Raw genomic sequence first — 42604 nt, 5'->3', positions numbered from 1 at the left:
ACGCCAACCACGCCTCGACGACCGCGTTCTGCTTGATGTGGCAGGGGGCGTCCTTTACCCACTGGGGCAGGTCGGAGTGCAGGATGATATCCCGCAGCTTTCTGGCCGTTCTTGGAGCACCATGCTGGCGCTGATAGGCAATCGCTTGGTTGTAGCAGTACCGGCACGCCGCTTGCCACCGCTTCCAGACTTTAGCCAGCGCTGGTTCCGGATAAATCCGTATCTTTCTCGATTGCAGCCCGGTATTTTCTGAGTCCGTAGAGCCGACTGCTGAAGCAGTGCAGGATGGTGAGGATATCCTCAACCAGTTCCTGTTGGGGAGAAAGGTGATCGTCATCGAGAACCAAGACCTCGCACCCGTATTGACGGCAGTACCACTCAACGAACTCAAATCCAAACCGGCAGAGTCGATCCCTGTGAGCGACCACAATTGTTCCGACATCTCCCGCACGAACTCGTTCCAATAAGGCAAGGAACTTCGGTCTTTTGAAGTCGAGACCGCCGCCAACCTCTCCGACCACTTCGGCTCCAGGATAGAGGTTAACCAGTCTTGCAATCTGTCGCTCCAAGTCTGACTTCTGCCCTCGACTGCTGACTCGGGCGTACAAAACGACTCGTTTGGCCTTTCTGGGCGTTTTGATGTAGCTGTCGAGGTCATACCTTCTTGCCCTACCGGATGGTGTACGTATTGCTTTGATCCAACCTTTCTGTTCCCATCGCCTCAAAGTGTGGAGACATACCCCAAAGTAATCCGCCGCCTCTCTCGGTTTCACATACCTAGCCATACCAAGCAGCCATACTGAACATACTGTACATTATTTTCAGTATAGTCCAGCGTATCATTGACTAGAGTCATGCTCCTGCATCCTAGAGAGGTTTGGCGAAGAAATAGCCCTGGCCATACTCGCAGTTCAACAGCCTCATTGGTGCAGTCGCTGTAGGGTTTCGATCCCCTCGGCAGTGACATCTATTCCCAGGCTGCGGGCCAAGGTGATGATCAGGCAATGGTCTCGGCATTTTCTTCATTCGGCCCCCAGCGCGAGATGAAGGAGTGATCGATTTTCAGGCCATTTTTTCAGGCCATTGATGAGGTAATCCTGCAGGCCCCTGAGAGAGGAGTAGCCTGGGCCGAAGATCAAAACCCCCGCAATTGCGCCAGTTGCTCTGCCGCTAGAAACCGTAGCCTATTTTGCGGTCTAAGGAGATCTTTCGGTGCTGGGGTGGTATTGTTGCCGTCTTTCTTCCAATTCCATCAGGATCTGCTGATGACGCTGCCGGGTGATTGGGTAGAACCACACCAGCAAGATCCCGCCGATCAAAGCCACTCCCGGTAAGGGGCCAATGGCAACGCGAATGGCCAACAAAGCCGATTCCGGCTGGATGGGCAGGGCCTCTCCGGCCACCGAAGGCACGAAGCCGGCCCAATCCAGAGCTTGCCCCACGAAAAACAGCCCCAGCGCCAGGCCCACCTTTTGTAAGAAGACCATAAAAGCGTAGAAGATCCCCTCCCGCCGCTCCCCGGTTTGTAGTTCATCCAGATCGATCACATCCGGCAACATGGACCAAGGGCCGAGATAGGCCGTAGCAGAAACCCCAATGCCGGCCAACAGAGCCAGCCCAATCATGATCCCCTGCTGCCCGGGCTGGAGAAAAAACAGGCCTGCCTGCGAGATCAGCCAAAACCCCGCCCCAATGAGGTACATGGTGCGCTTGTCCAGATGGGTGCTCAGTTGGGTCCAACCGAACAGCGTCAGCACTGCGATCCCCTGTACCGCCAGTACCACCAAGGAAATCCACACCTCCGGCAGGCCCATCCAGAAGACGATGAAATAAGGGATGATTGTGGCTGTGAACTGAAACGCTAGCCAAGAACACAGGTAGATGCCGCTGACAAACAGGTAGGGGCGGTTGCTGAAGGCCACCCGCAGTTGTTGAACCAGGGGCATGGGATCCCGTTGGGATGGATACCGTTCTCGCACCCCCCAAAAACAGATCAGCAAGGGCACAGCCGAGATCACTCCAAAACAGGCTCCGGCCAGCAGATGGCCGGCAGCCCGATCCGGCAGCAGGTTGACCAAAAGCGGAAAGGTAACCACCGCAACCATGCTGCCCCCTACAGAGAAGGCAAAGCGGAATTGGTTGAGCTGGGTGCGCTCGTCGTAATCCTGGGTCAGCTCCGCTGTCAGGGAGGCGTAGGGAATATTGGCCGCAGAGTAGAAGGTATTGAACAAGAGCGACACCGCCAGGTAGTAGGCAAACAGGGGGCCAATCCGACCGGGAAAAGGGATCCACCACTGGGCCAGGAACGTGAGGCCAAAGGGGAGGGCTGCAAACAGCAGCCAGGGGCGGCGACGGCCCCAACGGGTGCGGGTGCGGTCGCTGAGAATGCCGATGATGGGATCGTTGATGGCATCCCAAAAGCGAGTGATGGCGTAGATGCTGCCGGCTAGGCCTGCCGACATGCCAACGGTATTGGTGAGAAAGGGCAGCAGGAAAAAGATGAGGATGTTGGCCGTCATGCCTGTGCCCAGATCCCCCACCCCATAGGCCAGCTTCGTCCACAAACTGAGTCGCTGTCTGGTCATCATGTCCCCCTGGAATGCCAGGATTCCAGTGTAGGGGGTAGGTGGAGATTTCTTTTTTGGGGATCCCTGGAAAAGCTGATCAAAATTCAGGGTCTTCTCCCAGTTCCCGTAGCCGCTGGGCCAGTCGTTCGGCTCGGGAGCGTTCCAATTCTGCCCGCTGCCGTTCCAATTCAGCCCGTTGCCGTTCCAATTCAGCCCGCTGCCGTTCTAGTTCAGCTCCCGTAGGCAACAATTGCCCTGCCCTATCGTACCAGCGCACCCAAAAGCGTTCTCGCCCCTCGTAGGATCCCCACCACCGACCGATACTCAAGTCCAAATCGGGCAACAGAATTGGGGGATGTTCTCCAGCGCCTGAGCCGGGGAGCAGCTCATAGTGTCCGCCCTGGAGTTGATAAACATTCAGCTCATCGGTCTCTAGCTCGAAGGTGACGTAGTAGGGGATCCGCAGCCGCCTTTCGTAGAGCTGGAATTTGGCTTGTCCGGGTTTTTCTTCCCCCTGGTCGTTGCAGATGATCTCCAAGATGAGAATAGGCAAGATATTCCCTTCATCCCAAACCACATAACTTTTGCGGGCAGTGCCATCCCGCCAACGGGGAACCCCCAGCACCAGAAACAAATCTGGAACAATGACCTGCCGGGGTAGGGCGTAGTAAAGGCCCATATTGCAAGCCACAAAAAAGTCTTGCCGATCTGACCAGTGCAGCAGCAGCGGTTCCCGGAGGAGGGGGTATTGGCGGCCTTGATCCTCGTTGTCCAAGGGGGTGTCGTCTGTATCGGGCAAGTCGTGCTGGGTGGGCCAGCGATAGGGGGTAATGGTCATGGCCGGGCAGGAGCAGTATGCCTCCACTGTAGCGAATGGGTTAGGACTGCATTTGGCTCATGGCTTCTAGATCCAGCACTTCCGCCACCTGCTCTGGGGTCATGAGGTTGCGCTCCAAAACAATCTGTCGAATGGGCTGGCCGGTTTCCAGAGAAGCCTTGGCCACCTCTGCCGCTTGTAAGTAGCCGATGTAGGGGTTGAGAGCAGTCACCAAAGCCAGCGTCCCTTCCGCGTAGCCGCGGCATCGCTGCGGTTGGGGGGTGATGCCTTGAATGCAGCGCTCGGTGAAGACCCGCAGGCTGTTGTTTAGGATCTGTAGGCTGTGCAGGAGGTCATAAGCAATGAGGGGCATCATCACGTTCAGCTCAAATTGCCCCGCCTGAGCACAGAGGGTGATGGCGGTATCCAGCCCGATCACCTGAAAGCAGACCATGTTCAGCATCTCGGCCATTACCGGGTTATACTTTCCGGGCATGATGGAAGAGCCGGGCTGAACCGGGGGGAGTTGGATCTCCTTGAGGCCGGTCTTGGGGCCGGAATCCATCAGCCGCAGGTCGTTGGCCAACTTGATGCCATCTTGGGCCAAGTTGCGCAGGGATCCCGACAGATGCACAAAGGGGGCCATGCTCTGCATCGCCGCCATCAGGTGGGGGGCAGGGGTCAGGGGTAGCTGAGTATATTCCGCCAGCCGTTGCACCACCCGCTGCCGATACTGGGGATGGGTGTTGAGGCCGGTGCCGACAGCGCTTCCCCCCAACCCCAAGCTGCACAGGGCCTGGCTGGCCTCCTCGATCCACCGACGGTGTTGGGCAAAGATGGCCGCGTAGGCGCCAAAGCTGTCCCCCAGCCGCACCGGCACCGCATCCTGCAAATGGGTGCGACCGGCCTTGAGGATCCCGTGAAAGTCTTTTGCCTTCTGCTCGAGGGCTGCCACCAAATTGTCTAGAGTGCCCAGCAGATCCCGCCGCACCCGCAGCAGGGCAGCCAGGCGAATGGCGGTAGGAATGACATCGTTGGTGGATTGGCCGTAGTTGACGTGATCGTTGGGGCTGACCCGCTGGTAGCAGCCTTTGGGCTCCCCCAGGATCTCCAAGGCGCGGTTGGCCAACACTTCGTTGACATTCATGTGGTGAGAGGTGCCTGCCCCTGCTTGGTAGATATCCACCACAAATTGATCCCGCAGGGATCCCTGTAGGATCTCATCCGCCGCCTGCACAATCGCCTTGGCCACCTCTGCCGGAATGCACCCCAACTCTCCATTGACCTCTGCCGCCGCTTTTTTGATCAGCACGCAGGCTTCTACATACTCCGGCAGGGGCTTGAGGCCGCTGATGGGAAAGTTCTCTAGGGCGCGGACGGTTTGAATGCCGTAATAAACCGACTGCGGCAGTTGCCGCTCCCCCATCGAGTCCCGCTCGCTGCGTACCTCGGCCAAGGCGTTCTCCTCTCCCGTTTGCGGATCCCTGGGCTAACTTCCGGTAGTCCCCTCCGAGGGTGTCTCGAGGGCCGGGGATCCTTTCTGTAAGTTCTGTAAAGTGGCCAGCAACTGTTGGCCGAGGCGCTCGTTGTTCTCGGCCAAGACCAACACCATGGCCGCACAGGCCAGGTGCACCCCTGCTCGAAATTCCGCCGAAGACTTGTACTGGATCAGCGCCTCGCTATCTCCTTCCCGCGGGCTCAGGATGAGCTGAACCGACTTTTGGGCCAACTCTGTCAGTTCCCGTTCCGTTAAACCGAGCTGCACCGCTTCTGCCCTCCCTGCTGGCCGACAAACAACCTTTGATCCCATCAGGATCGCCACTTTGGTATCCTACCGCGGTTGTTGCCCCAATCTGGCAGGATCCCCAAGTGAGCGGGCCTTGACAACTCTTGATAGCTCTAGAAGGAGGTAGAAAATGCCGGTTAGTATAGGTGCAGCATGCCTTAGCCTGCGGGCCGATAGCCGACTTTGATTGGATAAGTTCAAATCCACGGGTCGGCACTGCTCCTAGGGGGCTTGCTTCTACTTAGCATGGGTTTTGTGCTGTTCATTTCGTTCAGAGAGGAAAACTTGACCGTAGAGCGTCCACTTGACCGCTTCCCCCGCAAGCAGCGTGCAGAGCTGCCGGCCATCAACGAGCGCATCCGCTTCCCCAAAATCCGCCTCATCGATACCGACGGCACCCAGTTGGGGATCATGAGCCCGCGCGAGGCCCTGCGCCTGGCAGAAGAAAAAGATCTGGATTTGGTCTTGGTGAGCGAAAAGGCCGATCCGCCCGTCTGCCGCATCATGGACTACGGCAAGTTCAAGTTTGAGAAGGAGAAAAAAGAACGGGAGGCCCGCAAGAAGCAACACACCGCCGAGATCAAGGAAGTGAAGTTTCGCTACAACATCGGCGAGCACGATTACCATGTCCGCCTGCGCAGCGCCCAGCAGTTCTTGGGGGATGGAGACAAGGTGAAAGCCACCGTGATGTTCCGCGGTCGCGAGGCCCAGCACGCCGAGCTGGGGGAAGAATTGCTGCAGCGCTTGTTCAAAGACCTGGAGGGCGTGGCGGAAATGCAGCAGCCTCCCCAAAAGGAAGGGCGAAACATCACGATGATTCTCTCTCCCAAAAAATCGGTCTGAGGAGGGATCCCACCTATGCCCCTTGCGGTTGGGGATCCCGCTCCTGAGTTCACCTTGCCCGATGCCGAGGGCAATCTCATCAGCTTGAGCCAGTTGCGGGGCCAGCGGGTGGTGCTCTACTTCTACCCACGAGACAACACTCCCGGCTGCACCCGAGAAGCCTGTGGCTTTCGGGATGCCTACGCCGATTATCAGGCGCAAGGGATCCGCATTTTGGGGGTGAGCGCCGACGATGCCCGCTCCCACCAGAAATTTGCCCAGAAGTTCCGGCTCCCTTTTCCGTTGTTGGTGGATGAAGGAGGCAAGGTGGCCAGTGCTTATGGCGTCTTTGGCCCGAAGAAGTTTATGGGCAAAGAGTACAACGGCATTCACCGCACCACGTTTGTGATCGATCCGGAGGGGAAGATCGAGGCCATCATCACCAAGATCAACGTGGAAACCCACGCGGCGGAGCTGCTCAAGCAATTGACTGGTTCATAGCTTCCCGGCTGGGAAGAAACTGGCCATTCGCCAAAAGCGGCGATTCTGGGAGGAGATTTCCATGCTAGGGATAAAGGTGCTGAGATTTCCCTTGGGCTGGGGCCGTGTCCCGACGCAGCCGTACCCTCAAGTCGATTCACGATAGCTACCAAATGTTGGGTTTGGCCGGCCAAGGGCAGTATGGGCGCGTGTTCTGTGCCCGTCCCCACCAGGGGGGAGAGCTGGTGGCCCTGAAGGAGCTGCAGGCGGAGCGCTTTCCCACCCAAAATCTGCTGCGGGAGCTGCGCCATCTGCTCACCCTCAACCACCCCAACATTACCCGCTGCTACGCCCTCGAACATGCCCGCGAAGGTCGCTACCTGGTGTTGGAGTACTGCGAGGGGGGCACTCTGCGGGAGCTGATCAACCAGGTGGAACAGGGGCTGTGGCTGCCGGTCAAACAGGTTTTGGGCTTTGTGGATCAGATTTTGGCCGGGTTGGAGCATGCCCATTGCCAGGGGGTGATCCACTGCGATGTCAAGCCCGAGAACATCCTGCTCAAGCCCACGCCCCAAGGCTGGCAACTGAAGTTGACGGATTTTGGCATCGCCCGTCGCCTGCAGCCTGCTGCCGGCGAGATCACCGCCACCGGATCCCCTGCCTACATGGCCCCGGAGCGGTTTTATGGCCAGTTCAGTCCCGCTTCCGATCTCTACGCGGTGGGGATCATCCTGGTGGAGCTGCTGACGGGCCGACGGCCTTTTTCCGGATCTCCCGGCCAGTTGATGCACGCCCACCTCAACCAGCCGTTTGTCTGTCCAGAAGGGATCCCTGCCCCGCTGCGGGAGGTGCTGGAGATAGCCCTACGCAAGTTGCCCTCGCGGCGGTTCCGCACTGCTGCCCAAATGCGGTCGGCCTTGGCGGTGTTTGCCCAAGAGTGGCAAGAGCCGGCCAGTTGTTGGGTTGGCCCTCGCCTGCCCAGGTGGCCGCCCCCTGGGGTGCAGGTTTGGGATCTGCCGGATCCGGGCTCTGTTGACGCTGGCGGAATGGAGTTCCTATCTGAGCACAAGTTCTGCATCTGCGAGGATCCGGGCGGCTCCAGATCGCCACTGCTGTTGCGGGTGACTCCCCAGAGGCTGGAATGGCTGGATCTCCAGAACCTTGCCTCGGGATCCCCTGCTTTGGCCCGTTTCCCCCTGGATGAGCCGATTCGGGCGGTGCTGCCCTTGAACACCTTCCCAGAGGCCCTGGCCTTCTCCCAAAGCAGCCTTTTGCACCTCAGCCCCAGCCGCATCCGTACCTTGCTCAGCTTTGAAGGGGATTGGCAGGCCACCTGGCTGGCAGAGCGACAGGAGCTGTTCTGGGCCACCGCCCAAGAGTTGGGGGCAGTACAATGGCAGCCGACAGGAACACAGCCTTTCCCCGATTCCCGCTGTTATTTCCGCTGGCCTTGGCAGGGATCCCTGTCCCGCTTGCTGGCCCTCTCGGAGCATCTGGTTTTGTTGACAGGTGTGGGGCAGCAGTGGGTGGAGATGAGCCTCTTGCCCCATCCCCAAAGACTCGGTCCTGCTGTCGCGACTGGTTTGCCTCTGCAGACGGGATCCCAGCCCGTTCGCCATCGCCTGCCCTTGGATCCCGAAGGGATGGTGATCAGCCTGGGGGAACGGTTGCTCTTCGCGGCAACAGATGGGGGCAAGGAAGGCCAGCAGGATTTCTGCCCCTATCTCGACTCGGTGCAGGTGAATCCGCTGCGGGTGCGCCGCTGGTTTTTGAAAGGTTGGCCTGTCCAGATGGCCAAGGCTCCTTGGGGAGTGCTGCTGTTGTGTCGAGATGGGGAACAATCCACTTCCCTCTGGCTGTATGGTGAAAAAGGGGATCCCCTGGCCCAGATGGCCGTGCCTGACGGCTCACAGGTGTTGCAAGTGGGCCAAAGAGGCAAGGTTTGGCTGCAAGTGCCCAAAGCAGAAAAGCCCCCCCAGTTCCAGCTTTGGCAATTGGCTCTGAACCGCTTGCCGGTGAGCGGACAGCCTTCCCAGGTGATGCTGTGCAATCCAGCGATCTAGAGTTGCGCCAAGAACTCCGTCCCGCTGTCGCGGCCGGACTTGGGCAGAACTTTAAGATCACTTTAAAATCGAGCTTGGCGAGATGCCCGGCCAGATCTGCTGGGCTGCTGCATAGGGCAGCGGGGATTTGTCGAGCCTGTTGGAAAGGAAGCCTTGCCATGAGTCAGTATCTGCCGGAACCTTCTGCCGTGGAAGAGGATCCCAGCCTGTTGGTAGGCCGACTGCGACGCAAAGAGGGCCGTTGGTTGGATTGGGCCAAAGCATGCCAAACCTTGCAACAACAGAAAATGACCCCGCAGGCCATCTTCGAGGCGACGGGGTTTGAGCCCATTCACCAAAACCAGATCATCGTTGCGGCCCAAGTTTACGAAGGGATAGCCAAAGCAGGAGCCAGCCCAGCAGTTCTGGAGCATTTTGCCCACAAAGGTAGCGATATCCTCTACGAGTTGCGCATTCTCTCTCCACAGGATCGGGTTCGGGTGGCGGAATTTATCTTCAGTCGCCATTTGCATGCCGCTGATGCTCATGAGATCGCCCGCGCCGTGAAAAATTATGCCCAGCTCCAACAGCTTCCGGAAGGGTTTACGGATCACCCCGGCGATGCGGTAGCCTATCAAGCCTGGAGAACGGCCCAGCAAACCCGCGATCTGCAGGAGCGAACTCGCGCTATCGGTCGAGCATTTCAGTATGTCCACAGCGATACAGCCCGCCGGCAGGTGGAGCAGCTTTTGTCTGCAGTTACTGCTGGCTCCCGATCCCAACGTAGCGTTTTGCCCAAGCTGTCGGTGTTTTGCCTGGAAGAAGATCTGCCGCGCCTGCTGCCGGTGGCCGGCTCCCTGCCTCTTGCAACTGCCGCCTGGGAAGGGATCCCCTCCAGCCAGCCCCAAGGGCCCTTTGGCTGGGTTAACAGCCCGACGGAGCAAACTTGGATGGCCTTGCCCGCTTGGCCGGTGATTCAAAAGGCCGGGGATCCGGTGATCCTCCAGGTGGAAAACAGGCTTTTGGGATCCCTATTGGGCTTGCCGGTGCCCACCGGCGAAGAGCAGGATCCGGTCTTGCTGGTGGTCGATCGCGCCATTCGGGTTTGGGAGGGAGATCAGATGGCAGGATTTTTCCTGGTGGATCAGGCCGGATCCCTGGCGGTGGAGTGGATAGAAGACTCGCCCTCCTCTCCCCTGTTGGGCCAGGTGCTGATGGCAGTGCGCCCCCCGCGGGTTTTCGTTGGCGCTGGCGGTGCGGAGCACTTTGAGGCGCTGGCCCAGGATCTCTGGCAGTTGGAGGAATAGGCATGGGGATCCCAGCCGTTTCCCCATTGGCGCCAGTGGTGCGGAGCACCGAGCTTGAACGGCCTCAATTGAGCAAAGCCAAGTTATCCCGATGGACGGCAGTATCAACCCCTTCGTAGCCCAGGATGTGAGGGATCTCGGCAGTTTTTTTGCCCTTGATCTGCCGCAGCTCCTCGGCGCTGTAGTTCACCAGGCCCCGCGCCACCTCCTGACCGCTGGGATCGCACAAGCGCACGGCGGCCCCCGCCTCAAAGTCTCCAGAAATGGCTGTGATCCCTGCCGGCAGCAGCGAGCGCCCCTGCTGGCACACCGCTCGTACCGCCCCCTCATCCAACGTCAGGGATCCCTCGGGGATAAGGCCGTAGGCAATCCATCGCTTGCGGGCGCTGGCGGGCTGGGGAGCCGGATCAAAGCGGGTGCCGATGGCCTCGCCGGCCAGAATGGCCGGAATTTGCTCAGGCCGTTTGCCATTGGTAATCACCACCGTTACCCCTGCGGCTGTAGCAATTTGAGCAGCGGTCAGCTTGGTGGCCATGCCGCCGGTGCCCCAGCCACTTTTGCCCTGGGCTTCGGCCTTCACCTGTAGGGGGATCCCGGGCAACACCCGCTCGATGGGCTCAGCGGAAGGATCTCGGTTGGGGTCAGCCGAATAGAGCTTGTCCACATCGGTGAGCAGGATGAGCCACTTGGCCTGCACCATGCTGGCCACCAACGCCGAAAGCGAGTCGTTGTCACCAAACTTCAACTCTTCCACCGCCACCGTGTCGTTTTCGTTGACGATGGGAATAACCCCCATCTGCAGCAATTGGGCAAACGTGCGATTGGCGTTCACGTAGCGGTTGCGCTCCACCAGATCGCCACGGGTGAGCAGCACTTGGGCAATCGGCTGGTTCAGAGCCGAGAAGAGGTCATCGTAAAGGCGGATCAGCCGCCCCTGTCCCACCGCAGCCACCGCCTGCTTTTCGGCAATGGCCGTCGGTCGTTGCCGCCAGCCAAGGCGAGCACAGCCCACCCCCACCGCCCCGGAGGAGACCAAGATCACCGCGTATCCCTGCCGGCGCAGGTGAGTCAGCACCTCCACCAGCGGCCCCAATACGGAAAGACGCAACGAGCCGGTCTGAGTATCTGTCAGGCTAGAGGTGCCGATCTTCACCACCACCGTCACGTCTGTTGTTGCCATCGCCTCCCTCAACCCATCTTCCCACCCATCTATTCACCATAGCGGAGCCAAGATGCGGCTGTATTGGTCGTCGCTTGCCCTCAGGGTCACCACAGGCGAGAATAGAACAGAGAAAGCCGTCCTCAAGCTCACCTTTTTTTGTCTGCCTGTGAATCCTGTTCGCACCCTCTCCGCCACCAAAGCGGCCTTTTTCAGCGCCTACCCTCGCCCGATCAACGCCGTCTATCGCCGGGTGGTGGAGGAGTTGTTGGTCGAGCTGCACCTGACCACCGTCAACAGCACCTTCATCTACGATCCGTTTTTTGCCTTGGGGATGGTCACCCTCTACGACGGGCTGATGGAAGCCTACCAACCCCCCGAACAGCGAGAAGCCATTTTCAACGCCCTCTGTAAGGCTTTGCACCTCAAGCCGGAGGTGTTGCGCAAGAATGCCCGCGATCTGCTGGAGTTGATGAGCAGCGGGGATCCCCGTCAGAGACTGGATCTCCTTTGCCTCAAGCCAGAGGCGGAAGATGTGGGCGGGTTGAAAGCCATTTTGGAGCGCATGACTCAGCCGCCCTATGCCTACAGCCGGGTCTTGGCTGTTGGCCTTTATACAGCCTATGAAGCCGTGGCCAAGTCCCTTTACAAAGAAGCGGAAGAGCGCACCCGCCGCTTTTTGGAGGATGTGGTGGGCAAGCTGCCCTTTTCGGCAGAGCGGGTGAAAAAGGATCTGGAGCTCTATCGGAGTAGTTTGGATCGCATGAAGCAGGCGCGGGCTGTGGTCGAGGAGATGGTGAAAGCCGCCCGACGCCAGCAGGAACGCCGCCAATCCGCCGCCTCTTTGCCCGAGACTTCCCTTGCCGACCCGAGCGAGCCCAGCAGCTAAAGGCAGGCCCTAAGCCAAATACCGAGCCCAGGTTTCCACCACCTCGGGGGATCCATACCAGCGCCGTCCACCCCGACCGGAATGGTAACAGTCGGGCAGGGTGAGATTGACAGCCCCCTGCAAGTGGGCAGCCTCGATGGGGATAATGCCATCGCCCCACAATTCCCCCTGTCCAGCCGTGAGCCAATAGCTGTTGTAGGCCAGCCAAGCCAGATAATCCTCCTGTCGCCACAGGGATCCCAGGCCCAAGCGCCGCCCCTGAATGGCTCTGCCCGCCACGCACACATAGTTCACCTCGGGCCAAAAGGCCCCCGGATAGTGGGTGTTGACAAAGTCCAAATTGCGCTTCGTCCAGCGCTCCCGGCTGGTGTGGGGGGATCCCAAGCTAATCAGCGCAGCGACCTGCTCCCGCCCCTGCCACACCTGTCCCCCATAGGGCACGGATCCCAGGTAGATGCGGGCAATCCAGCCGCCGGCGGAGTGGGCCACCAGGTTAACTCGGTCAACCCCAAACTCAGCGCAGGTCTTTTGGATGGCCTCTCGCAGCGCCCACAGGATGGGAGTGACGGGCCTTCCCCCCAGCGTGGGAAACCAACTGCGCACCCGTAACGGCACCACCCGTGCCGCATAGCCGCGGGCTTCCAGCTCTTGACGCAAGGGCTCATACTCCGACGCGCCCGCCAGATAACCGGGCAAAATCACCAGAGGAGCCATACGCTAGCGGGGATACCAGAACATGCCTTTGATCCCCTCGGGGTCGGGGGTGAAGCCCAGCCGCTCGTAAAAGCTGACCACCCCTTGATCGGCAAAAAGGGTGATGTTGCTGATGTCTTGGGCGCGCAGCTCTTGGATCACCTTTTCCATCAGCCGCTTGCCCAGACCCTTGCCCTGGAAATCGGGATGAACCACCACGTCCCAAATGGTGGCATTGAAGGCGTGGTCGGACGTTGCCCGGGCAAAGCCGATGAGGCGACGATAGCTGCCCCGCTGCTGCCACATCGACACCACCAAAAAGCTGTGCTGCAGGGCTTTTCTCACCTTGGGAATGGGACGACGCGACCATCCCACCGCATCGCAGAGCTCCTCCAGCTCGTACAGATCCAAGTTGGGATCCAAGCTGAACAGGATGGACTCGCCCTGTACCGCCACCACTTCCTGACGGTCGCGACTGCGCTGCGCGGCAACATGACCAGCTTTGGCCGTCGTTTTTTGCGCCAACTCTTTCGTCGAAGCGGCCCCTGCTGCCCCGAACAGGCCCTTCCAAAAGCTCATCGGATGTCTTCGTGGAGTGAAAGCCCCCATCTGATCAGGTAGGCGTGTCCTCAGTATAGCCAGGATTGGCAGCGGGAATAGCTGAATCTGCATAGGTGCTTCCGCGCAGGCTTGGGACAGGTCTTTATCGGAAACTGAGAGTGGAAAGTCTGGGCGCTAAAAAGTCTATGGTTCCTCCCGGCACCGGCACTCTCGTCAATACCCTCGCCATCTTGGCGGGGAGCGGCCTTGGTTGGGGAGTAGGTAGCCGCCTGCCCCAGCGAATGAGCCAAACCCTTTTGCAAGCCATGGGATCCCTGGTGCTGGTCTTAGGGATCCAAATGGCCCTCACCCTCGGCAGTGCCGCCCAAGCGGTAACGGTTTTGGTTGCTCTGATGTCAGGAGCTGTGCTGGGGGAGTGGATTGACATCGAGGCTGCTTTTGAGCGGATTGGCCAGGCCCTGGAAAAGCAGGTAAGCCGTTGGCTGGGCCCCAACCCGATTACCCGTGCCTTCGTCACCACCAGCATCCTGTTTGTGGTCGGCCCCATGACCCTGCTGGGATCCATCCAGGATGGATTGGGGGATCCCTCGCTGTTGTTGGTGAAAGCCGCTTTGGACGGGATCGCCACCCTCGCCTTCACCGCCAGCCTTGGCTGGGGCACCCTATTTTCTGCGGTGCCGGTGCTCCTGGTTCAGGGGGGAGTGGCTTTGTTGGCGCGGCAGTTGCAGCCTCTGTTGCGCCCAGACCTGATCGCCGCCTTGGAGGCCACCGGTGGGATCCTGATCTTGGGCATTGGCCTCAACCTGCTCGGCCTGGCCCGCCTGCGGGTGGCCAACTTGCTACCGGCTTTGGTGATCGTGGAGCTGCTGGTGGGGTTTTTCCCCGTTTGGGATCTCCACTTCTAGGTTTCCAGGTCGGTTGGGAGGTAGAAAGGGTCAGAAACCGCTTAATGGCCGGCGGTTAACTGGGATCCAATCTCTGATGACCCCCGATAGTCTGAAAGAGCTACTCAGCCACACCACCAGAGAACAGTTGGTGCAGGAAGCCCTACGAGCGGAACGTTCCAAAAGCTACTTGGCTTTTCAAATGCTTTCGAATTTGCTTTCTATGAATCCCCCCGAAGGGGGGACTTGCGGACAGCAGGCGTTAGGCAAGAGCGGTTGACTACCCCGCCGCTACAGGCAGCATAGTGCAAAGCCGCCCTGGAAGGACGGGGCTTTAAACCCAGTTTTTTGGTTAAGCTTGATGACGACTCTTTCCCAGGCATCAATGCCGGGGCTTGCACGCCAAACTCTCGGTGAAGCTTTTGCCAGTAATTTATAGGCAATTGCAAATCAGGATGCAACCAGCCCCCAGCAACTCAGTAGGCCAAGCCCATGCTGCGGGTGGTTTCGGGGCCAAGGTAGACCCGGATGCTCAGGAAGTCGGTAGGGCAAGCGGTTTCACAGCGTTTGCAGCCAACACAGTCTTCGGTGCGGGGGGCAGCCGCGATCATCCCAGCTTTGTTTTTTCCTTTCCAGGGCACCATCTCCAACACGTCGGTGGGACAAGCCCGCACACACTGAGTGCAGCCGATGCAGGTGTCGTAGATCTTGACCGAGTGAGCCATTAGCGTTCTCCAGTCGAGCAGGTTGAAAAGTTAAAAAAAGGTTTACCGAATCGGCATGGCAGCAACATCGCTGCGCCAGTGCCCTCAGTGTACTGTAGTCCTGGGAAGCCTCCAAAATCTCCGATCCAAATGTTCAAACAAATTTACATCCGGTGGGGTCGTCCTCTGAGCTGATGGGAAGGTTGCTAGGGTTGGGCTAGGATCGGCCTGAAGATCACAGGACAAGGGATCCTGAACATGGGGCGTTCGGTGCAGGATTGGCGAAGGCAAACTCAGGGCAATCTGCGTCGTCTGGGGCCGATTTTGCTGGAGATCTTCGAGGAGAACAGGCCTCGCCTGCGCCAATGGGATCAGCAGCTCACCGATTGGGTGCGCAGCCGCCGCTGGGGGGTGGATCCGTCTCTGCCCAAGGTGGCTATCTATGTCCTGGGCGCAGTGGTGATCCTGGCGATCCCACTTCTCACGTTTGTGGCTTTGGGGGCCTTTCTGACCTTTCTGGGTGTCCAAATTGTCCAAAAGTGGTCACAAGGGGATCCCGCTCGCCAAACTCAGCGCCGCTATCTGCGCAGTGCTGACGCGGATGATGATGACTTTGATCTGGATTGAGAAAGGGGCTGCGGGGAATGGGCGGGCTAACTGTCCGCCGACCGTTGGGGCTCCTGGGAGTCTTGCTGCATGCCCAAGCGTTGTTTGACCTGTCTGATCACCTTCTGGTGAGAGCGGTTTTCCAGCCTGTTTAGGCCGATGGCGCCGGCCAGGATCCCCAACTGTAAGGCCAAGCTGGGCAAGGTGGTGTTCAAGTCCCGTCCCGCCAGGGCTCGAAAGAAAAACACAAACGCCCCGATGGTAGCCGAGAACCCCACCGCCAAGTAGATGAAGCGCCGCAAGCTGCGGTAGGGAGCGGCCAGCTCCGTCAAGAGCCTCACTTGCTCCGCTGAAGAGGGATCCCGCCGCTGCGACAGGGGCGATCTTGGCTTGGGATCGGAGTCTGCCATTGGCTACACCTCCTCAGGCAACAAGAGGGGCTCCCGACCGGAAACCCCCGCCAAAACGGCTTCGGCAGCGCGGCAGGCGGCCAGAATATCTCGCTCTTCCCCTCCCAAGTACACGCGGCCAAAGCTACCGAAAGGCATCACCTCCAGGATGTTGATCTGGGCAGATTTTTCTGCCTCGTTGGCAGCCAGGGGGGCATAGCCTGCCGGTTGCACCTCCAGGATGTAGAGGGTTTGGCCAGCCAGGAGCATTTGGCCACGGCGGGAACGGTTAATCAACTGGGTTTGGTGGGGATCGATGTTGCGGATGATCTGGCTGGAGATGATGCGGGGCTTGAGGCGCTCCTGTTCACTCACCCCTAAGGCAGCCAGAATCGCCCGTCCGGCGGTGCGGGTATCCCCTTGGTTGCTGGAGTGTACTTCCAGAAGGCCGTAGAGGCGTTCCACCACCTGCAGCCCCGGCCTCACCGAGGTGGCCTTCAGGGCAATATCCATAACGCGGTTGATCTCGATGCCGGGGGAAATCTCGACCCACAAAGAAGTGTCCCCAGGCAGGGGCAAAAAGCCGTAGGCTACTGTGCCCAGATAAGCAGCATACTGGGGTTGCAGCCGATCCAAAAACACGTAACTGCGAAGGTCGATCCCCAAAAAAGTCCTCCCTTTGGGCTCGGTTGGATGGTGAGCTGATGTCGATCTATTCTTTACTATTCTTATTCTTCTCCAGCCTCATCGCAGCTCTTGGGTCCTTGGGCGGGCCGACCAACCTTCCAGCTCTACAGGTCACCCTGAGCCACCACCTTCACCGTTGTCAGGGCTTCCACGTCGATGGGCCCGCGCACGTGCAGCCGCTGGGTAGAAATGCCCAAAGACAGGTCGCGAAACGCTCCCAACGTGGGGATCCCAGCTCCCCGGCCTGCCGAGAGGGGGGAAGTGTTGATGTGGATCAGGGCGGCATCTACTTCCTGGAGAAAGCGCTGGGCCGCCGATTGGCTATCGGTGAGGATCGTCTCCGATTGACGGCAACCATTTTTGTTGATCCAGGCGATCGCCTCCGTCAGGTCGGCAATGGGCTGCAGGCGCAGATGAGGTCGTTCTGTCGAGTCAAAGCCTTGCCCAAGCGGCTGGAGCTGCGGGAACTGTTCCAGAATGGAGGCGGCTGCCTGGATATCGATCCCGTGACCCAGCAAGTCCTCCACCAAGGCGGTCAGATGGTTGGCGGCCCAATCGGTGTGGATCAGCAGCCAGAGGGTGAGAGGCTGATAGATGGGGATCCCTTCTGAGCCATACTGGGCGAGGGGATCCAACAAAACCGACTTGACCAAAGGCCAAGGGGCGGTGCGATCCAGATAGATGTGGCCGTAGCCCAAATGGGTAGCCAGAGTCGGCACTTTGCTGGCCTGCAACAGGAACTCCACCCAGCCGGGGCGACCGCAGGGAATCACCAGGTCTAGGTAGCGGGTTTGCTGTAACAACGGCAATAGTGGGGAATCTACTTGGGGATCTGCGGTTCGGTCTTGGGCGGGCAAGGTTTGAATGGCCCCTTCCGGGATCCCGTGCTCATAAGCCGTCTCTGCCAACAGGTTGACCATAGCCTGGTGAGTTTTCTGGATGGGACCGCTGCTGGCCAAAATCACGCCATTTCCTGTTTTTAGGCACATGCCAATGCCATTTAAGGCAAACTCGGGGTAGATTTCGTAGACCAGAGCAATCAACCCCAACGGGACGCGGTAGCGGCCAATAAACAGGCCATTCTCCTGGCGGTGCCCTTTCTCCAGCTTGCCAATGGGATCCGGCTGCTGGGCCAGGAGAGTCAGCAACTGGGCGGATCGCTGTAGACGCTCGGGGGTGAGCTTCAGGCCGTTGAGGATCCACTCCGGTACGGTTTGCTCGCGGCAACTTTCCAGGTCGAGGGTATTGGCTTCCAGGAGCAGATCGGAGCGCTCCAACAAACACCGCGAGAGAGCCAGCAGGGCCTGGCGCTTGGTTTGGCTGCTCAACCGCTGCATCTGCGGTAGTAAGCGGCGTACCTGTCGCAGAGTGGTACCTAAGTCAAAGTCTGAACCGAAATCTGTCACTTGAACTTCTCCCGCCTAGCCCATTAGAGACAGACCCGCTGCGTTCTCCAGACCACTGCTAACAAGAAATGGTTGGATCCACAAGTGCTGGGGCTGCCAATTCTGGAGACCAGTCGCTGGAGAAAATCTCACTCACCTCAGGGCCGCCGCAGCAGCAAGATCGCCGTTACCATCAACAGCGTCAACAACAAGCCGAGAATCATGAACCAACTGAGCAACTGGGTTTGGTTTGGGAAGAGCACTGCGCCGATGAACCCAACCGCCAAGACAATGCCCAAGCTGAGGGTGAGGCCCAAGAGCGCGGATCCCTGTAGGGTGTTTTCCCGCCGCAACACCCATTGGTAGCCGTTCCAGAACCACATTTTGCGGTAGGGATAAGAAACGGCCAGTTGCTCGATGTACAGGCGGTCGGGGGTAATGGCAAAAATATGCTGGCAACGGCTACACCCAAAGGCTTCGGTTAGGGTGATCAGGCGCAACTGACCTTGATGGCAGCACGGGCAGGGGTAAATTTTGGCGGGCTCAAGGGTCTGAGCGACACGCGGGGCTGAGTTTTGACGGGGAGACTTGCGGGGAGAAGAGAAGGCCACAGCTCTCAGCCGGTGAGAAGTTGGGATCCCTCACATCCTATCTTCAGGAAAGCGGAGTCAAGCCACCCAGAGATGGTGGACGTAGCGCCAGGTGAGGATTTGGTTGAGGGCGAGGAAGATCAAAGCTAGAAGCCCGTAGCCCAGCTTCAGGATAGTGCCAAGATAGCCAAGCACCCTTTGGGGGATGAAGCTGAAATCGGTGTGTTTGGCCCAATGTACCAACGCCAACACCTGCAGGATGTGAACCGGCAGACAATAGCGGCTCATGCTTCGCTGGCCCAAGGGGCTCGTACCCGTCAGGGCAATGTAAAACATGGCCCAAGCAGCCAGATGAAATCCCAGCCGCTCCCGCCAACACTGGCTTCTACCTGCCATAACTCCTGCCGCATCCATTAAACCTGTAACAAGCAGGGATCCCAGGGTGGCAGACACAAACAGTTGGCTAAGAGCGTCAGCCCACAGCCCAGGGTCTTTCATCGGTGCAGAAAGAGAGAGTAAGCTTTGCCAGCGTTCGGCGGAAAGGACATATGTGCGAGCTTGGAAAATAGCTTGATAATTGGCTTTCACGCCGGTAAAGTAACGCTGCATTTCCAGGTAGAGATCCCAGCGTCCGAAGCGGAGCTGACAGTAGAGAAAAAAGCCCAGGCCACCCAACAGAGCCAAGCTCGCTGCCATACTCGTCCAAAACCAACGGCGGGCTTGGGTTCTCTCCCCCGCTTTCAGGAGATTCAAAAAAGGGAGCAGCGCCACCGGCAAGCCGACAATCCGAGTAGCACTCATCACCAAGCCGTGGATCCCAGCCAGGAGCATCAGCAGGGGACGGCCCCCGTGAATTGACCAGTAGAGAAAACCCAGTAGGCTGGCCATAAACAAAGATTCGCTGTAGCCCACGACCAGGTAAAAGCTGGTGGGATAAAAGAAGATGAGCAAACTGGCCAAAATTTGCCAGAGGGGGGGAATTTGCCACCTGCGGTAAAACAGGAAAAGGTAAACCCACATCAGCCAGCAAAAGAGCTGGGCGGTGAGGTAGAGCCCCAGTTCAGGGTCAACTCCCACAAGGTGACTGATTGCGGCCACTGCCAGGGGATAGCCGGGGAAAAAAGCTACGTTGCTCTGCTCATAGGCAATCTTGTCGAAACCCACAAACTGGTACCCCCGCCGCACAATGCTGAGATACCAATAGCTATCCCGCTGACTCAGGGCTGTGAAGGCAGAAGCATAGTCGCTCTCCTCACTCCAGAGGGAGATCATAAAGATCTGCAGCACTGTCAAGGCCAAACTGGGCAACAAGATTTGCCCTAAGAAAGGGGCAAGGTACTGCCGACCTCGCTGCAACAGATGACTGAGAGGAAAGCTCATCGCTGAATCGTTAAGGGTGAAGATGGCACTTTGATTTCTTCTTGGTAATCGTCGTCGGAGTTCACCTGCCAGAGATTGTGACTACCGGGTCGGAGAATGTTCTCAGCCGCCAGCAAGCCCATCAGTAAACTGTGATCTTGGTTGTTGTATTTAAATGAGCCGTAGCGGCCCACCACTTGTAGATTTTCAAACTGGCTGAGATACTCCTGCAAAATGGCTAAATCTTCTTTATAGCTACCGGTATAGATGGGATAAGTGCGGGGCAGGCGCACCACAAAGCCACTGTAGATCTTTTGATCGTGAAGCAGGCCAATTTGACGCAGCTCCTTCTCGGCCAAAGCCAGCAATTCCTCCTCAGGAGCTTGCCACAAGGGATCCCCAAAGTTGCACCAATACTCACAGCACAAGGGGGTTTGCTCTTGGTTGGGCAACATGGCCGGAGACCAATTGGCGAAGTTGGTCACCCGTCCCACCCCCACCGTTGGATCGTTGATATACAGCCAGTTATCGGGGAAGAGCTGGGATCCCTGCACAATCAAGTAAACCAAGACAGTATTGCGAAATCTGAGATTGCGGGCTGCCTGCAGCACTTGGGGGGGAGGCAATTTCCGCAGGCTCTGCACCAACACCGTCAGAGGGATCGAGGAAATGACGTGGGAGGGGGAGACCCAAGTTTCACTTCCATCCTGAAGATTGCGCAGTTGCAGCTCGACAACTTGGGATCCCCGATGTCTGAGGGTGACTACTTCTGTGTTGAGCAGGACTTTTTGTCCCTCGGCAAGCAAATACTCCTGCATTTTTTCATAGAGCTGCCCGGATCCCAGACGAGGAAACTGAAACTGGTCGATCAGAGACTTGGCCAAGCTTCGATTCCACCCCAAGGCCTTTTGGATGGCTTGCCCAAGGCTGAGACCTTTGATGCGCTGGGCAGCCCAATCAGCACTGATCTCGGTACAAGGGATCCCCCAAAGCTTTTCCGTATATCCTTCAAAGAACATTTGAAAGAGTCGGGTGCCGAACTTGCCTTTGACCCAGTCGGCAAAGTTCTGGGGAGCTGGTCGCGGAATTAATTGTGCCCAGAGATAGGAAAGGACAATGTGCAGGCTTTCCCACCAACCCACTTTGCGCAGGACTTCCCAGGCCTGAATGGGGTACTGAAAATACTGCTTGCGGTAATAGATGCGGGTGAGCCGTCGGACGGTTACTTGCTCGGATTCCAAAACCTGATTCCACAACTCTCGCACCGGCAGGATTTTAGTGAAAAAACGGTGCGGGCCATAGTCCAAGATAAACCCCTGATACTGAATACTTTTGGCCAAACCCCCGACCTTCTCCTCTCGTTCTACCACCACTACGGAAAAACCCAGTTGGTTCAAGCGATAGGCAGCCGCCATGCCTGCCGGCCCCGCTCCCAGGATGTAGATGGGATCCCCCACTCTGTCTCTTCCCGAAACTGCTTTACAGGGACATTCTAAAACAGGTCGAGAAACTTCCCTACCATCGGCCAACTCCCTGCCAAACCCCAGGACAATGAGGGGAGAAGAGAAAGGTTAGACTGGTGAGGCTGCGGCTGGAGGCTGGCCTGTGCTGTTGACCAAGGGCTTTGAGGTGGAAATGTACACCGGCACCGCCGCCGGGGAAGTGGTGGGCTTGTCGGATCGCATTTGCCAGGCTTTGCCAGGGTTTGTGCGGGAGCCGGATCGGCGCAATGTGGAGTACATCACCCCCCCTCTCCGCCGCTACGAAGACCTGCTCTGTGCCTTGTTGCGGCCTCGCCTACAGTTGCGGCAATTTTTGCGCCGTCTTGGCCCTTACACCCTTCTGCCAGGGAGCACGCTAGCTTTGGGCGGCAGCGACCACTTCGAGCGGTCGGATCCCGGCAACCCCTACCACGACTACATCGAGCGCACCTATGGCACGCGGGTGGTAACTGCTAGCATTCACATCAATGTTGGCCTGCCAGGTACCGAGGCCATCTTCCGGGCCTGTCGCCTGCTGCGAGCGGAAGCATCTCTCTACCTAGCTCTGAGCGCTTCCTCCCCTTTTCTGGACGGACGGGTGACGGGATCCCACTCCAGCCGTTGGCAGGTGTTCCCCAAAACGCCGGCTCAGGTGCCCTTCTTCCGGGATCACGCCCACTACATTGCCTGGATCCAGGAGCAGCTAGCCCTGGGCACCATGCAGAATGTGCGCCACCTGTGGGCCTCGGTGCGACCCAACGGCCCGGAGCGGCCCTACCACCTCAACCGCGTGGAGCTGCGCATTTGCGATCTGGTGGGGGATCCGGTAATGGTTCTGGCGATTACCGCCTTGGTGGAAGCCCGTCTCTGGCAGTTGCTGGCCCAGCCGGAAGCGCTGGATCCCTTGCGGGGGCCCTTTACCCCGACAGAGCTGGAGAGCCTTTGCGAAGCCAACGAGCAGGCTGCTGCTCGAGAATCGCTGCAATCTCATTTGGTCGATTGGCGGACAGGCCGGGAACGGGCGGCCCAAGAGTGGATCGAAGAGCTGCTGACCGAAGCTTGGCGTATTGGCCAACCTCAAGGCTTGGGCTGTTTTCTAGCTCCCTTGCAAACTCTGCTCCACCAGGGCAATGAGGCCCAACGCTGGCTGAAACAAGTCAACCAGGGATCCACGCCTGCCCAAGTGTACCAACAGGCCATCCAGGAGCTGGCCGAACAAGACCGAGAGAGGCAGGAAACCCTCTGCCAAGTTGTTGGCTAAGCCTCTGCCCAACGGTGAGTGTTCTCAACCCGGTGCCTTCCACACGCTGAATCTTCGACCCAACTTAAATCCCCTAAACAGGCTCCACCGCTTCTTGTAGGGCTTGGCGGGCAACGCGAGTGACGTAGAGGGTAGCAGCTACGGTGGCGATGAGCCCCACGAGGCGAACGACCCATTGGGCGGTTTGAGCCTGAGGATCCAACTCCCTGCCTTCCATGTTGGCCAGGGATCCCGCCAATGAGCCGATGTACACATACATAAAAGTGCCCGGCACGATCCCGGCAGTGCCCAACAAGTTATCCAGAAAAGAAATTCGGGTCAGCCCTAGGGCGTAGTTGAGCACATTGAAGGGAAACGCAGGCGACAGCCGAATCAGGCCGACTATTTTCCATCCCTCACGTCCCACTGCTCGGTCGATGGCCGCAAACTTGGCATTTCCCTCAATCCATTTCGCCACCTGTTCCCGCGCCAAGTAGCGCCCGATGAAAAAGGCCAAATTCGCTCCAATGGTTGCCCCGATTAGCACATACACAGTTCCGGCCACCACCCCGAACACAGCTCCTGCCCCCAAGGTCAGCACCGAAGCCGGTAAAAGCAGCACCGTCGCCACAATGTAAATGGCAATGAAGAGGATCGGCCCCAGCGGCCCCAAGCTTTCCATCCAAGCCAGAGCCCCGGTGAGCCAGTCTTGAATAACCCCAAAAAATCCCAATCGATGTGCTGCCCAAAAGATAAAGATGGCCGAGCCCAAAACCGCAGCAAGCTTGAGCAAAATCCGCTGCTTTTGAGGGTTTGTGCTGGGTTGAGGCAGCTCTTCCATTGGCCAAACTCCTAGTAAAGTGCCTGTGAGGTGAGCTGGAGCAAGCTGGAGTAAACAGCTCTCAGAGTGGGGGAAGCATCTTTACCCGAAAGTCGTGCCATTCCATCCCCAAAGATAGCCCTTGGCATCGCTGAACTCAATGTAAATCCTCTTCTTGGGGATCCCCAATCGGGCCTCGATGGTGCCACAAAAAAACTCGCTCATGGCCCGGGTTTGTTGGGCGGAAAATTGCCCGATACTCTTGATTTCCACGTAGCAACAGGGATCCCCACTGCCGGCAAAGGTCATCGGGATCCCACCTTCAAAGGCAGTCATCACGTAGGCTTCCGACTTGCCCAACTGTTCCGATAGAGCAGCAGACAGCACCTTGAGCAGTTCCCCTACCGCGGCGGCTTCTGGTTGCACAGACGTTTGCAGCTTGATCAACGGCATGGATCCCTCTCCCTCTCAACGAGTTCATCTTGGCATTCTTGGCCCCGCTTTTTGGCGATCCACCTGTGGTAGCGTAGCGACAGAGTTGGGCAAACCTCTATGGAGCAGACGAAGCCGGCCCAGCCAGAGATCGGCCACTACCGGGATCGGCCTGGGCCATGTCTTTGTGGCGTGCAAACCGAAGCTGCCCCCGCTCCTGTCGGCCCCTACAGCCAGGGTGTTGCTGCTCTGGGGCCATTCCTGTTTACTGCCGGGCAGGTGGGCCTGGATCCCAAAACCGGCAAACTGGTGGGGGAGGACATTGTTTCTCAAACTCGGCAGGCATTGCTGAACGTGCAGGCGGTGCTGGAAGCGGGGGGCACCACTCTCTCCCAGGTGGTGAAGACAACGGTTTTCCTGGCCGATATGGAGGATTTTGCGGCCATGAACGAGGTTTATCGAGAGTTTTTTGCCACCGATCCGGCTCCGGCTCGCTCTTGCGTACAGGTGGCCCGCCTGCCCCTCAATGCCCGAGTAGAAATCGAGGTTGTGGCTTGCTACCCACAATCAACCTAAGTGCTAGGTGTCTCTAGAGTGGGAGCCCGGCTGGGGGGAGGGTTTCTGGGTCGGCGCGGATCCCGGCAAATCGGGAACCGGATCGTAGCCCCCTGGGTGCCAGGGATGACAGCGACAGAGGCGACGGATCCCCAGCCAACCCCCTCGTAGGGCACCGTAGCGCCGCACCGCTTCCAAGGTGTACTGAGAGCAGGTGGGGTAATAGCGACAAGCAGGTGGCAGCCAAGGAGAAATGCCGACCTGGTAACCCCGGATCAGGGCAATCAAGCTGCGGGTGAGGGGATCCGATTGTTCGGGCATGGGTCGGAGTCCAAAAAGCGCATCGCTACTTCAAGGTCATCTGGAACGTACCGGCGATCTCTATTGTCAATCCTTGCAGTTACCAAGAAAACTGGGTTTAAAGCCCCGCCCTAAGGCCTACGGCCCGCTGACGCGACCAGGGCGGCTTTTATCTTGCTAGACCTTTGATAAAGTAGGCTCATGCGCGTCCTCGAAGCCAAGCTCCTCAACGGCACAGCCCAGCAGTACCAAGCCTTGGATGAGGCCATTCGGACTGCCCAGTTCGTGCGCAACAAGTGCCTGCGCCACTGGATGGATCATCAGGGGGTGAACAGGGCCACGTTGTACTCCCTCTGCAAGGACTTGGCCAGAGAGTTCCCCTTCGCCCAGAAGCTGAACTCCTCTGCCCGACAAGCCAGTGCGGAGCGAGCCTGGTTTGCCATCTCCAACTTCTACCGCCGCTGCAAGGAGAAGGCAGCCCAGAAGGGCTATCCCAAGTTCCAGAAACATTGTCGCTCCGTGGAGTACAAAGTCTCCGGCTGGAAGCTGGCAGCAGATGGGATGTCCCTCACCTTCACGGATGGCTTCCAGGCAGGCACCTTTGCTTTGTATTGCAACGACAAGGCGCGGCGGGACATCCTCACCCTGAAAATCAATCGGGTGCGGGTAGTGCGGAGAGCCGATGGCTACTACGCCCAGTTTTGCCTGGACGTGGAGCGCCGAGAGGAGGTGGAGTCCACCGGCCAGGCGGTGGGGCTGGATGTGGGCTTGATGCACTTCTACGCCGATAGCGATGGGAACAAGGTAGAGTGCCCCAAATTCTTGCGTCGTGCCGAAAGGAGGTTGAAGCGACAGCAAAGGAGACTGAGCAGAAAGTTTCGGAGAGGGGCCAAACCCCAATCCAAGAACTACCACCAGCAGAGGAAGCGGCTGGGCAAGGTGCATCTCAAAGTCCAACGCCAGCGTAGAGACTGGGTCATCAAGCTGGCCCGGTGCGTAGTGCTCGCCTACGGCGGCGCGGAGCGCTTTGTCTAGCGACATCGTGGCGTATGAGGACTTGCCGGTGCGCAACTTGGTGCGGAATCACCACTTGGCCAAGTCGATTCACGATGCCGGGTGGAGTTTATTCACCGGGTGGCTGGACTCCTACGGGAAGGTCTTCAACAAGGTGGTGGTGGCCGTGCCGCCCCAGTACACCAGTCAGGACTGTTCTCGGTGTGGCCACCGGGTGAAGAAGACGCTGTCCACTCGCACCCATCAATGCCCGCAGTGTGGGGTGGTGATCGACCGGGATGAGAATGCGGCCATCAACATCCTGCGCAAAGGGCTGGAGCTGCTGGGTGAGGAGTGGAACAACGGTACCTTTGGGCAAAAGGGAACCGCCCCGAAAGGGGGAACGCCTGGGGAGATGAGCACCGCTGCTGTGGAGGGGCAACCTGACACGGTAAGTGCTGTCGCAGAACCAGGAACCAGAATCCCCTGCCTTTAGGCAGGGGAGTATGTCAATTGTGAGATAATGGTAAAGCTGCGCTTTCTGTGCAGCCTCTGGTTCTAATCAGTTCTATCTGGCCAATTAGGGGATAGTATGCTGCACACACTATCTGGCCAATTAGGGGATAGGTCTCCAGCTCTGATCGGGATCCACTGTATCCTGGAGCTTTACGACTGCCCGGCCAAACTTTTGGATGATGCCTCTCTGGTGCAACAGGCTTTGCGAGAGGCAGCCAGACGCTCCAACTCCACCTTTTTGGGAGAGCTGTGCCATCCATTTGAGCCACAGGGGATTACAGCCCTCGCTCTTTTGGGGGAATCCCACATCTCCATTCACACCTGGCCCGAAGCGGGCTACGCGGCGGTGGATGTGTTCACCTGTGGTCGCCACACCCGACCGGAAGCGGCCTGTGAATATCTGATCGACGTGTTTCAAGCGCGACGATATTCCCTGCGCAAGGTGCCCCGCCGCACCGCGCAACCGACACTCCTGGAAGAGGCCCCAGACTCGGCTGAGGTGCTCACCTGTGAAGCAACCCGACGAAGGCGCTGAGATCTTCGCCAATCGCAGCTTTTTCCAAACTGTCATGGGGGCCATCTGTAGGCTGGGTGGGATCCGATTCACCCCAGAGGTCAGTCTATGTTGCTGGAAAAAGCTGTAGCGAGGTGCTTATGAGCAGCCCGAGAAGTTTCTTCTGGGTTCAGGAGTACTTTACCCCTTGGGACTACACCGCCCGTGCGGTCACGCGCATCTTGGCCTACCGAAAAACCCCTTTCCAGGAGATGCTGATCGCCGAGACGGGGGCCTTCGGCAAGGGTCTGATGCTGGATGGGCATTGGCAATCCACTACCGTGGATGAGTTTCTGTACCACGAGGCTTTGGTTCATCCGGCTATGGTGCAGGTTGTCCAAGCGGGCGGGATCCCCCGGCGGGTACTGGTGTTGGGGGGGGCAGAAGGGGCAACGCTGCGGGAGGTGCTGCGTTGGCGCTCGGTGGAGCAGGTGGTGATGGTGGACATCGATGGGGAGGTGGTGGCAGCCTGCCGAGAGCACCTGCCGGAAATGCACCAGGGATCCTTTGAAGATCCGCGGGTGGAGGTGGTGATTGCCGATGCCTTGGATTTTCTCCAGGAAACAGGCCCCATTTGGGATGTGATCCTTTCCGATCTCTCCGATCCCATTGAGTCCGGCCCTGCCTACCGCCTCTTCACCCAGGAGTTTTTCCGCCAGATCCGCTCCAAGTTGCAGCCAGATGGGGCTTTCACCATCCAAGCCGGGCCGACGGGGCCGGTTGAGCTTCATCAACACACCCGCATTGTTCGCACCCTGAAAACGGTGTTTGCCGCCGTGCAGCCCTACGCCATCTATGCCCCCACCTACGGTGGCCCACTGGGTTTTGCCCTGGCAGCTCAGGATCCCATCTCCCCCAGGCCAGAACCGGAGCAGATCGACCAGATTCTGAGCCAACAGTTGGATCCCGAGCGAGGGGCACTGCAATTCATCGATGGCATCACCCTTCTGGGCCTCTACCAAGTCCCAGCTCACCTGCGCCGTGCCATTGCCGCCGAGACCACGGTTTATACCCTGGATAACCCGCCTCGCATCGAATAAGGGGCTATCCAGCACCCCGAAGGGATCCCAGGAGAGTTTGTCTTTGGTGCCATAACTTGGTAGATTCGTGAGCAGCCGAATTTTGCTTCCCTGATGAAAGTCCTGGTTATTGGTGGTGACGGATACTGTGGCTGGGCGACAGCCCTGCACCTATCCAACAGGGGTTATGAGGTGGCCATTCTCGATTCCTACGTCCGCCGCCTCTGGGATCTGCAACTGGGGGTTTCTACCCTGACCCCCATTGCCCAGCTAGAGCAACGGGTGGATTGCTGGAAGGGGCTAACCGGCAAGGACATTCCCATCTTTGTCTGCGACGTTACCAACTACGAAGCCCTGATCTCCTGCATGCGCCGCTTCCCGCCGGAGGCCATTGTTCACTTTGGCGAGCAGCGCTCTGCCCCTTACTCGATGATCAGCCGCGAGCATGCGGTGATGACCCAGGTGAACAACGTGGTGGGCACCTTGAACATCCTCTACGCCATCAAGGAGGAATTTCCCGATTGCCACCTGGTGAAGCTGGGCACCATGGGCGAGTACGGCACCCCCAACATCGACATCGAGGAGGGGTACATCACCATCGAGCACAATGGCCGCAAGGATACCCTGCCCTACCCCAAGCAGCCGGGATCCATGTATCACCTCTCCAAAGTACACGACAGCCACAACATCCACTTCGCCTGCCGCGTCTGGGGCCTGCGGGCCACCGACCTGAACCAAGGGGTGGTATACGGCGTGCTCACAGAAGAAACCGGCATAGACGAGGTGCTGATCAACCGTCTCGATTACGATGGCGTATTCGGCACAGCTCTGAACCGCTTCTGCATTCAAGCGGCCGTGGGCCATCCGCTGACAGTGTATGGCAAGGGCGGCCAGACCCGCGGTTTCCTGGATATCCGCGACACGGTGCGCTGCGTGGAGCTGGCCATTGCTCACCCTGCCGAGCCGGGCCAATTCCGGGTGATGAACCAGTTCACAGAGCAATTTAGTGTTGAGCAACTGGCGTTGCTGGTGCAAAAGGCGGGAGCCACCATGGGCCTGAAGGTGGAAATCAACCACCTGGAGAACCCCCGCGTCGAGCTGGAAGAGCACTACTACAACGCCAAAAACACCAAGCTCCTAGACCTGGGCCTCCAGCCCCACTATCTGTCCGATTCCCTCTTGGATTCGCTGCTCAACTTTGCTCTCAAGTACAAGGATCGGGTGGATGTGCGGCAGATTTTACCCAAGGTGAAGTGGAAAGGTTAACTCTCCAGGCAAGCTTGGGCCAGGCTCAGCCAGCCGCGCGCCAGGTTGTCCAGGTTATAGCCGCCTTCCAAGCCGAAGAGGGTTTTGCGGGTCACCTGCTCCAGGCAGAGGCGGGCCATGCGGCCAAAGGCTTCCGGCTCTAGCTGCATACCGGCCAGGGGATCCCCTTTGGCACAGTCGAAGCCGGCGCTCACCAGCAGCAAATCCGGCTGGAACGCTTGCAAGAACGGCAAGATCTTCTCGTCGAGGGCCTTTTTGTAGGCCAACCAATCCGAGCCGGCAGGCAAAGGCACGTTGCAGAGGTTGCCGTGGATCCCGGTTTCGCGAGCGGAGCCGGTGCCGGGGTAGAGGGGAAACTGATGGATGGAGGCATAGGCCAGTTGGGGATAGCGCTCCACCACCGCCTGCGTGCCGTTGCCGTGGTGAACATCCCAATCGAAAATCGCCACCCGCTTCACCCCCGGCTGATCCAGCGCCCACAGCGCCGCAATGGCTGCGTTGCTGAATAAACAAAACCCCATTGCCCGTTCTGGCTCTGCGTGATGCCCAGGTGGACGGCACAGCACCAGCGCTGGCTGAGCGGTGGTCAAAACCGAGGCAGAGCCGGCAATCCAAGCTCCCACAGCCAGGCGCGCCGCTTCAAAACTTCTCTCCGAGAGAGCAGTGTCGGCATCAATGTGTCCCCCACCTGCTGTTGCCAACTCAGCCACCTGTTGGATGTGCTGACGCGAGTGTACTCGCTCCAGCTCTGCCAGCTCCGCCAAGGGGGGATCCCGCCATTCCAACTGGTTGGCAAAAGGGGCACCACGCAGCGCCTTAACAATGGACTGCAAGCGAGCCGGACGCTCGGGGTGAAATGGCCCAGTATCGTGGCTGAGGAAAATATCAGAATAGTAAACAGGCAACATGGGCAGAGGCAACAAGCTAAGGCAACGCCTTTGCAGTGTAGCTTAAGCCCGCCCCCTCTATCCGTAGAAGACCTCTGACATGGATCCCGCATAGGGGTCAAGGCCAAAAGAGGCTTGTTGGAGTTTTTGATTGACCACATCCCGCACTACCGACCGCAGCAATTCCAGCTCAGAGGAATTGAGTTGATCGCGGCTGGGACACTCATCGGCAGCCAGCCACATGTAGATGGCGGGGACCCGGTTTAGGATCTGCTGCATCATCGCTTCCCGCTCCCTAGCGTCATGAAACACCTGTTGATGGGGGTGCTCAGTGGAGAGGATAGTTTCCAGTTCTCCCAATGCCAGGTACTCGACGATATTAACCAACATCTTTTCCATGATGAATGTTCCTCCTAAAAATCCCTGTCGCTCTTAAAAACAGACATTAAACAAAAAACGCTGCTTCCCCATCTTCCTCCGCTGCTTTTGGCACCGGATTTTGCCTACAGGCCGACCATTTAAGCCGGTTGCAGTTAAGTCTGCCGTCGGGAAGAAGTTGCGGTTTCGTTCGTAAGATCCTCTTGTGCAGCCAATCCTTGCCTCCTCTATTCGCCTCGTTTGCCTTTCCACTTGCCGCTGAAAGCAGCCAATAGGAGCCATCAGCAGCTGGAAAATCTTTTTGCTGGTATTCAGTACCAACGAAGAATTATCAGCGTTCAAGAGAAACAAGGTAGAGCGTTTAACAAAGACTATAGAAACTCGACTGCAAAAGGCAGGAAGATCTTACTCAGCTATTTGTCATTCACTACCCTAACACGTGACTGTGTAAGAAATTGCGGGAATATTAAGAAACTTACATATTTCTTGACAATTGACTAAAACTTCTGTCTGTCAAGGAGGCCCTGGAAGGCAGTTAAAGAGTTGTAAAGAGCAACTCTTCCCTTGGCTCCAAGCTCTGAAGAACTGCCAAATCCAGGGATCCAAAACAAATAGATTTAGCCTGCTATGGGCAGATCGACTCGCTGAGCCTGGATCCAGAAAGACTCTAGGTCATAGTAGTCCCTTTCCTGTTGCATAATCACATGGACAATGAGATCGGCATAGTCGATCAGTATCCAAGAGGCCGATTCCTGCCCTTCGATGCGGCGCGGAGTTTGTTTCCACTCGTCCCAAACCTTTTCCTCAATTGCTCGGGCAATGGCGCGGACTTGCGTGAGCGAGTAGCCGCTGACCAGAAGAAAGTAATCTGCCAAAGTGGAGACTTGGGATACATCCAGCAGAACGATATCGCCACCTTTTTTCTCTTCTGCCGCGCGAGCTGCACTCAGCGCCATGCAATAGATGGGATCCCCAGCAGGGGCAGGCATGAGATGTAGCAACTAAAACCCTCCTGAAACGACTGAGTTAACCTAGGACACCGCTTTTTCTAAAGGATGTAACAAAAAATGATTCCGAGTCATGAGTGTGCGCGGATGAACCACCTGATTCCGGTCTAGCAAAAATTTTAGGCTCAAGTCACATACTCCCACTACGGTTTTAGACAAATCTACAAAAGCCATCTGCCGCAACCGCTCCAATTCTGGGCTGTTGCCCCGATTCGGCTCCAGGGCATCGGCCACGAAAACCACGCAACTGAGCGGATCCATGCCGGGCTGCCCTAGCGTGTGGTTGGCAATGGCCGCCAAAATCTCCGGATCCTGTACCTGAAACTGCTCCCGCGCCACCAGGGATCCCACCTCAGCGTGCAGGATGTGAGGTTCGGCCCGCTCAATTTCATCCAGCTCCCGTTCCTGAGCCACCCTTTGCAACAGTTGCTCCGGCGGGAAAGCCTTGGCCAAGTCGTGCATCAGCCCTGCCCAAGCAGCTTTCTGCTCGTCCAGCCCGTAGTGGGCCGCCAGCTGTCGGGCCATCCCCTCTACCCCCAAGATATGGCGGAGGCGAGGAGGAGACACCCGCTCCTGTAGCCAGGCCAACACCTCTTCCCGCCCCAGTTGAGTGCCCATGGCCCTAATCATTTTGCAACTTCAGCACGGCCATAAACGCTTCTTGGGGCACATCCACCGTTCCCACCGCCTTCATGCGTTTTTTCCCCTCTTTTTGTTTTTCCAAAAGCTTGCGTTTGCGGGTCACATCTCCTCCGTAGCATTTGGCCAAGACGTTTTTGCGCAGGGCTGGTATGGTTTCACGAGCAATCACTTTAGAGCCAATTGCTGCCTGAATGGGCACTTCAAATTGATGGCGTGGGATCAGCTCTCGTAACTTGGCAACTAGGGAACGGCCTACATAAAAAGCTTTGTCCCGATGCACAATTGTGGATAGAGAATCCACCACATCGCCGTTGATCAAAATGTCCAAACGCACCAAATCATCGGCGCGATAGCCAATCATTTGGTAGTCCATGCTGGCATAACCACGAGTGCGTGATTTCAATTGGTCGAAAAAGTCGGTGACCACTTCCGCCAGGGGCAGCTCATACACCAGCGTAGTCCGACCCTGCGCCAGATATTTCATGTCTTTAAAAGTGCCGCGTTTGGTCTCGCACAGCTCCATCACGGTACCGACAAATTCCTCAGGAAGAATCACCTCTACCCTGACAATCGGCTCCTCAATGCTGGTGCGCTCGTTGGGGGGAGGCAGCTTGCTGGGATTGTCCACCCGAATCACAGAGCCGTTGTTGAGGGTAACTTGGTACACCACCGTCGGAGCTGTGATCACCAGATCGAGATTGTACTCCCGCTCTAGGCGTTCCTGCACCACCTCCATGTGCAGCAGGCCCAGAAAACCACAGCGGAAGCCGAAGCCCATGGCGCTGGAAATTTCTGGCTCAAAGTACAGGGCAGCATCGTTGAGCTTGAGCTTTTCCAGAGCCTCTTTGAGTTCGGCGTACTGATCGGAGCTGCTGGGGAACAGGCCACAAAACACCATCGGCTTGGCTTCTTTGTAGCCGGGCAGGGGCTCAGGAGCTTTGCGATTCACCAGTGTGATGGTATCCCCAACACGGGCGTGTTCCACGCTCTTGATGGCGGCGGCCATGTAGCCCACCTCGCCCGCATGTAGGGCATCCACCGGCTCTTGGTTGGGACGCATCACCCCCAGCTCGGTAATCTCGTATTCTCGGCCAGAGGCCATAAAGCAAATCTTGTCCCCCGTTTTCACCTCCCCGTCCATGATGCGCACATAGACGATCACGCCGCGATAGGCGTCGTAGTAGCTATCGAAAATCAAGGCCCGCAGGGGCTCCGCCACCGTATCCCGTGGGGGCGGCACCCGCTGCACAATGGCCTCCAGAATCTCTTGAATGCCAATACCCACCTTGGCAGAGGCGAGGATTGCCCCGCTGCAATCAAGGCCGATCACCTGCTCAATCTCGGCAATCACCCGCTCCGGCTCGGCGCCCGGCAGGTCGATTTTGTTGATCACCGGAATAATTTCCAGGTTGTTCTCCAGGGCCAGGTAGACGTTGGCCAGGGTTTGGGCCTCCACCCCTTGAGAGGCATCCACCACCAGCAGCGCCCCTTCACAGGCGGCCAGGGAGCGGGAGACTTCGTAGGTGAAGTCCACATGCCCCGGCGTGTCGATCAGGTTCAAAACGTAGTCTTGGCCGTCTTGGGCACGGTAGTTCATGCGGGCCGCTTGCAGCTTGATGGTAATGCCCCGTTCCCGCTCCAGTTCCATGCTGTCCAGCAGTTGCGGCTTCATCTCGCGGGCTGAAACGGTGCCCGTTTCCTGCAGGAGGCGATCGGCGAGGGTGGATTTGCCGTGGTCGATGTGGGCGATGATGGAAAAGTTGCGAATACGGGAGACAGGAACGCCGGTCATAAAAACCTGATCAGGGCAAAGATTTTTTACAATGCTAGCCTCTCTGCTCCCCTGCCTGAACTGAGGTTGCCCAGAAGTTGGTTGCCAAGGGGAGAAGACACAGCCCTTCTGCCGGACACCAGAGCACCCTACTGGAATTGGCCGGGACAGCTCCTTTCCGGCAGCGCTGACTAGAGCCGGTACAACAGACGTGCCGCTTGTGTGGCAGGGATGGGATCCGTGAAGATGGAAAAAGCCAGAACGAACTTAGGCGGTGTTGTCGCCAGCTCGCCAGGAGGCTATGGGTCTGACCCGACGGCAGAGGAAGCAGTCCAGAACCCTGCCCAAAGCACTACTTGTCTAACTTCTCAATGTAGGGGCGAATGTCATTGAGGTCGATGTAGCGGTCGGTGGCGTTGCGCAGCTCGCGGGCGATCATCCCTTCGGTGGAGACAACTGTAATCAGCGTGTTTTTGGAACGCAACAGCTCGACGGCCCGCTCAAAATCTCCATCGCCGCTAAATAGAATGATCCTATCGTACTGGCCAACGGTGTTGAACATATCGATTACTATTTCGATATCCAGATTTGCTTTTTGGGAGTACCGACCGGAGTCTTCATCTCGATATTCTTTGAGGATCTTGGTGCGCACAGTGAAGCCCATGCTGATCAGAGCGTCTCGAAAGGCCCTCTGATCATGGGGATCCTTGATGCCGGTGTACCAAAATGCGTTGACCAATTCAACATTTGGCTGTGATCTAACAAAATAATCCAACACCCTGCGTGGGTCGAAAAACCAGCCATTTTTTTGTTGGGCATAAAACATATTGTTGCCATCAATAAAGATGGAAACCCGAGTGACGGGATGATGGTAAAACATAAAGCTTTTCCGAAAAAAGTAAGGTGAACTGGTCAGAAAAAGAGGATGAAAACGAGGTCACTGACTTTCCACAAGAGCCATTTGGGCAGCCAGCACCTTGCTGACACCAATCTCTCATCATAGCCAAAGGTGGGATCCCTTTCTCAAGAATTAACTCTGAGGAGAGGCACCCCTGTAAACCAAAGCGGGTTCCGGTTGCCGCAGGGCATAGCTGGATCCCGGTCGATCGGCTTGGCTAACGTACAGCTCCGCCAATTGTCGAGCCAGGTTACGGATGCGCCCAATGTAGAGGGTGCGCTCGGCTACAGCAATGACACCACGAGCGTCGAGCAGGTTAAAGGTGTGGGAGCACTTGAGCACATAGTCGTAGGCGGGCAGGAGCAGAGACACGGCCAACCGATCCGGCAACACCTGTTTCTGCAGTTTCTGTTGGGTGGTTTCGATCAAACGCTTGGCCTCGGCTTCGTAGAGCCGGAACAATTCCAGTAGCATCTCCGGATCGGAATACTCGAAGTTGTAATAAGATTGCTCGACCTCATTTTGGAAATAGATTTGTCCATAGGTAATCCGTCCCAGAGAAGGATGCTCATTCCAGCAGAGATCGAAAACCGAATCCACCCCCTGCAGATACATGGCCAGGCGCTCTAGCCCATAGGTAATTTCTACAGAAACCGGGCGGCAATCTTGTCCGCCCACCTGCTGAAAGTAGGTAAACTGGGTTACTTCCATGCCGTCCAGCCACACTTCCCAGCCCACGCCCCAAGCTCCCAAGGTGGGAGATTCCCAATCATCTTCCACAAAGCGAATATCGTGCTCTGCCGGATTCACGCCCAGAGCTTGCAGGCTATCCAGGTACACATCTTGAATGTCATCGGGGGAGGGCTTGATCAACACTTGGTATTGAAAATAGTGCTGCAGGCGATTGGGGTTTTGACCGTAGCGTCCATCGGTGGGGCGGCGACAGGGTTCGACATAGGCCACTCGCCAGGGATCCGGCCCCAAGGCGCGCAAAAACGTGTGGGGGCTCATGGTGCCGGCGCCTTTTTCCAGGTCGTAGGGTTGCAGGATCAAGCAGCCCTGCTCCCCCCAAAACTGTTGCAGGCGAAAGATCAAGTCTTGAAAGGTGTGGGCTGACATGGCAAGGGTTGGGCAGAGATAGAGCAACCCCTATCCTACCAATCTGCTCTCCTCAGTCGAGCGGCTCTTCTTGATCGACTGGATCCGAGTAGTCCCACTCGATGGGGGGCATTTGGTCGAAGGCTTGTTTGAGGGCGCTTTCCCACAGTTTGCGCATCTTGGCCAGGTAGGGATCCCCGGTGCGCAGGCGCAGACGGTGGGTGACCTTGAACTGATCCGCTTGCACCATCACCAAATCGATGGGGGGGCCGACGGAGATGTTGGATTTCATGGTGGAGTCAATGGAGAGGAGAGCGCATTTGGCCGCATCCGCCAGCGAGGTTTCGTAGGAGAGGGTGCGATCCAGGATGGGTTTGCCGTATTTGGTTTCCCCCACCTGCAAAAAAGGGGTTTCCGGGGTGGCCTGGATGCAGTTGCCCTGGCTGTAGATCAAAAAGAGGGCCGGCTCCTCGCCTCGGATCTGTCCCCCCAGCAACAGGCTGCACTGGGCGTCGATGCCGTCTTTTTCCAGCCAGGGCCGGTCTTGCTCCTGGATGTACCGAATCTTGGATCCCAGGTAGCGGGCCACGTCGTAGAGGTGGGGAAAGGTGTGGAGATTGGTACTTTCCGGTTGGCGCAGATCCCGCTGCACTTCGGTCAAAACGCCCTGGGTGATGGACAGGTTGCCGGACGTGCAGATCAAGATCACCCGTTCTTCGGGCACGGAAAAATCGAACAGCTTTTGATAGGTGGAGACGTAGTCCACCCCGGCGTTGGTGCGGGAATCTGCCGCCATCACCAAGCCAAAGCGGGTGATGATGCCAAGGCAGTAGGTCATGAGGACGACGCGGCTCGGCTTTTTGATTGTAGAGGGTCAGGGGAAAGCAAATCCGATTTTGTGGCGGATTTCCTCTCGCAGGCGGGCGGTAATCGAGGCTTCGTCCAAATCGGCCAAAATCTGGGCTATGGCGGCTTTGGGCCCCTCTGGCCCCCAACTGGCCCCTTGGGCGAGGTAGCGGCGGGCGGACTCGCCGATGGCATAGCAGGAAAACCCGGCCAACACCGCCTGCGTCAGGGCCACGGAGCCGTAGGCCCCCAGAGAGAATCCTCCCAGCAAGGTTTTCAGGGATCCCAGGCCCAACAGCGCCACCCACTCGCCGGCGCCCAGGCTGAGCATGCTGAGGATGATCTTCTGCAGCAGTTGTGTGGCTCCTGCAGTGCTCATGGGCCAGCCGTACAGGCGGGCCAGGCGCAGGATCAGGGTGACATCGATGGCCAGCCCTCCCAAGGTATCGAGCAGGGTGATGGGGTTGAGGGCAACCGCCAGCGCTTTGGTGCGGGCGGCTGAGGCGATGAGGTCTTGGGCTTGCTGGGCACGGGTTTGCAGCTTGCGCTCAATTACCTGCTGGTTAACCCGATCGGCAAACAGGAGGGCATTCAAGGCCAGCAGCGAACGCCCCTCCCGATGCAGGACTTCCAGGATTTTCAGGCGCAGCTCATCCACCTGCGGGGATCCCACTTCCATTTGGGCAGCAAAGCTCCCATCCGGCCTTTGTACCAGGCGGGGCACGCGAGGGGAGGCCGCCACCATGACGATCTCGTCGGGGGAAAGGAGCTGCCGCACCCGTTCGTTGCGGATCTTATCGTAGATGGCCTGGCGATCCGCCTCTGGGTACTGGTCGATCTTGTTGAACACCAGCAGCATAGGCTTGCCCGCCTCCCGCAGGGTGGCCAGAGCCTCAAACTCCACCCGCGTCAGATCCCCGCAGACGACAAACAGGATCAAATCCGCTCGCTGCGCCACTTCTCGGGCCAGCCGCGCCCGCTCTTCGCCGTCTACTTCATCCAGGCCGGGAGTGTCGATCAGCTCCAGACGGGATCCCTGCCAATGGGCGACCTGTACCGACTGCACCGAGGAAGGGGGGAGGCGGGATCCCTGCAGGGATGTGCCAGAGAAGGAGGACTGGGGGCGGGTTTCCCAGCTGATGTTCCAAGTTGCCGCTTGCTGGGTACGGGTGATGCCATGGGTGGGCCCCGTCTCAAAGACCGGCTCGCCCAGCAGGGCATTGAGCAGGGAAGACTTGCCTCGCCCCACCAGACCAAAGGCGGCGATGTGGATGACCTCGGTTTCCAGCTTGTCCAAGAGCGCTTGCAAGCTCTCCAACTCCCCTTCTAAGCCCGCGACCTCTTGGGGGCGCAGATCCAGTTGGGCCACCCACTGGCGCAGGCTGCGCTTGGCTTGTTGGTAGTTGAGGTCATCTTGTAGGGTGTTGCGGCGAGCCATAGCCGTAGCGCTCAATAGCGGTAGGAAGCAGCCCTTAAAAGACTCCACTTTGCTCTCGGGATCGGCAGGCTTCCCCACCGGACAGAGAGCTTCTCATCGGACAATACAAGGGACAATACAAGACGATCATAAGAGGAAGGGAAGAGTTAAGCTCAAAGCAAGGCGGCCTCAGCCGCCGGGATCCGCAACTCAAAAATCCGATATCCAAAACTTGGCAAGAGGAGGTTTTCCATGCCCAGGGCTATCTGGAATGGGGTAGTGGTGGCGGAGACAGACCGCTACGAAACCGTAGAAGGCAACATCTATTTTCCGCCGGAATCTCTGCGCCGGGAATACTTCCAGCCCAGCTCTACCCACACCACCTGCCCCTGGAAGGGGGAGGCCAGCTACTACACCCTCGTGGTCAACGGCCAGGAGAACAAAGATGCCGCCTGGTACTACCCGGATCCCAAACCCGCTGCCGCCAACATCCGGGGCTATGTGGCCTTCTGGAAGGGTGTCAAGGTGGAGCCCTAGCCGGAGCCGAGTTTGTCAACCGGGTATGATGGGAAGAGTGGGTTGGAGAGGCGATGCCATGCTGACCAATGGCCGGATCCTGTTTGGCGCGGCCCGGTGGGCGAGAAAGCTGGGCCTGGCCGGATTGAGCTTGGTGCTGTTGGGCTGCAGCCCCGCAGGTTTTCGCACCCCGCGTCCCAGCCTGACCAACAGTGGCCTCAACAGCATCTTCCCCGATGGGGAGCCTGCTTTCAACGGAGATGGCCGCTACCTGGTGTTTTCCTCGGCCCGCAGCGGCAGCCAGGATATTTTTCTCTACGACACGGTGGAACGTCGCTTGGTGGATCTGCCCGGCCTCAACTCCAGCGACGTGGCGGCTACCTCGCCCGACATCAGCGCTGATGGCCGCTACATCGTCTACGTGTCCAATGCTCTGGGCAAGTCTGAGATCTTCCTCTACGACCGGGAAACTCGCAGGATAGAAAACATCAGCAGCCGGGTGCCAGGAGATGTGCGCAACCCCACCATCAGCGGCGATGGCCGGTTTATCGCTTTTGAGAGCAACGGCCAAGGACAGTGGCACATCGAGATTTTCGACCGGGGGCCGGCGGCCAGCACGCGTCCAACCTCACCTTCTTCCCCCAATGCTGACGACAATCCCTGAGGGGATCCTCAAGCTAGGATAGACCCCCCTGCTTTGCAAGAGTTGTTGCATGTCGATTCCCCTCGCCCAGCGACTTCAGCCCCTCGGCGGCAATGTGTTTGACCAAATGGATCGAGCCAAGCGAGAGGCTCGTCGCTCTGGCCTGGATGTGATCGATCTGTCTCTGGGATCCTCCGATCTGCCCCCACCTTCAGACTCCTTGGCGGCCATCCAATCGGCTCTGTCGGATCCCTCTACCTATGGCTACACGCTGTTTCACGACACGGCGGACTTTCGGTCTGCCTGCGCCAAGTGGTACAGGGGCAAGTTCGGCCTGGAGATCGATCCGGAAACAGAGGTGCTGCCGTTGATCGGATCCCAGCAGGGAACGGCCCTCTTGCCCCTGGCCCTGCTCAACCCCGGCGATGTTGCTTTGGTCGCCGATCCGGCCTATCCCTCTCATGCGGGCGGGATCCATCTGGCGGGCGGGATCCCCTACTACCTGCCCCTGCGGGCGGAAAACCGCTTCTTGCCCCAGTGGGATCGGATCCCGGCAGCGATCTGCCGGCAGGCGCGGCTGCTGGTGTTGAACTACCCCCACAACCCCACCACTGCCACCGTCACCCCGGAGTTTTGGCAAGAAACCCTGCAGTTTTGTCAGCAGTACGACATCGTTCTGGCCCACGATTTTCCCTATGTGGACTGGCGCTTCGACGGCCAGGTGGCCCCTTCTGCGCTGCAGGCGGATCCCGATAAAACCCGCACCATCGAGTTTTTTTCTCTCTCCAAGTCCTATCACATGGGGGGATTCCGGGTAGCCTACGCCATTGGCAGCCGGGAGCTGATCCGAGCCCTGCGATGGGTGAAATCCACCATCGACTTCCATCAGTACCAGGGCATTCTGCGGGGGGCAGCAGCGGCTTTGGCAGTTCCCGATAGCTTTTTGCAGCGCTGGCGGCAGGTGTACCGCGAGCGACGGGATATAGCTGTGGCGGCTCTACACCGCATCGGTTGGCCTGTGCCTTTGCCGGAGGCCACCATGTATCTGTGGGCGCCTCTGCCGGAGTTTTATCGCGGCTCTTCTGCCCAGTTTTGTCTGGACTTGGTGAGAGCCACAGGGGTTGCCCTGTCTCCGGGTTCTGGCTTTGGCCCCAGTGGGGAAGGCTATGTCCGCTTTGCTTTGGTGGTCGAGGGATCCCGTCTGGAGGAGGCAGTGGGACGGATCGAGGCGTTTTTGTCCCGGTGAATTTCCTAAATCCCAAACATCAATCCCAAACATCGAGCATCCAGCTCTCGGTTGGTTGTGCTCGCCCACCCTCGGGCAATCTAAGTCAGGATAAGAGTAAGAGTGTTATCCAAGTTGAGTGGGCATGGAGAAGGAAACGCTCGACAGTTTTTTGTCCATCCGTGGGGTGATGGGGGTGGCGCTCTTGAGTCGGGCAGGTCGCCCTTTCTTCTACCGCTCTTTTCAGGATTTGGATAGCCGACAGCAGCAAGCCCTTACCGAAGGGCTGTTTCAAGTTTTGGAGACCATGCCCCCAGGACTTGACTATTTTGATTTTCAGTTTGCCGAGCAGCGGGTTTTCGTTTACCCCCTTGGGCCGGAATGGGCGCTGCTGGTGGCGGTGAATGACGAGCTGGTGATGCCGGTTTACACCTTGGCCGTGAACCGCCTGCGAGCCGAGCTGCAGCAGGATACGCCAAAGGGCTTGGCCACCTTTCGTCTATTTACCAGCCAGGCGGAGGCAGGCCGGAACGCTACCCAGCCCAGTTCCGCTCCTGCGGCGGGCCCGCGCATGGAGATGGATGTCTTCGTGCAATCTCTGAACCGTCTCTGCCAGATTACAACCGGCTATTTGGGCAAGGCGGTGATCGTCAACTATTGGAAGGCAGCACGGCAGGAAGTGGTGGAACGCCAGGGATCCCAAGCAGAATGGCTGAACCAGTTCGAGATCGAGCGCAGCGGCCAGATCCACTACCGGGGATCCCTCAAGGAACTGGACGAATCTCAGCAAAGGGTGCTACGGGATTGGGTGCTGGCTTTTTTCCGTCGCTGTGAAGAGGTAATCCACGATTTTCGCAACTTGATCAAATCGTCAGAACTGCGCCTATGAAAAGGGGCCAGTCTTTTTCCTGAGTAGGGCTATCGGCGAACTCTACCCGGCTCTTGGTCGAGGAAAATCCAGGCTAAGCTATGACCATGATCAACCCGGATCACGCCAGGTGCAGACGGGATCCCTGCTTGGAGATGTTTCCTCTTGTCGCCGAAACCGGTGCAGCCGAAGATCTGCATTTGCTACCGCGATGCCGCCGGATCCCTCGTTAGTATGGGGTTACGGCGCGCTATGCGAAGGAGTTGCCATGCTGAGAATCGTCACCCAGCTAGCCGAGGCTGAAGCCGAGCTTAGACGGATCTCGGAGCGCACTCAGGCTGACCAGAACCTGCACCGTGAAGCAACCGTGCGGGAGATCCTGCAAGCGGTACGCCGTCAGGGGGATCGTGCCCTGCTGGCCTATACGGCTGAGTTTGACCAGGTGGAGCTGAGCGTTGCCGAACTGAAGGTGTCTGGGGCCGAGCTGGAGGCGGCTTACCAGGCGGTGTCTCCGCAATTGCTTTCAGCCTTACGGCTGGCCAAGCAGCGCATTGAGGCTTTTCACCGGCAGCGGGTGCCCAGCAGTTGGGTGAGCTTTCCCGGCCCTGAGATCGTTTTGGGCAAGCAATACCGCCCTGTGGATCGCGCCGGCCTATACATTCCGGGGGGGCGGGCCGCCTACCCCAGCACTGTGTTGATGAACGCCATCCCGGCCCAGGTGGCGGGGGTGCCCGAGATTGTGATGGTGACGCCACCGGGATCCGACGGCTCGGGGGGCAAGGGGATTAGCCCGGCCATTTTGGTGGCCGCCCAAGAAGTAGGCATCCACACCATCTATCGCGTTGGAGGGGCTCAGGCAATAGGGGCTTTGGCCTACGGCACCGAGACCATCCCCAAGGTGGACGTGATCACCGGCCCCGGCAACATCTACGTAACGTTGGCCAAAAAGCTGGTGTACGGCACAGTGGGGATTGACTCCCTGGCAGGGCCATCGGAGGTGTTGATCATCGCCGATGAGAGCGCCAACCCTCTTTATGTGGCTGCCGATTTGCTGGCCCAAGCCGAGCATGATCCCCTGGCGGCGGCCATCCTTCTGACCACCGATCTCCAGCTGGCCCAGCAGGTGCAGCAGGCGGTGGCCACCCAGATGGAGGCCCATCCCAACCGTCTGATGGTGGAAAAGTCGGTGGTGAACTACGGTCTGATTGCGGTGGTGCCGGATCTGTCAACGGCGGTGGCCTTGTCCAACCTGTTTGCGCCAGAACATTTGGAATTGCAGGTGGCCGATCCCTGGGCTTTGTTGGATCCCATTCGCCATGCGGGGGCCATTTTCTTGGGCCACCATACCCCAGAGGCGGTGGGAGATTACCTGGCCGGCCCCAACCATACCCTGCCTACGGCAGGCTCAGCCCGCTACGCCTCGGCTCAGGGGGTAGAAACTTTAATAAAGCATTCAAGTCTGATTCAAAACGGCTAATCGGCTATGCGGGAGGTCGCCAGCGCAAT

Annotated in this window: 46 protein-coding genes and 1 pseudogene; 19 read left to right on the top strand and 28 right to left on the bottom strand. The window is 58.2% G+C overall.

The window, feature by feature from the left end; all coding sequences use genetic code 11:
- The 6 genes from NW838_RS12695 to NW838_RS12670 all read right to left on the bottom strand — a co-directional run.
- Positions 1-304, bottom strand: a 304-nt coding sequence (locus NW838_RS12695; RefSeq protein WP_414428144.1) for a helix-turn-helix domain-containing protein, incomplete at its 3' end; no start/stop codon positions are given.
- Positions 192-785, bottom strand: a complete 594-nt coding sequence (locus NW838_RS12690) for an IS607 family transposase (protein WP_414428143.1) — start codon at positions 783-785, stop codon at positions 192-194. The genes NW838_RS12695 and NW838_RS12690, both read right to left, overlap by 113 nt.
- 411 nt (positions 786-1196) lie before the next feature.
- Positions 1197-2585: an MFS transporter gene (locus tag NW838_RS12685; protein ID WP_011432179.1), complete on the bottom strand. Its 1389-nt coding sequence runs from the start codon at positions 2583-2585 to the stop codon at positions 1197-1199.
- 79 nt (positions 2586-2664) lie between these two features.
- The gene (locus NW838_RS12680; protein ID WP_414418881.1) at positions 2665-3405 is read right to left on the bottom strand and encodes a Uma2 family endonuclease; all 741 of its coding nucleotides are present in this window, start codon (positions 3403-3405) and stop codon (positions 2665-2667) included.
- Positions 3406-3445: 40 nt separating this feature from the next.
- Positions 3446-4840, bottom strand: a complete 1395-nt coding sequence (locus tag NW838_RS12675; protein ID WP_414357182.1) for an aspartate ammonia-lyase — start codon at positions 4838-4840, stop codon at positions 3446-3448.
- Positions 4841-4873: 33 nt separating this feature from the next.
- Positions 4874-5194: a hypothetical protein gene (locus tag NW838_RS12670; protein WP_414357184.1), complete on the bottom strand. Its 321-nt coding sequence runs from the start codon at positions 5192-5194 to the stop codon at positions 4874-4876.
- A 261-nt stretch (positions 5195-5455) separates the two neighbouring features.
- On the opposite strand from NW838_RS12670, the gene infC reads away from it, so the two are divergent.
- The 4 genes from infC (at position 5456) to raf1 (ending at position 9821) form a co-directional block, all read left to right on the top strand.
- Positions 5456-6013, top strand: coding sequence for a translation initiation factor IF-3 (gene infC / locus NW838_RS12665; protein ID WP_414357186.1), 558 nt, complete (start codon positions 5456-5458; stop codon positions 6011-6013).
- Between the two features lie 15 nt (positions 6014-6028).
- Positions 6029-6493 (top strand): thioredoxin-dependent thiol peroxidase, encoded by a 465-nt coding sequence (bcp, locus tag NW838_RS12660; protein ID WP_414357188.1) that lies wholly within the window; start codon positions 6029-6031, stop codon positions 6491-6493.
- A 104-nt stretch (positions 6494-6597) separates the two neighbouring features.
- Entirely contained in the window at positions 6598-8535 is a 1938-nt protein-coding gene (locus NW838_RS12655; protein ID WP_414357190.1) for a serine/threonine protein kinase, read from the top strand.
- Between the two features lie 158 nt (positions 8536-8693).
- Positions 8694-9821, top strand: a complete 1128-nt coding sequence (raf1, locus tag NW838_RS12650) for a RuBisCO accumulation factor 1 (RefSeq protein ID WP_414428142.1) — start codon at positions 8694-8696, stop codon at positions 9819-9821.
- A 64-nt stretch (positions 9822-9885) separates the two neighbouring features.
- Here raf1 and proB read toward each other — a convergent pair whose 3' ends face one another.
- Positions 9886-11001 carry a glutamate 5-kinase gene (gene proB, locus NW838_RS12645; protein ID WP_414357193.1) on the bottom strand — a complete coding sequence of 372 codons (1116 nt, stop codon included), beginning with the start codon at positions 10999-11001 and terminating at the stop codon, positions 9886-9888.
- A gap of 52 nt (positions 11002-11053) precedes the next feature.
- Here proB and psb29 point away from each other — a divergent pair, with 52 nt between their 5' ends.
- Positions 11054-11869, top strand: a complete 816-nt coding sequence (psb29, locus tag NW838_RS12640) for a photosystem II biogenesis protein Psp29 (protein WP_414357195.1) — start codon at positions 11054-11056, stop codon at positions 11867-11869.
- Between the two features lie 9 nt (positions 11870-11878).
- Here psb29 and NW838_RS12635 read toward each other — a convergent pair whose 3' ends face one another.
- Both NW838_RS12635 and NW838_RS12630 read right to left on the bottom strand, forming a co-directional pair.
- Positions 11879-12583, bottom strand: coding sequence for an esterase/lipase family protein (locus NW838_RS12635; RefSeq protein WP_414428141.1), 705 nt, complete (start codon positions 12581-12583; stop codon positions 11879-11881).
- 3 nt (positions 12584-12586) lie between these two features.
- The gene (locus tag NW838_RS12630) at positions 12587-13141 is read right to left on the bottom strand and encodes a GNAT family N-acetyltransferase (protein ID WP_414357199.1); all 555 of its coding nucleotides are present in this window, start codon (positions 13139-13141) and stop codon (positions 12587-12589) included.
- Positions 13142-13308: 167 nt separating this feature from the next.
- Between NW838_RS12630 and NW838_RS12625 the strand changes: the two genes are divergently transcribed.
- On the top strand, positions 13309-14028 hold the full coding sequence (locus tag NW838_RS12625) for a DUF554 domain-containing protein (RefSeq protein ID WP_414357201.1): 720 nt from the start codon (positions 13309-13311) through the stop codon (positions 14026-14028).
- A 455-nt stretch (positions 14029-14483) separates the two neighbouring features.
- On the opposite strand, the gene psaC is transcribed toward NW838_RS12625, so the two are convergent.
- Complete coding sequence (psaC, locus tag NW838_RS12620; RefSeq protein WP_414350136.1) at positions 14484-14732, bottom strand: photosystem I iron-sulfur center protein PsaC; 249 nt, start codon at positions 14730-14732, stop codon at positions 14484-14486.
- A 237-nt stretch (positions 14733-14969) separates the two neighbouring features.
- Between psaC and NW838_RS12615 the strand changes: the two genes are divergently transcribed.
- Positions 14970-15338, top strand: a complete 369-nt coding sequence (locus NW838_RS12615) for a hypothetical protein (protein ID WP_414357203.1) — start codon at positions 14970-14972, stop codon at positions 15336-15338.
- Between the two features lie 26 nt (positions 15339-15364).
- Here NW838_RS12615 and NW838_RS12610 read toward each other — a convergent pair whose 3' ends face one another.
- From NW838_RS12610 to NW838_RS12585, 6 genes are all read right to left on the bottom strand, one after another.
- Positions 15365-15727 carry a DUF3493 domain-containing protein gene (locus tag NW838_RS12610; protein WP_011432201.1) on the bottom strand — a complete coding sequence of 121 codons (363 nt, stop codon included), beginning with the start codon at positions 15725-15727 and terminating at the stop codon, positions 15365-15367.
- A gap of 3 nt (positions 15728-15730) precedes the next feature.
- Positions 15731-16372 carry a hypothetical protein gene (locus tag NW838_RS12605; protein ID WP_011432202.1) on the bottom strand — a complete coding sequence of 214 codons (642 nt, stop codon included), beginning with the start codon at positions 16370-16372 and terminating at the stop codon, positions 15731-15733.
- 125 nt (positions 16373-16497) lie between these two features.
- Positions 16498-17799: a gamma-glutamyl phosphate reductase gene (locus NW838_RS12600; RefSeq protein WP_414350139.1), complete on the bottom strand. Its 1302-nt coding sequence runs from the start codon at positions 17797-17799 to the stop codon at positions 16498-16500.
- Positions 17800-17936: 137 nt separating this feature from the next.
- On the bottom strand, positions 17937-18389 hold the full coding sequence (locus NW838_RS12595) for a hypothetical protein (protein WP_011432204.1): 453 nt from the start codon (positions 18387-18389) through the stop codon (positions 17937-17939).
- A gap of 57 nt (positions 18390-18446) precedes the next feature.
- Positions 18447-19748 carry a hypothetical protein gene (locus tag NW838_RS12590; RefSeq protein ID WP_414428140.1) on the bottom strand — a complete coding sequence of 434 codons (1302 nt, stop codon included), beginning with the start codon at positions 19746-19748 and terminating at the stop codon, positions 18447-18449.
- Positions 19745-21184, bottom strand: a complete 1440-nt coding sequence (locus tag NW838_RS12585; protein WP_414409351.1) for an NAD(P)/FAD-dependent oxidoreductase — start codon at positions 21182-21184, stop codon at positions 19745-19747. Before NW838_RS12585 ends, NW838_RS12590 begins: the two co-directional genes overlap by 4 nt.
- Before the next feature lie 148 nt (positions 21185-21332).
- On the opposite strand from NW838_RS12585, the gene gshA reads away from it, so the two are divergent.
- Positions 21333-22469, top strand: a complete 1137-nt coding sequence (gshA, locus tag NW838_RS12580; RefSeq protein ID WP_414357209.1) for a glutamate--cysteine ligase — start codon at positions 21333-21335, stop codon at positions 22467-22469.
- Positions 22470-22542: 73 nt separating this feature from the next.
- On the opposite strand, the gene NW838_RS12575 is transcribed toward gshA, so the two are convergent.
- Together NW838_RS12575 and NW838_RS12570 are read right to left on the bottom strand one after the other, a co-directional pair.
- Positions 22543-23289, bottom strand: coding sequence for a TVP38/TMEM64 family protein (locus NW838_RS12575; RefSeq protein ID WP_414357211.1), 747 nt, complete (start codon positions 23287-23289; stop codon positions 22543-22545).
- An 81-nt stretch (positions 23290-23370) separates the two neighbouring features.
- Positions 23371-23721, bottom strand: coding sequence for a phenylpyruvate tautomerase MIF-related protein (locus tag NW838_RS12570; protein ID WP_414357213.1), 351 nt, complete (start codon positions 23719-23721; stop codon positions 23371-23373).
- Between the two features lie 171 nt (positions 23722-23892).
- On the opposite strand from NW838_RS12570, the gene NW838_RS12565 reads away from it, so the two are divergent.
- Positions 23893-24276 (top strand): RidA family protein, encoded by a 384-nt coding sequence (locus NW838_RS12565; RefSeq protein ID WP_414357217.1) that lies wholly within the window; start codon positions 23893-23895, stop codon positions 24274-24276.
- Between the two features lie 3 nt (positions 24277-24279).
- Here NW838_RS12565 and yidD read toward each other — a convergent pair whose 3' ends face one another.
- On the bottom strand, positions 24280-24576 hold the full coding sequence (yidD, locus tag NW838_RS12560) for a membrane protein insertion efficiency factor YidD (RefSeq protein WP_414357215.1): 297 nt from the start codon (positions 24574-24576) through the stop codon (positions 24280-24282).
- Between the two features lie 180 nt (positions 24577-24756).
- On the opposite strand from yidD, the gene NW838_RS12555 reads away from it, so the two are divergent.
- From NW838_RS12555 to NW838_RS12535, 5 genes are all read left to right on the top strand, one after another.
- Positions 24757-25590 (top strand): RNA-guided endonuclease InsQ/TnpB family protein, encoded by an 834-nt coding sequence (locus tag NW838_RS12555; protein ID WP_414428139.1) that lies wholly within the window; start codon positions 24757-24759, stop codon positions 25588-25590.
- Positions 25583-26044, top strand: a complete 462-nt coding sequence (locus tag NW838_RS12550; RefSeq protein ID WP_414428138.1) for an RNA-guided endonuclease InsQ/TnpB family protein — start codon at positions 25583-25585, stop codon at positions 26042-26044. The genes NW838_RS12555 and NW838_RS12550 overlap by 8 nt, the downstream gene beginning before the upstream one ends.
- 96 nt (positions 26045-26140) lie before the next feature.
- Complete coding sequence (gene speD, locus NW838_RS12545) at positions 26141-26599, top strand: adenosylmethionine decarboxylase (protein ID WP_414328672.1); 459 nt, start codon at positions 26141-26143, stop codon at positions 26597-26599.
- Positions 26600-26718: 119 nt separating this feature from the next.
- On the top strand, positions 26719-27657 hold the full coding sequence (locus tag NW838_RS12540; protein WP_414356308.1) for a fused MFS/spermidine synthase: 939 nt from the start codon (positions 26719-26721) through the stop codon (positions 27655-27657).
- A 93-nt stretch (positions 27658-27750) separates the two neighbouring features.
- On the top strand, positions 27751-28902 hold the full coding sequence (locus NW838_RS12535; RefSeq protein WP_414356307.1) for an NAD-dependent epimerase/dehydratase family protein: 1152 nt from the start codon (positions 27751-27753) through the stop codon (positions 28900-28902).
- Here the strand turns inward: NW838_RS12535 and NW838_RS12530 are convergent.
- The 9 genes from NW838_RS12530 to NW838_RS12490 form a co-directional block, all read right to left on the bottom strand.
- On the bottom strand, positions 28899-29810 hold the full coding sequence (locus NW838_RS12530; RefSeq protein WP_414356305.1) for a histone deacetylase: 912 nt from the start codon (positions 29808-29810) through the stop codon (positions 28899-28901). The genes NW838_RS12535 and NW838_RS12530 overlap by 4 nt on opposite strands.
- 57 nt (positions 29811-29867) lie before the next feature.
- The gene (locus NW838_RS12525; protein ID WP_414342999.1) at positions 29868-30188 is read right to left on the bottom strand and encodes a hypothetical protein; all 321 of its coding nucleotides are present in this window, start codon (positions 30186-30188) and stop codon (positions 29868-29870) included.
- Between the two features lie 596 nt (positions 30189-30784).
- Complete coding sequence (gene rsfS, locus NW838_RS12520; RefSeq protein ID WP_011431734.1) at positions 30785-31156, bottom strand: ribosome silencing factor; 372 nt, start codon at positions 31154-31156, stop codon at positions 30785-30787.
- A gap of 42 nt (positions 31157-31198) precedes the next feature.
- Entirely contained in the window at positions 31199-31792 is a 594-nt protein-coding gene (gene yqeK, locus NW838_RS12515; protein WP_414328665.1) for a bis(5'-nucleosyl)-tetraphosphatase (symmetrical) YqeK, read from the bottom strand.
- Between the two features lie 4 nt (positions 31793-31796).
- The gene (lepA, locus tag NW838_RS12510) at positions 31797-33608 is read right to left on the bottom strand and encodes a translation elongation factor 4 (protein ID WP_414350006.1); all 1812 of its coding nucleotides are present in this window, start codon (positions 33606-33608) and stop codon (positions 31797-31799) included.
- A 331-nt stretch (positions 33609-33939) separates the two neighbouring features.
- Positions 33940-34467 carry an NYN domain-containing protein gene (locus NW838_RS12505; RefSeq protein ID WP_011431737.1) on the bottom strand — a complete coding sequence of 176 codons (528 nt, stop codon included), beginning with the start codon at positions 34465-34467 and terminating at the stop codon, positions 33940-33942.
- Between the two features lie 150 nt (positions 34468-34617).
- Positions 34618-35604: a glycine--tRNA ligase subunit alpha gene (gene glyQ / locus NW838_RS12500; RefSeq protein ID WP_414356301.1), complete on the bottom strand. Its 987-nt coding sequence runs from the start codon at positions 35602-35604 to the stop codon at positions 34618-34620.
- Positions 35605-35656: 52 nt separating this feature from the next.
- On the bottom strand, positions 35657-36421 hold the full coding sequence (locus tag NW838_RS12495) for a peptidase (protein ID WP_414356300.1): 765 nt from the start codon (positions 36419-36421) through the stop codon (positions 35657-35659).
- A 36-nt stretch (positions 36422-36457) separates the two neighbouring features.
- Positions 36458-37867: a DUF697 domain-containing protein gene (locus NW838_RS12490; protein ID WP_414356311.1), complete on the bottom strand. Its 1410-nt coding sequence runs from the start codon at positions 37865-37867 to the stop codon at positions 36458-36460.
- 231 nt (positions 37868-38098) lie between these two features.
- On the opposite strand from NW838_RS12490, the gene NW838_RS12485 reads away from it, so the two are divergent.
- From NW838_RS12485 to hisD, 5 genes and pseudogenes are all read left to right on the top strand, one after another.
- Positions 38099-38383 carry a DUF427 domain-containing protein gene (locus NW838_RS12485; RefSeq protein WP_414328853.1) on the top strand — a complete coding sequence of 95 codons (285 nt, stop codon included), beginning with the start codon at positions 38099-38101 and terminating at the stop codon, positions 38381-38383.
- 58 nt (positions 38384-38441) lie between these two features.
- Positions 38442-39026, top strand: a complete 585-nt coding sequence (locus NW838_RS12480) for a TolB family protein (RefSeq protein WP_414328852.1) — start codon at positions 38442-38444, stop codon at positions 39024-39026.
- Positions 39027-39075: 49 nt separating this feature from the next.
- The gene (locus tag NW838_RS12475; protein ID WP_414428137.1) at positions 39076-40251 is read left to right on the top strand and encodes an LL-diaminopimelate aminotransferase; all 1176 of its coding nucleotides are present in this window, start codon (positions 39076-39078) and stop codon (positions 40249-40251) included.
- Positions 40252-40375: 124 nt separating this feature from the next.
- Positions 40376-41119 carry a hypothetical protein gene (locus NW838_RS12470; RefSeq protein ID WP_414428136.1) on the top strand — a complete coding sequence of 248 codons (744 nt, stop codon included), beginning with the start codon at positions 40376-40378 and terminating at the stop codon, positions 41117-41119.
- A gap of 247 nt (positions 41120-41366) precedes the next feature.
- Positions 41367-42566 (top strand): annotated as a pseudogene (hisD, locus tag NW838_RS12465) (histidinol dehydrogenase); the annotation flags it as partial.
- Positions 42567-42604 lie beyond the last annotated feature (38 nt).

The organism is Synechococcus sp. R55.2, from assembly GCF_047462075.1.
GTDB lineage: Bacteria > Cyanobacteriota > Cyanobacteriia > Thermostichales > Thermostichaceae > Thermostichus.
This window is presented reverse-complemented; position numbering and strand designations above follow the sequence as displayed.

What these genes read in the sequence shown, in the direction of transcription:
- NW838_RS12690 (WP_414428143.1), bottom strand. Translation starts at nt 785, where the DNA reads ATGGCTAGGTATGTGAAACCGAGAGAGGCGGCGGATTACTTTGGGGTA.
- NW838_RS12685 (WP_011432179.1), bottom strand. Translation starts at nt 2,585, where the DNA reads ATGACCAGACAGCGACTCAGTTTGTGGACGAAGCTGGCCTATGGGGTG.
- NW838_RS12680 (WP_414418881.1), bottom strand. Translation starts at nt 3,405, where the DNA reads ATGACCATTACCCCCTATCGCTGGCCCACCCAGCACGACTTGCCCGAT.
- NW838_RS12670 (WP_414357184.1), bottom strand. Translation starts at nt 5,194, where the DNA reads ATGGGATCAAAGGTTGTTTGTCGGCCAGCAGGGAGGGCAGAAGCGGTG.
- bcp (WP_414357188.1), top strand. Translation starts at nt 6,029, where the DNA reads ATGCCCCTTGCGGTTGGGGATCCCGCTCCTGAGTTCACCTTGCCCGAT.
- raf1 (WP_414428142.1), top strand. Translation starts at nt 8,694, where the DNA reads ATGAGTCAGTATCTGCCGGAACCTTCTGCCGTGGAAGAGGATCCCAGC.
- proB (WP_414357193.1), bottom strand. Translation starts at nt 11,001, where the DNA reads ATGGCAACAACAGACGTGACGGTGGTGGTGAAGATCGGCACCTCTAGC.
- psb29 (WP_414357195.1), top strand. Translation starts at nt 11,054, where the DNA reads ATGCGGCTGTATTGGTCGTCGCTTGCCCTCAGGGTCACCACAGGCGAG.
- NW838_RS12635 (WP_414428141.1), bottom strand. Translation starts at nt 12,583, where the DNA reads ATGGCTCCTCTGGTGATTTTGCCCGGTTATCTGGCGGGCGCGTCGGAG.
- NW838_RS12630 (WP_414357199.1), bottom strand. Translation starts at nt 13,141, where the DNA reads ATGAGCTTTTGGAAGGGCCTGTTCGGGGCAGCAGGGGCCGCTTCGACG.
- NW838_RS12625 (WP_414357201.1), top strand. Translation starts at nt 13,309, where the DNA reads ATGGTTCCTCCCGGCACCGGCACTCTCGTCAATACCCTCGCCATCTTG.
- psaC (WP_414350136.1), bottom strand. Translation starts at nt 14,732, where the DNA reads ATGGCTCACTCGGTCAAGATCTACGACACCTGCATCGGCTGCACTCAG.
- NW838_RS12615 (WP_414357203.1), top strand. Translation starts at nt 14,970, where the DNA reads ATGGGGCGTTCGGTGCAGGATTGGCGAAGGCAAACTCAGGGCAATCTG.
- NW838_RS12610 (WP_011432201.1), bottom strand. Translation starts at nt 15,727, where the DNA reads ATGGCAGACTCCGATCCCAAGCCAAGATCGCCCCTGTCGCAGCGGCGG.
- NW838_RS12590 (WP_414428140.1), bottom strand. Translation starts at nt 19,748, where the DNA reads ATGAGCTTTCCTCTCAGTCATCTGTTGCAGCGAGGTCGGCAGTACCTT.
- NW838_RS12575 (WP_414357211.1), bottom strand. Translation starts at nt 23,289, where the DNA reads ATGGAAGAGCTGCCTCAACCCAGCACAAACCCTCAAAAGCAGCGGATT.
- NW838_RS12570 (WP_414357213.1), bottom strand. Translation starts at nt 23,721, where the DNA reads ATGCCGTTGATCAAGCTGCAAACGTCTGTGCAACCAGAAGCCGCCGCG.
- yidD (WP_414357215.1), bottom strand. Translation starts at nt 24,576, where the DNA reads ATGCCCGAACAATCGGATCCCCTCACCCGCAGCTTGATTGCCCTGATC.
- NW838_RS12555 (WP_414428139.1), top strand. Translation starts at nt 24,757, where the DNA reads ATGCGCGTCCTCGAAGCCAAGCTCCTCAACGGCACAGCCCAGCAGTAC.
- speD (WP_414328672.1), top strand. Translation starts at nt 26,141, where the DNA reads ATGCTGCACACACTATCTGGCCAATTAGGGGATAGGTCTCCAGCTCTG.
- NW838_RS12540 (WP_414356308.1), top strand. Translation starts at nt 26,719, where the DNA reads ATGAGCAGCCCGAGAAGTTTCTTCTGGGTTCAGGAGTACTTTACCCCT.
- NW838_RS12535 (WP_414356307.1), top strand. Translation starts at nt 27,751, where the DNA reads ATGAAAGTCCTGGTTATTGGTGGTGACGGATACTGTGGCTGGGCGACA.
- NW838_RS12530 (WP_414356305.1), bottom strand. Translation starts at nt 29,810, where the DNA reads ATGTTGCCTGTTTACTATTCTGATATTTTCCTCAGCCACGATACTGGG.
- NW838_RS12525 (WP_414342999.1), bottom strand. Translation starts at nt 30,188, where the DNA reads ATGGAAAAGATGTTGGTTAATATCGTCGAGTACCTGGCATTGGGAGAA.
- rsfS (WP_011431734.1), bottom strand. Translation starts at nt 31,156, where the DNA reads ATGCCTGCCCCTGCTGGGGATCCCATCTATTGCATGGCGCTGAGTGCA.
- yqeK (WP_414328665.1), bottom strand. Translation starts at nt 31,792, where the DNA reads ATGGGCACTCAACTGGGGCGGGAAGAGGTGTTGGCCTGGCTACAGGAG.
- lepA (WP_414350006.1), bottom strand. Translation starts at nt 33,608, where the DNA reads ATGACCGGCGTTCCTGTCTCCCGTATTCGCAACTTTTCCATCATCGCC.
- NW838_RS12505 (WP_011431737.1), bottom strand. Translation starts at nt 34,467, where the DNA reads ATGTTTTACCATCATCCCGTCACTCGGGTTTCCATCTTTATTGATGGC.
- glyQ (WP_414356301.1), bottom strand. Translation starts at nt 35,604, where the DNA reads ATGTCAGCCCACACCTTTCAAGACTTGATCTTTCGCCTGCAACAGTTT.
- NW838_RS12495 (WP_414356300.1), bottom strand. Translation starts at nt 36,421, where the DNA reads ATGACCTACTGCCTTGGCATCATCACCCGCTTTGGCTTGGTGATGGCG.
- NW838_RS12490 (WP_414356311.1), bottom strand. Translation starts at nt 37,867, where the DNA reads ATGGCTCGCCGCAACACCCTACAAGATGACCTCAACTACCAACAAGCC.
- NW838_RS12485 (WP_414328853.1), top strand. Translation starts at nt 38,099, where the DNA reads ATGCCCAGGGCTATCTGGAATGGGGTAGTGGTGGCGGAGACAGACCGC.
- NW838_RS12480 (WP_414328852.1), top strand. Translation starts at nt 38,442, where the DNA reads ATGCTGACCAATGGCCGGATCCTGTTTGGCGCGGCCCGGTGGGCGAGA.
- NW838_RS12475 (WP_414428137.1), top strand. Translation starts at nt 39,076, where the DNA reads ATGTCGATTCCCCTCGCCCAGCGACTTCAGCCCCTCGGCGGCAATGTG.
- NW838_RS12470 (WP_414428136.1), top strand. Translation starts at nt 40,376, where the DNA reads ATGGAGAAGGAAACGCTCGACAGTTTTTTGTCCATCCGTGGGGTGATG.